The following is a 57,671-nucleotide window of genomic DNA, read 5'->3' as shown; positions in this document are numbered from 1 at the left end:
ACAAAGAAATCAGCGTCTTGTATCAAGGTGATTCTGGCTTAGATGTCTCTTTGACAGCGTTCCATAACGAATTCAAAGACAAGATCACACGTGTTGTTTGTCCAGACACTATCTGTACTGATGGTCCAAACCAATGGGGCGCAGATCCAACGTACCGTATTAACGTGGATGAAGCCGTCACACAAGGTATTGAAGCGACCTTAGCATCGCCGTTAACGGAAACCATTTACCTTAGCTCGAGCTACACATTTACCGACTCAGAGCAAAAAACAGGTGAATACAAAGGCATGCCGCTGCAGCAGTTACCAAAGCATCTGTTTAATGTGGATGTGACTTGGCAAACGACAACAGATCTAGAGAGCTGGGCGAAAGTCACGTACCGAGGTAAAGAAATGGATCCGGTTACTGGCCCATCAAGAAACAGTATTGTAGAACCAGTTTATACCTTTGTGGACGCCGGTGTGACATACCAGTTAACCGACAATACTCGTATTAAAGGCGCTATCTATAACTTGCTGGACGAGGAAATCAGTTACGAAGAATATGGATATATTGAAGATGGTCGTCGCTACTGGTTAGGTTTAGACGTCGCATTTTAATTATCTATCGTTGTAATAAGGTCGAGCATAGTCTCGACCTTTTTTAATCCTGCTTTACTTTGATTCAACAGGTGCGTTTGTCAGCCTGATCAGGTAGTATCTGTGACACGAAATTTTTGGTAGGGCGAAGGATAAATGCTAAAGGTTGCGATCAATGGATTTGGACGTATAGGTCGTAATGTTCTGCGAGCGGTGTATGAAAGCGGAAAACACCAGCAGATCAAGGTTGTGGCGGTAAACGAACTAGCACAGCCAGAGGCGATGGCACACCTACTGCAATATGACACCAGTCATGGTCGCTTTGGTAAAAAAATTTCCCATGACCAAGAACATTTGCATGTTCATCATGACAGCGGTGAATATGATTCCATTCGCATTCTCCACCTCTCCGAAATCGAATTACTTCCTTGGCGTGATTTAGAAGTTGATATCGTCTTGGATTGCACTGGCGTATTTGGTTCGCAAGCGGATGGGCAAGCGCATATAGAAGCTGGCGCTAAGAAAGTACTGTTTTCGCACCCGGGCGCAAACGACCTAGATAATACGATTATCTATGGCGTGAACCACGAAACTCTGAAAGACGAGCACCGTGTTGTCTCCAATGGCTCTTGCACCACCAACTGTATCGTTCCCGTCATTAAAGTATTAGACGAAGCCTTCGGCATAGAGTCTGGCACCATTACCACTATTCATTCGTCCATGAACGATCAACAAGTAATCGATGCGTATCATAACGACTTACGCCGTACCCGTGCTGCAAGCCAATCTATTATTCCGGTAGACACTAAGTTGCATAAGGGAATTGAAAGGATCTTCCCGAAATTTTCCAACAAATTCGAAGCAATTTCTGTTCGTGTTCCAACGGTTAACGTCACTGCAATGGATTTAAGTGTCACAATTAGTACGAATGTGAAAGTTAATGACGTAAATCAAACCATTGTTAACGCATCTCAGTGTACATTACGTAACATTGTTGACTATACTGAATCGCCACTCGTTTCCATCGACTTTAACCACGACCCCCATAGTGCGATTGTGGATGGAAGCCAGACTAGAGTGAGTAACGGGCAACTCGTAAAAATGCTCGTTTGGTGCGACAACGAATGGGGCTTTGCTAACCGGATGCTGGATACTGCCTTAGCAATGCAAGCTTTTTCGCAAGTGGAACAGTAATGACGAAGAAGTGATGGAGAATTTTTATTTCAAGCCTTGAAATAAATCCATAATATCTCCATATCTATAACCAGTTTGAAGAATTAACAGGCTTGGCAGGGTTGCCGAGTTTTCAAAAACTTTAATTATTAAATATTTGAGAGGACACATCATGTCTGTAATCAAGATGACTGACCTGGATCTTGCAGGTAAACGTGTATTTATCCGTGCTGACCTAAACGTGCCAGTAAAAGACGGTAAAGTAACTTCGGATGCACGTATCATCGCATCTCTTCCAACTATTAAGCACTGCCTAGAAGCAGGCGCTAAAGTAATGGTTACGTCTCACCTAGGTCGCCCAACTGAAGGTGAATACGCTGAAGAGTTCTCTCTACAACCAGTTGTTAACTACCTAAACGACGCACTAGATTGCGAAGTGAAGCTAGCAAAAGACTACCTAGATGGCCTAGAGCTAAATGCGGGTGAACTTGTTGTTCTTGAAAACGTTCGCTTCAACAAAGGCGAAAAGAAAAACGACGAAGAGCTATCTAAGAAATATGCAGCACTATGTGACGTATTCGTAATGGACGCATTCGGTACGGCTCACCGTGCTCAAGCATCTACTCACGGCGTTGGCATGCACGCAGACGTAGCATGTGCTGGTCCTCTACTAGCGAACGAACTAGAAGCGCTAGGCAAAGCAATGGACAAGCCAGCTCGTCCAATGGTTGCTATCGTAGGTGGTTCAAAAGTTTCTACTAAGCTAACTGTTCTTGAGTCTCTATCTAAAATCGCTGACCAACTCGTTGTTGGTGGTGGTATTGCTAACACATTCATCGCAGCTGCTGGCCACAACGTTGGTAAGTCTCTATACGAAGCAGACCTAGTTGAAACAGCTAAGAAGCTAATGGACGAGTGTGCAATTCCAGTAGCAACTGACGTTGCATGTGCGAAAGCATTCGACGAGAACGCAGAAGCTGAAATTAAGCACGTTTCTGAAGTACAAGACGACGACATGATCTTCGACCTTGGTCCAGATTCAACAGCTGAACTAGCTGAAATCCTTAAAAACGCTAAGACTATCCTATGGAATGGTCCAGTAGGCGTATTCGAATTCAAGAACTTCGAAGCAGGTACTAAAGGGATCTCTGAAGCTATCGCAGCTTCTGAAGGCTTCTCTGTTGCAGGCGGTGGTGACACGCTAGCAGCTATCGACAAGTTCGGTATCAAAGCGGATGTATCTTACATCTCTACTGGCGGCGGCGCTTTCCTTGAGTTCGTAGAAGGTAAAGTTCTTCCAGCAGTAGAAATGCTAGAAGCACGCGCTAAGTAATTAAAGCAAAGCGGGGGAGTGATTCTCCCGCTTTCTTGTTTGCTGCAACGTGTGAGGAACTCTGCTAGAATAGCCTCAGTTGTGAGCAAACGTTTGCAAGATTTTCAACTTAACAAGTTTTGTTTAAAAACGACAGATAAATAGGATTACATCCATGTCTAAGATCTTCGACTTCGTAAAACCAGGTGTTATCTCTGGCGATGACGTTCAGAAAGTATTTGAAGTTGCAAAAGAAAACAGCTTTGCACTTCCAGCAGTAAACTGTGTGGGTACTGACTCTGTAAACGCAGTACTTGAAGCAGCTGCAAAAGTTAAAGCTCCAGTTATCGTTCAGTTCTCTAACGGTGGCGCTGCTTTCTTTGCTGGTAAAGGTCTAAAACTTGAAGGTCAAGAAGCTCAAATCCTAGGTGCTGTTGCTGGTGCGAAATACGTTCACGCTGTAGCTGAAGCTTACGGTGTTCCAGTAATCCTACACACTGACCACGCAGCTAAGAAACTACTTCCTTGGATCGACGGTCTACTAGACGCTGGTGAAGAGTACTTCGCGCAAACTGGTAAGCCACTATTCTCTTCTCACATGATCGACCTTTCTGAAGAGTCTCTAGAAGAGAACATCGAAATTTCTGCTAAGTACCTAGAGCGCATGGCTAAAATGAACATGACTCTAGAAATCGAACTAGGTTGTACTGGTGGTGAAGAAGACGGCGTTGACAACTCTGATATGGATGCGTCTGAGCTATACACTTCTCCAGAAGACGTTGCATACGCATACGAGAAACTAAGCGCAATCAGCCACCGTTTCACTATCGCAGCATCTTTCGGTAACGTACACGGCGTATACAAGCCAGGTAACGTTGTACTAACTCCAACTATCCTACGTGATTCTCAAGCGCACGTTTCTGAGAAATTCGGTCTTCCAGCGAACTCTCTAAACTTCGTATTCCACGGCGGTTCAGGTTCTTCTCTAGAAGAAATCCGTGAATCTATCGGCTACGGTGTAATCAAAATGAACATCGATACTGATACACAGTGGGCTACTTGGGATGGTATCCGTAAGTTCGAAGCTGAAAACCACGATTACCTACAAGGTCAGATCGGTAACCCAACTGGTGAAGATGCACCAAACAAGAAGTACTACGATCCACGCGTATGGCTACGTGCAGGCCAAGCTTCAATGGTTACTCGTCTAGAGCAAGCATTTGCTGACCTTAACGCAGTTGACGTACTATAATCGTTACTGATTAAGTTACCTAAAAACCCGCTCTTTGAGCGGGTTTTTTTATGTCTATCATTTTCTTCCCGGCTGCTTTCTCCCGATATTTTTATGCGTTAGATTGTATTTGCTAGTGAGATATCTCACCTTTAACGTTTTTTTAAAGAAAACATGGGAATATCAGTCTTAAGAGTGGCGAAATCAGAGTGCATTGCGTAACCTGTAACAAGTCAGTGTCAGAAAGCTCTGATAAAGTCTTGTTTTGCATATCTTTGCGAAACTCTGACTTTGAAAAAAGTCAGAGTTGGGATATTGTGCCAAAAATCTGACACTGTTCAGTGGAGCAATAGGGATGTTGTTTTAGAAAAGAGCCTTTAAAAAACAAGGTTCATAAATTAACGGCAATTGGATTTATATCTCTTTATTTTTGAGGATAAGAATTATGGCAGGTGAATCGGTGGGTATCGATACCACTTTAACGGATGGTCTAACTCAGGCTGAAACTTGGCTGACAAACAATTCAGATCTACTGGTTCAGTACGGTGTGAACATTATCTCTGCGGTGCTTATTCTGTTTATCGGTAATCTTATCGTTAAGGCAGTCGCTGGTAGTGTTTCTAAAGTACTAGAAAAGAAAAACATGGATAAGGCCGTCGTTGAATTTATTCACGGTCTTGTTCGTTACTTGCTATTTGTAATCGTGCTAATCGCGGCTCTTGGTCGATTAGGAGTTCAAACCGCTTCTGTTGTTGCTGTGATTGGTGCGGCAGGTCTTGCTGTTGGTCTTGCACTACAAGGTTCACTATCAAACTTTGCAGCAGGCGTACTTATTGTTGCGTTCCGTCCATTCAAATCAGGCGACTACGTAGAAATCGGTGGTGTAGCGGGTAGTGTTGAAGCAATTCAAATCTTCCAAACCGTTCTAAAAACACCAGACAACAAAATGGTTGTTGTGCCTAACTCTTCAGTTATCGGCGGTGCCATTACTAACTACTCTCGCCATGCGACACGACGTGTCGACCTAGTGATTGGTGTTTCATACAAAGCAGACCTTAAACTAACGAAGAAAGTGATTCGTGAGACGCTAGAGAAAGATCCACGTATCTTGAAAGACCCAGATATCACAATTGGTGTACTTACGTTAGCAGACTCTTCAGTTAACTTTGTGGTTCGTCCATGGGTGAAAACTGCAGATTACTGGGGCGTATACTTTGATGCAATGCAAGGTATTAAAGAAGCATTGGATGAAAATGGTATCGAGATTCCATTCCCACAAATGGATGTTCACCTGAACAAAGTCGACGCTTAATCAAAAGCAGTCGATATTCGAAAGCGAGGCCAATAGGCCTCGCTTTTTATATTTCGTAAAGGGTGTGATGACCAGCAAGTAAGAGGCGTTTTAGATGTTTACCTGCAAATCCAAATGTGAACTCAGGTAAGCCAGGCGTATAGAGCAACTCTTGATGTTGATAGAGATTGGTATCAACAATGATAGTGATGTATTCCGGTAAGCCTATTGGGCAAACCGCGCCGGGTACGCAACCTAACACTTCGACCATTTCATCGTCATTACAAATAGAGGGACGTTTACCTGTAATCGCTTTAATCTGCTTGGCATCGAGGCGCGAGTCCTTATCTGTCAGATAAACCGCGTAACCTTGTCCTTTGAGTGTTAAAAAGAGGCTTTTGGTATGCGTACCCGTCCAACCAAGCTCTCTCGCAATGCGTATATCTGTCTCAAAGTCTAAGATGGCTTCGTGCTGCCATTCCCGAAAAGGAATAGAGAGCGCGTTGAATCGCTCTCTATTGTTGTTATAAATACGTTTTAGTGACTCCATGTCTTTGCTGCCTTACTACCTTATGATTACCAATACTTATCAATAAGCTCACTCGCTAAGATATACGCTATTGTGAACATCATCATTGCGATTGCAATGTCGATGGTTTTTTTCACTTTTGGTTTAGAGAGTGTTGGACCTAGTTTGGCTGCTCCTATCGATAAAGTGTAGAACCAAACAAAGGAAGCCATAATCGTACCTAGTGCAAAAGCAATGCGATCATGGCCTTCAAATTGTCCACCGATCGAACCTAGAATAACGACTGTATCTAAATATAAGTGCGGATTAAGCACAGTGACAGCTAACGCACCTAGAATAACCGTTCGACGACCTCGAGCTACAATCTCCCCTTTTGATTCCGATTCACTCTCTGGCTTAAAAGCACTTTTTAGTGAGAGCAGTCCATAGAAGCTCAAGAAAGCAATACCACCAAGTGTCACCGACGTCAGTAAGATTTCATTTTGAGACAGAATTGCACCACCACCAAAAATACCTAGAGAGATGAAAATCATATCTAGCACGCTACAAATAGTGGCGGTTGTTAGGTGGTGGTTACGCTTTATGCCTTGATTCAAAACATACGCATTTTGCGCGCCGATCGGAATGATCATTGATGCTCCTAAACCAAAACCTTGCAATAGAACCCACAAGCTCACACTTCACCTCACTTCAAAATAACAAATACATTTACAGAAAAGGGAAAGATAAAGCGTTTATCTAAATAAGTATAATTAATGATTTTAATCTTACATTAGATAGACTAATTTAACGGGAGGCGTTTGATCAGAGTGAGAGGAAAGGTATGCGAGGGTTAGATTACAAATGGATTGAGGCATTAGACGCAATAGTTTATCAGGGTAGCTTTGAGCGTGCTGCCGAGCATTTATTTGTTTCTCAATCCGCCATTTCTCAACGTATCAAGCAGTTAGAGAAGTTTCTCGCGCAGCCTGTTTTAATTCGAAGCCAGCCACCTAAGCCAACGCCAATTGGTAAAAAATTGTTGGGTCTTTATCGGCGAGTTCGCTTGCTAGAGCATGAAATTCTCCCCGAACTAAAGAATGATACCAGTACGCGACCTGTGCAACTCTCTTTAGCGACTAATGCAGATAGCCTTGCAACATGGCTACTGCCAGCGCTGCAAAATGTTATGAAGCAGCGTCAAGTTGAACTAAAACTGACTATCTATGGTGAATACCGCTCTATTGAAAAACTCAAAAGTGGCGAAGTGACAGGAGCTATCAGCTTGGAGTCTCAGCCAATCCCCGGATGCAGAGCAGACTATTTAGGTCGCATCGATTATGTTTGTGTCGCGAGCCCAGAGTTCTATCAGCGTTATTTTTCTAAAGGCGTAAATAATCAGACATTGGCAAAAGCACCGGCCGTTTCATATGACCAATATGATGATCTACATAAAACATTTCTTACCGAGCATTTTAACGTCAATCCTGACAGCGTTATTCATCACAACATCAGTAGTTCTGAAGCGTTTCTAAAAGTGGCGTTAGCTGGTGTTGCTTATTGCTTGATCCCCCGCTTGCAAATTACCGACGAATTAGACAGAGGTGTGTTGGTTGATGTGACTCCAGGTTTTTTAATGTCCCATCGGATTTATTGGCACCACTGGCAGTTAGAAACTGGGGTATTACAAGAAATCTCACACGCGATAGTCGGGTATGCGCAGCAGCATCTACCTCAATAAGTTTGTCAGAGCTGCATATCGTTAACTTAAGTGTGTTTTGTTTAAAAATTACGCCAATGTTACATAGTCAAAGTTGTGTTAGAAGTCACTATGGGTGCTTGGATAATCGGCGGAAGTTTCTATTATGAAACCACACGCTTTCTCAGCCATGATAGTGATGTTGGAATCTGAGATTAAGTACTTAATTTTGTATGGATGGATTTATTGAATGAAATTGTATTCATTTTTGCTGGCTTCAGCACTCAGCCTTACCAGTGCTTCAGTTTTGGCGAATACGCCAGAGTTTGCTCATGTTACGACAACGGGGTATGGCAAAGTGACGGCCACACCTGATATGGCTACGTTTTCTGTAAAAGTAGTCGATACGACAATGACGGCTGAACAAGCGAAATTGTCCGTAGATAAAACCGTTGAAGAGTTTCTAAAAAGCTTGTCGGATGCCGGCTTGTCAAAAGACAATATTACTAGCTCGAATTTATACCTTGCTCCTCAGTACCATTACCCTAAATCAGGAAAAGCAGAACTTGTTGGGTACCGAGCATCTCGCAGTATTGATGTCACGGTGACGGATCTGAAAAACCTTAACCAATACCTAGATATGGCGTTAGAAGCGGGAATTAATCAGGTTGATAATATTCAACTTAAGGTAAGCAACCAAGCCGAGTATCAGCAAAAGGCACGAATGGCTGCGATTAAGGACGCAAGAGAAAAAGCAGGGTCATTAGCGACTGGTTTTGAGAAAAAGTTGGGCGATGTATGGCAGATCAATTACAGACAGATGCACGTTCAGCCTGTGTTAATGCGTTCAATGGCGATGGATAGTAAAGAAGGAGCGAATAGCTACCAAGATTCAACTATGATCATTCGCGATCAAGTCGATGTCATTTATAAGCTAAAGTAAGGCATAGCAAACAGTAAAAAGCAAAAGGCAGGGAGTCATAACCCCTGCCTTTGTCGTTTCTGTTTCACTGTTTAGTGAAGGATACGAGCACGGATTGTGCCTTCAATGTTTTTGAGCTTTGTTAGAGCTTCTTCTGAGCGTTCAGTTTCAACGTCGATCACTACGTAGCCTATTTCAGCGGCTGTTTGTAGGTACTGCGCGGCAATGTTAATGCCTTCTTCAGCAAAGATGGTGTTGATCTGAGTTAGGATACCAGGACGGTTCTTGTGGATATGAAGCAGACGAGAGCACTCACCACTGTGTTCTGGTAATGACACTTCAGGGAAGTTTACGCTTGAAAGTGTCGATCCGTTATCAGAGTACTTAGCCAGTTTGCCCGCCACTTCTAAGCCGATATTCTCTTGTGCTTCTTGTGTTGAACCACCAACGTGTGGAGTGAGGATGACGTTATCGAATTTTTGTAAAGGAGACTCGAACGGGTCAGCATTCGTTTTTGGTTCAGTTGGGAATACATCAATTGCAGCGCCAGCAAGGTGACCAGCTTCTAAGCTATGGCAAAGTGCAGGAATATCCACAACGGTGCCACGTGCCGCGTTGATAAAGATGGAACCTGGTTTCATTCGAGCAAATTCAGCTTCACCCATCATGTTTTTCGTTTCCGGTGTTTCGGGAACGTGCAAAGAAATCACATCACATTTGTTCAATAGTTCACTCATGGTATGTACTTGCGTCGCATTACCAAGGGACAGTTTGTTCTCAATATCGTAGTAGTAAACGCGCATACCTAAGTTTTCGGCAATAATACCAAGCTGCGTACCAATGTGACCGTATCCGATAATGCCAAGGCACTTACCACGAGCTTCGTAAGAGTTGTCTGCACTTTTCTTCCAAATACCGCGATGTGCAAGTGCATTCTTTTCAGGAATACCACGCACTAGTAAAAGGATTTGCCCAAGTACAAGCTCTGCCACGCTTCGAGTGTTAGAGAATGGTGCATTAAAGACAGGAATACCGCGTTTTGCTGCTGCATCTAGGTTTACTTGGTTAGTACCAATACAAAAACAGCCAATTGCAACCAGCTTGTTCGCCGCATTGATTACCTCTTCGGATAGGTTCGTACGGGAGCGGATACCAATGAAGTGCACGTCTTTTACTGCTTCAATTAGTTCTTCTTCCGGAAGGGAACCTTTATGGTATTCAATGTTGGTATAACCAGCTGCTTGAAGAACTTCAACTGAAGAAGGGTGGAGTCCCTCTAACAAGAGGATCTTAATCTTTTCTTTTTCCAGTGAAACTTTGGCCATTTTTTCTCGTCCTTAAAATGGAAAGGTGGGCTAATGTGGCGCACATTGGGCAAAACTATTAAAAAGGGGATAATTAACAGTTTTGTAGGAAGACAAACGTTTCCCTGTGCGTCTTCTGTTCAATAAAGTAACAAAAAAAAATTGCTTTGGGTAAGAAAATTACGGAATAAGAGATAATTTTCTTATAGAAAGGAATAAAAAACGGTGCCTTGCAGCACCGTATGTAATGAAATAACAGAAAAGTGAACCAGATAGGTTCATTTTGGGCTGTTATTTATTCTTCAATTTTTGCACCTTCTGGTGTGCCAGTGATCACTACGTCAGCACCACGATGAGCGAAAAGACCCACAGTCACCACACCAGCGATGCCGTTTATTTTGTCTTCCATTTCTTTCGGGTTGGTAATTTGCATATTGTGCACATCCAGAATCACGTTGCCGTTGTCAGTCACAACGCCTTCACGGTAAGCTGGATCACCACCTAGTTTTACCAATTCACGAGCCACGTAAGAGCGTGCCATTGGGATTACTTCAACAGGCAATGGGAACTGGCCAAGTACGTCAACTGCTTTAGTGCCGTCAACGATACATACGAACTTATCAGAGATTGCTGCGACAATTTTCTCACGAGTCAGAGCCGCGCCGCCGCCTTTGATCATTTCACGTGCTGGGTTGATCTCATCTGCGCCATCAACATACACATCCAGCTTCATTACATCGTTACACTCGTATACTTCAATACCAAGCTCTTTAAGGCGCTCAGTTGAAGCGACAGAGCTAGACACTGCACCTTTAATATCATCTTTGATAGTGCCTAGTGCATCGATGAAGTGATTCACGGTAGAGCCAGTACCAACACCGACAATGCTGCCTTTCTCAACATATTTTAGTGCTGCCCAACCAGCCGCTTTTTTCATTTCATCTTGAGTCATGCCAATCTCCTGAATAGATGTTCGTTAACGTTTGCGGGCGTGATTATAGCGGCTTACTTGTCACTTTCCCATTGCCATATTTGGCTTGGGGTCACGATCTTAGGTAATGGAATGTCCCAGCTTTCAATTGGTAAGCGTTCTACATGTTGGCAGTCATGAGCGATACCGACAGGTTTAGCACCCTCTCCAGTTATAAACCAACGTGACAGAGTACGATCGTAGTACCCCCCGCCCATGCCTAAGCGGTGTCCGATGCTGTCGAACCCAACTAAAGGCGTGCAGATTAAATCAAGCTGGCGAACGGGTTTGAGGTGTCTGATATCGAGCTTGGGCTCTAAGATGCCGTACTTGTTGTAGACGAGCTGTTCATCATTTACATACTGAAGAAACAGTAACTGACCTTTAGAAAAGGGATGGATGACGGGCAGATAAACCGATTTTCCCTGTTGCCATAACCATTCAATGAGCGGTTTAGTATCAAGCTCACCGTCTGCAGAAAGGTAGATGGCAATATGTTGCGCTTGATCGATTTCAGGAAGTTGGGAAAATTGAGTAATAAGGTCGATTCCCGCTTGGTATTGCGTATCACTGCACAGAGCGTTGCGCTTTTCACGAATCAGTTTGCGGAAGTCTTGTCGAGAGAGGTCTGACATAGAGAGAATACCCCAGGGTGCCGTTGAGGATTGTGGCCCTTGAACCAGCTGGTTCAAGGCGGATCAGCAATGACAACCGTAGGCTTCTCGGTGCATGCCGAGTTTGCTCAATAGTTACCAAATACTAACCCTTAGGTATTGCTTATCGGCTCAGGGACTTAAATCCTGCTGACGCACACCCCAGGGTAAATTTTGTATTTACTGCTGTCCTTGCGTAACTTTGCTTAGTGCGTTCTCTAAAGACGCGGTGAGCTTTTCCATTCGCTCAGTAATTTCTTGCTGTTGACCATTGGATTCGTATGACTTGGTGTGCAACTCATAGCAAATATTCAATGCAGCAAAGGTCAGCAGTTGGATTTCATTGGTTACCTTAGTACGTTCGCTCATTTCTTTCAATCGGCGATCAAGATCTTTTGCCGCTGCAACAAGAGACTCTTCTTGTCCTGTCGGACAATTCACACGTGTAAGTTTGCCTAATATTTCAACGTCGATCGCTTGATTGCTCATGATGAATAAACTCTATATTCGCGCTATCTAAGGTGTTGCTTCATACAACTACCGAGGAGCAAACTATAGGAAAACCGCTATTAAGATTCAAGCATTTCCCATCACAGAAAGAGAAATGATGACGAGATCACACAGGAATTGGGCAAATTGAACAAATGCTGTCCAAAATTGAATTTGATAGCCGTTTCAGACCACTAACCTTGATGGTAGGATATACCAATACATTATTACGCAAGAATGAGCCAAGTTATGAGTGAAATCACCCTTCCTGAATACCAATCTATTGCTGCTGAACTGCAATCGGCAAGCCTGGCTGTGACACCGGCGGAGTTACATGGCTTATTTGTTGGCATGTTAAGTGGTGGATTGGCGATCAATGATCAAACTTGGCAGCCGATTCTTTTTGACTACACCAATGATGGGATGGGGTGGCCCTCGACAGCACTCACTTTTGCTCAGAGCATATTCAACGTTACTGTTAATGAGCTTACTGGCACATCAATGGAGCTGTCTTTACTATTGCCAGATGAGCCGGGCGAAGAAGGCTTATTCGCATTAGCCGACAGTGTGTCCGACTTTGTAAACCACTTTATTTCTGGGCTAGGTCTAGCAGGCGTTGCGCTTAACAAAGCATCTGATGACGCTAAAGAAGCACTGGCTGATCTAGAAGAGATTGCCAAATTAGGCATTGATGAAGATGACGATCTTGGTGAACAAGCGCAATTGCTAGAGCAAGTGATTGAGCACATCAAAGCTTGCGTACTAACGATTCATGCTGAATTTGGTGTTCGTCCTGAAAGCAGCGACAAAAAACCTACTATTCACTAATCGTAGACCGTCCAGAGGTTAGTATGAAGCAATATGATGTAGTCATTGCTGGTGGTGCCATGGCTGGTGCAACGTTAGCATTGGCGATTGACCATTTGTCTCAGGGAAAGCTCCGCATTGCCGTCGTTGAGCCTTTTAAAGCACAATCAGATATGCACCCTGGTTTTGACTCTCGCTCAATCGCATTGTCTTACGGTACTGTCAATCTGTTGCGTCAACTACAGCTCTGGACGTCAGTAGAACCGTTTGTCACACCCATTGAACATATCCACGTTTCTGACCGTTCTCATGCTGGGATGACGGAGATTACCAAGCAAGAGGTTGGGGTTGAAGCTCTAGGGTATGTTGTAGAATTAGCCGATGTTGGGCGTGTATATCAAGAATTATTAGACAGTAGCGAGTCAATTACGCTGTTTTGTCCTGACTCCGTTACCGATATCGAGCGCGAGCAAAACTGTACCCATGTGACGTTGAAAAGTGGTGAGCAACTTGAAGCAAAACTGCTGGTGGCTGCAGATGGTGCTGTTTCGACCTGTTGTCAGAAAATTGGTCTAGAACTTTCTGAGCAAGATTTTGAACAAGTGGCTGTCATTGCCAATATTGTGACTCAAGAATCTCATCAAGGTAGAGCCTTTGAACGTTTTACTGAAAATGGCCCTGTTGCTTTATTGCCAATGAGTGACAATCGAATGTCCTTAGTTTGGTGTTTACACCCTGAAGAAGCCCAAGCCGTTCTTGAGTTATCTGATCAAGCATTTCTCCAGCGTTTACAGAACGATTTTGGTTGGCGTTTAGGCGCGATGAAAAAAGTGGGGCGCCGTGCAAGTTACCCATTGCTTCTTCGCCATCGAAAGCAAAATATTTCACATCGCTTTGCGATTGTTGGAAATGCGGCGCAAACGCTGCACCCGATAGCTGGACAAGGCTTTAATCTCGGTATTCGCGATGTAGTCTCACTAGCAGAAGAAATTGTGCAGCAAAGTGAGGATGTGGGTCTTTATCAAGGCCTGATGCGCTTTAGTCAACGTAGAGAAACAGATCGAAGCGAAACTATTTGGCTAACCAGTGCCTTGGTGCATGTTTTTTCAAATGATTTACCCGCGATGCGAATTGGCCGAAATACTGCCTTAGCAGCGATGGATAACCTTTCTATTTTTAAGCAGCCGCTACTACGCCATACACTTGGCTTGGTAAAACGATGAACGGCCGCACTGAATTAGGTAATAAAAAGCAATGATGCAAAGTGTAGATATCGCCATCATCGGCGGAGGGATGGTTGGGTTGGCACTTGCTGCCGCGTTCAAAGACAGTGATCTGCGTGTCGCCGTTATTGAAGGTAAAGTGCCAGATGATTCGTTGAAAGAATTACCCGATGTTCGTGTGTCTGCGCTGAGCCGCTCTAGTGAGACGATTTTGCGTAAACTTGGTGCTTGGCAGGGCATAGAACAGCGCCGAGCTTCACCTTACCATGGCATGGAAGTATGGGAACAAGATAGCTTTGCCAGCATTGAATTTAATGCACAAAGTATGGCACAACCTGATTTAGGGCATATTGTTGAGAATCGTGTGATTCAACTTGCGCTGCTTGAACAAGTCCAAAAGCTCGATAACGTCACTATGTTTATGCCTGCACGTTGCGCGACTCTCGCGGTCGGTGAGCAAGAAAGCTGGCTGACGCTCGATAATGGCCAAGCCATGACCGCTAAATTAGTGGTCGGAGCCGATGGGGCGAATTCGTGGCTTCGCCATCAAATGGATATTCCATTAACGCATTGGGACTATGGTCATCATGCTTTGGTCGCGAATGTCAAAACTGCTATGCCACACAACAGCATTGCGCGCCAGATATTTACTCCTCACGGACCGTTGGCATTTTTGCCAATGTCGCAACCAGATATGTGCTCTATTGTTTGGTCCACGGAGCCAAATCGAGCAGAGCAGTTAGTGGCGATGAGTGAACATGATTTCAATAAAGCGTTGACGAGTGAGTTTGATGCTCGACTTGGTCTATGTGAAGTAGTGGGAGAGCGTGCTGCGTTTCCTTTGAAAATGCGCTATGCGCGAGATTTTGTTGTCGAGCGAGTCGCGCTGGTTGGTGATGCGGCCCATACCATTCACCCATTAGCGGGGCAGGGTGTGAATTTGGGTTTATTAGATGCGGCCAGTCTTGCTCAAGAAGTATTAGCACTTTGGAAGCAGGGTCAAGATATCGGCAGTAAACGCAACCTAAGAAGCTACGAGCGTTGGCGAAAAGCGGAAGCGGCAAAGATGATCGCTACTATGCAAGGGTTTCGAGATTTGTTCTCTGGCGAGAACCCTGCTAAGAAGCTTGTTCGTGGCATTGGCTTGAGTTTAGCGGGGCAACTGCCGGGAGCGAAAGATGAGATCATGAAGCGCGCGCTTGGTTTAAAGGGACACTTGCCGGATCTGGCGCGTCAGTAAGTGCAAAGCGAACTTCAAATACACAAAAGGCTGGTTAATCCAGCCTTTGTTTTATCAACATTTTGCTAAGCATATGCGCATCGGAGTTTCATTATTTCTTGATTGATCTCTTTGACCGCTCGGAAATGGCGTTGCTCTGCTTTCTCCGGCAGTATTAACTTACCGTTATCAAACTCGAATCTACCGACCCCGTAAATATAAATTCTTCCTTTAAAAAGACGACTTATATGTTTAGCAATCATACTTGGTGTATAGCGCTTAAACAGTCTCATATTTACTTTCCTTTTATCTAACCTAGCCTAGGTATTCTACGTTCTGGACGCGAAAATTATTGTGACAGCAATAGTATTAAATACAGATGTAGGGTGTTGCGTCAGAGAATTGTGTTGTCTTAGACAATTTGACAGTGTCATCTCTTAAATAGCGTGAGGATTACCCCAAAAATAACCTCTCTAAAGGAACCCTTACGCCAATACACTCCTTTTTACGTGACGCATTAAGCAATAGTTTTGTTACAGAATTAAGAATAGAACGAAAACGGTTGTTTGCTAGTTGTTTCTATTAAGGTCGTGCTTCGCGTAACACACTTTACGTTCTAACGATTAGAGGAAATGAAAGAGAAAAAGTTCCACGTAAAAAAAAAGCCCGCTTCAGCGGGCGAATAGTCACAGATGCATTACACAAAAGTGGATAACTAACTGCATGAATGCTGTCACTCAGCTAGCTGACTCACTTTATATTGGTTAAGTGCTTGTTTGAAACTTAACCAACAAATTCAGCATATACGAGTTTTATCTTTGTGACTATTTATGTTTTATATGTGATTAAAAATTCTCATGTCTATTTTTGTAGATATGAGCGAGATCACGCAGTGATAGAAACACTACGTGTCATTACATTGTTTTTAGACGATTAACGACAGATCTCAGCTACGGTCGGCTGGCACAATTGGATAAGATCTTTAATAGAAAGCGCCAGTCCAGCCATGCGATCGCCACTGCTGATCGTGACTTCCTGTTCTTCTAGTAAGCTGGGGTCGAACACGATTGGCATATGACGTTTGAGTAGCAGAGGAGTGACAGTACCAATTTTGTAACCAGTGATGGACTCAACATCGGCTTGATCAACACAAGTCATCCGGCGACATTTCAGTAACGAGCGCACTTTTTTGGGATCAACGCTACGATCACCTGGTGCACAGGCGAGTGCATATTGATTACCCATGTCTCGTAGCAAGATTGCTTTCACCATTTGAGAGGGGCGAATGCCGCGTTGGTGCGCGGCATCCTCAATGGTCGTTGCTGGTCTTTGATGCGGTAACAGACGAAACGGAATGTGTTGGTCTGTGAGAAATTGCATCAAAGGAGTATTGATTGTATTACTCATCATCAAGACTGTAAGGCAGTGATTCGATTGTCCATTCACATTCTGGTTGCGCAACTAAACGAAGACGAGTGTCTTCATCGAGATTATTAGGCAGCACGATCAGGCCAATCGCGTGATTGTCACTGAACTGGTAGTGATTTAATAAAGCACCTACTGAACGCCAGTTTTCACCTACGCTGCGTTCGAGCTCAATTGGTTCGTCACTGAATGGAGCAGAAGTTGCACCTTTTACGATATACATCGCACGTTTATTGGTACCGCGATACTTCGCTCGTGCTACCGTTTCTTGTCCCGTGTAGCAGCCCTTTGTGAAGCTTATGCCTCCTAAAGCTTGCACGTTAAGTGCTTGTGGAATGTGAGCATTCTGCGCGGATGCAGAGACAAATGGTAAACCTGCTTCAATATCGAAACGATTCCAAAGCTCATTTGTCGTAAAGACAGCGTCGGTAGTTTCAACGATTTGCTGTGCTTCTGGCGCACTTAATATCAGTAACCAGCGATCTTGTGCAACTTGCACTGCTGTGCCACCGTCAACTGGGCGAACGCTGCCAGTTGTCTTGCTCATTGTTGAAATGAATTCGTCGGCTTTGACGCCAGCAACACCTAAGATAACGTCATCAGAAGCTTCAATCGTTACTTTAGAGAAAATGGCGTATTTCTTTATTTCACTAAGTTCTACGTCAATCGCCGATTTTGGTTGGATCATGCCGTAGCCATCATGATGATGGAAAAGGCGGAACACGCTCCACACTTTGCCTTTCGCATCACAATGTGCGCCCAGTGTTGATTGGTCTTGTTCTAAAGAAACAACATCGCAGGTAACCTGACCTTGTAAGTATGATTTTTTATCATCACCGATCATGGTGATCATGCCGAAGTTATCCAGCAGTGAGATAGATAACTCTGGAAGCGCGTCTTGAGTTGAGAGAGGTAATGCTGAAAAACGAGTTTGCCATTCCATAATTACAATGCCTTTTGAAGATATTTTTCCGCTATGTTATACCCAAATAACCTTGAGATACTAGGGGAGCGATTTACGAATCAACATTTGTCTGCTTTCACTATCGTATTGTGACCCGCACACTAGTGACGTAGCACATCCCTTGTTACACTCCGCACTAACAACAAGACATCTATGAAGGAATAGTGAATGTACACTCCGGAAGAAAAAGCGCGTATTAAATGGGCTTGTCGTCGAGGCATGCTTGAGCTTGACGTAGTAATTATGCCGTTTTTTGAAGAGTGCTTTGATACTCTGAGTGAACAAGAGCAGCGTGACTTTGTTTCTTTACTTGAATGCGATGATCCTGATCTGTTTACTTGGGTAATGGGGCATGGCCGTAGCGAAAATTTAGGTCATGCAGCAATGGTTGATAAAATTGTCGCCCATAACCTCAGCAAAGTTCGTTAATTTTACTGCTTCTCCCTCTCTGACTGCCCGAGTCCTCAATGTTGTACTTTTCTTATTGATGACTTGGGCTGTTATCCTCTCTAGCATTCCGCTCGTATTATCGACTTATTTGTTATTACTGATTGTGAAGGCTTTCTCAAACCAAAGTCTTGTTCAACCTACAAGTCATGGGCATTGGTATGTGCACTGCGATGGCTCGGTTAGGTTTGATGCCCTTGAGTGTGGCGAATGCTCGGAAGATATTGAGTCCGAAAAGGGTCATTTACAGCGAGTCGATACATCGGCATCACCATTCAAGATAACATTCCAATTGCAATCTGGCCGTGTTGTTACGATTTGGCGTGATAGCTGTGACGATGAGCAGTATCGTCAACTATCTTTGGTATTACGCCAATGGGAAATGAAACAGGGAGCTAATGCTCCCTGCTGATGTAATAGTTTACTTGGTAAAGTTAAAGCTGTTTAGCTGGAACCAAAATCGTTGGGCCGCTGTTTTCCAGTTGGTTCGGATAGTCAAGCGTGTAGTGCAAACCTCGACTCTCTTTACGCTGCATCGCACAACGAACCATCAACTCTGCTACTTGTAAAAGGTTACGCAGTTCTAATAAGTTGTTCGACACTCGGAAATTGCTGTAGTACTCGTGTGTTTCTTGTTGCAACAGTTGGATACGGCGTAAGGCGCGCTCTAAACGTTTGTCAGTTCGCACAATGCCCATGTAGTCCCACATAAACAGACGAAGCTCGTGCCAGTTGTGCTGAATGATCACTTCTTCATCACTATTGGTTACTTTGCTTTCATCCCAACATGGCACCTGTGAGGGTAGCTCAACGTTAGTGTGATGTTTTAGAATATCTTTTGCCGCAGACCAAGCATAAACCACGCATTCGAGAAGTGAGTTTGATGCCATGCGGTTAGCACCATGCAGCCCGGTGTAGCTAACTTCACCAATCGCATACAAATTTTTCAGATCGGTGCTGCCATTTCTATCCACCATGACACCGCCACAAGTGTAGTGTGCAGCAGGTACGATTGGGATTGGCTCTTTAGTCATGTCAATGCCCAAGTCCATCAAACGTGAATAAATGGTTGGGAAGTGTTTCGTAATAAAGTCAGCAGGCTTATGACTGATGTCGAGATACATACAGTCGGCACCTAAACGCTTCATTTCGAAGTCGATAGCACGAGCCACGACGTCACGCGGAGCAAGCTCTTTACGTTCATCGAAATCCGGCATAAAGCGAGAGCCATCTGGACGGCGCAGGTAAGCACCTTCTCCACGCAACGCTTCAGTCAGCAAGAAGTTACGTGCTTCTGGGTGATATAAACACGTAGGGTGGAACTGGTTAAATTCCATATTCGCCACACGACACCCTGCACGCCAAGCAATCGCAATACCATCACCAGACGACACATCTGGGTTAGAGGTGTATTGATAAACCTTTGAAGCACCACCTGTAGCGAGAACCACAAATTTGGCTCGCACGGTTTCGACATGCTCTTCGTTGCGGTTCCAAATATAAGCACCGATAACTTTGTTTTTATCACCGCCAATTTTGTCTTCGGTGATTAAGTCCAGAGCATTGTGACGTTCGAGAACATGAATGTTTGGATGGTTATGAGCGTTATCTTGCAGGGAGGTTTGCATCGCCATACCTGTCGCATCTGCCGCGTGAAGAATACGACGACGGCTATGACCACCTTCACGAGTTAAGTGGTAGCGAGGTTCATCGTCAGAGTCATCTTCTTCACGATCAAATGGGACACCACCGTCAATCAACCACTGTACACACTCTTTTGAATGCTCAGCAATGAACCTTACGGTCTCCTCATCGCAAATACCATCCCCGGCGATTTGCGTGTCTTCAACGTGTGAATCAATGGTGTCTGACTCATCAAATACGGCAGCGATACCGCCTTGAGCATAGTATGTCGCCCCTTCGCTGCGTGGTCCTTTACTCAGCACCATCACCTTACAGTGGTTAGCAACGCGCAAAGCCAACGACAAACCTGCCGCGCCACTCCCTACCACTAATACATCACACTCATGTTCACGATTTGTGTTCATATAACTTTTATAATCCCAAGCTAAGGTAACAAAGTTACCTTGTGTATTATTTGCACACCATGTGCATTCCATTATCGCGACATCTGTCGCTAAGGGCTAAGTTGGGAGACCTATCGACGTCCGTGTTACGGCGGTGACTGAGCCACTCTTCTTTTTCATGCAGAGCATGAGCATGCTTCCTAAGTTATAATTTGTAACGCGGTGTTCAGATAGCCATTAGCCATGCAAATGAAAAGTAATAGTTTGTCAATGCCATTGCTTTTCCATGCTCGACCCAGCACAATCTGGGACAGAGATCATTCATTATACCCATTTCCCTCCAAGATGCTCGCTTGTCAAACTTAGACTAAAGTCAGGCAGCGGTGGTCATTTGGGTACAGACATCACACTGTGAAAAAACAATGACAAAAAACTTGAGAAACCATGGAACTTTCTCATTCACGTTAGGGTCACAATAGTGCTCAAGTAAGCAGTGGTGTCAATACTACGTTTTGCATAATTAGTACCCATATCTGAGAAGAGTAGGGGCATAACAAATAGGAGTATCCGCTCGAATGAACGAGCAGCTGACCGATCAAGTATTGATTGAGCGAGTTCAGAATGGCGATAAGCAAGCATTCAACCTGTTGGTAACAAAGTACCAGAATAAGGTATGTAATCTTATTTCCAGATACGTTAGTAATCCTGGCGATGTACCAGATGTAGCACAAGAAGCGTTTATTAAAGCTTACCGAGCTATCCCTAGCTTTCGTGGGGAAAGTGCGTTTTATACGTGGCTGTATCGCATTGCAGTGAATACTGCGAAAAATCACATTGTTGCTCAAGGGCGTAGACCTCCAGCGACAGATGTCGATGCTGAAGATGCTGAATTTTACGAAACAGGTAGTGCACTTAAAGAAATATCGAACCCTGAGAACTTAACGTTGTCCAAAGAATTGCAACGGGTGGTGTTCAGTGCAATCGAAGCTTTACCTGAAGATTTAAAAACCGCAATGACATTACGAGAGCTCGATGGCTTGAGTTATGAAGAAATTGCAGAAGTGATGGATTGCCCGGTAGGAACGGTACGATCGCGTATCTTCCGTGCTCGTGAGGCGGTGGAAAAGAAAATCAGACCTCTTTTGCAACGCTAGTACAAGTAATAACTATGGTGAAAATAATGGCTGACAAAGAAAAACTTTCAGCTCTCATGGATGGAGAATTGGTCGATAAGGCTTTAATTCAAGAGTTAGAGCAAGACCAAGAGAGCCGTGATGCTTGGCAGAACTATCACCTGATTGGTGATGTGATGCGAGGTGAAGCGCCAGCAAAACCTGAGTGGAATATTGCTGAAAGCGTGGCGTTAGCGTTAGAAGATGAACCTGCACACCGTGCGTTTGATTCGCACAGTGCAAATGTTATCTCAATTGCGGATACGCCAAAAGAGTCGCAACCAGAACCGCAAAAAGCAAAACGTCAGTTGCCAGGTTGGTTGACGCAGTTTGGTCAAGTTGCTGTTGCTGCATGTGTATCGCTTGTTGTTATTTTAGGTGTACAGCAGTACGGTGGTAGCGATTCAATGTCGCCGCAAACAGATCAATTACCTGTATTGCAGACAGTCCCGTTTGCTGGCAGCGCAGAACCAGTGAGTTTGACTCGCGAGTCTGTAGAACGTTCTGTAGGCGAGGCAAATATGCAAGAGCAGCGCAAGCGTGTTCATGCTATGCTGCGAGACTACGAATTGCAGTTACGAATTAACAGTGATGCATCTCAACAAGATGCAAATCTGAATCCGGATATTGAATGAAAAAATTTCTGATCAGCGCTTGCGCTCTGTTCAGTATGATGTCTTCTCAAGCCTTTGCTGGTGATAAGCCAGCGGAGGCTTTATTGCATCAAATGAGCGAGGCGAGTAAGAATTTAAGTTACGAACTCTCTTATATCCTTATCAAAAAGAACAGCATTGAGCCGTTGCTGTATCGTCATGCCACGCATGGTGACGATCAATATGCTCATCTTGTCTACTTAAGTGGCCCTGTGCGTGAAGTGATTCGTCGCGGAACTGAAGTAAGTTATATCGAAACGGGTTTAGAACCGTTCACTATCGAGTCAGGTAAAATGGTCGCTCCGACTATGCCTATGCTCAACACCAATATCGATGAGCTAAACTTGTATTACGACTATGTAAAAGTGGGCAGAGCTCGTGAAGCTGGTGTGGCAACACAAGTGCTGCGTATTGTTCCTAAAGACGGTCTGCGCTATTCATACGTACTATGGATCGATGAAAAGAGTAAATTGCCGTTACGAGCCGACCTTGTGGACCGCGATGGTGAAATGCTTGAACAATATCGCACTATTTCTTACACGGTAAACCCAAAAATCGCAGAGTTAATGAGTGGCCTGCAAGATGTTCAATTACCTGCTGTTCTCACCATGCCAAAAGGCGATATTGGGACCAGTAATTGGCAGGTTGGTTGGATCCCTGAGGGTTTCGAGCCGAACGAGCTCAACCGCTATCGTATGGCCGTTACTAACCAAATGGTGGAGAGTCAGCTGTATTCTGATGGTCTGTTTAGCTTCTCTGTTTACGTAGCAAACAAAGATGAGCATTCGTTAAAAGGGCAGTTGGTTCGCCAAGGCAGAAGAACGCTACACAGTTTTGTGAGCGGTCAACATGAAATCTCTGTTGTAGGAGACATTCCACCGACCACAGCACAGCGTATCGCCCAATCTGTCACATTTAATGTAACAAAGAGTAAATAACAATGATGACCGCGTTGGCTACCGTGACAGACGTGCATCGTCGCGGCAAGCAATACGAAATTGATTTAAGTTGCGAACAGCAGACCAGTTGCAGTAGTTGCTCTTCACAGAAAAGCTGTGGAACGGGCGTTGTTACTAAAGCCATTGGTAACAAGAGTTTATCTTGGCACCTGCGCACGGATAAATCGGTGAAAATAGGTCAAGTCGTCGAGATTGGTTTTCCTGAGTCGAGCCTAATAAAATCAGCAATGGCGGTTTATTTACTGCCATTGTTTGGTTTGATTATCGGTGCGATGTTTGGTCACTTCCTATTAGCGCCGCTGACAGCCGGCGGGGAAGGCATCATCATATTGGCATCGGTATTATTTGCCGCTGGTGGAATGTGGATCGCAAAACGTGTTTCTCGTCCGTTAGAAGATGAATCTAAGCGCCAAGTTACCCTCGTTCGGGTACTTGGAGAGCCAATCCAGTAAGTGCTGTCCCCCTCCACTAAAGGTTATTTGGGTATGTACTTTAAATTACGTGCGCCCGTTAACGAAATTCGGTAGAATCTGCCAACTTGATTGAAATGCCGTCAGTAGATGGCGTTTCTTACTGTCCCTATTTGTAAAGAGTTAGTCACCCTAAATCTATGAAGCACATTCGTAACTTTTCGATTATCGCCCACATCGACCATGGTAAGTCGACCCTATCAGACCGTCTAATCCAAGTTTGTGGCGGGTTAACCGATCGTGAAATGGCCGCACAGGTTCTGGATTCTATGGATCTTGAACGTGAGCGTGGCATCACCATCAAATCTCAGAGTGTGACGCTAAACTACACCGCTAAAGACGGTGAGACGTATCAGCTGAACTTCATCGATACTCCGGGGCACGTTGACTTTGCATATGAAGTATCACGTTCTCTAGCGGCTTGTGAAGGTGCGCTATTGGTTGTGGATGCGGGTCAAGGTGTTGAGGCTCAAACACTGGCTAACTGTTACACCGCGATCGAAATGGATCTAGAGGTTGTGCCAATCTTAAACAAGATTGACCTACCTGCAGCTGATCCTGAGCGTGTAGCGGAAGAAATTGAAGAAATCGTTGGTATCGATGCAATGGAAGCAACCCGCTGTTCTGCGAAGACAGGCATCGGTGTTGACGACGTTCTAGAGAACATTGTGTCAGCGATTCCAGCACCGGAAGGTGATCCAGATGCGCCACTACAAGCGCTGATCATTGACTCATGGTTTGATAACTACCTTGGCGTTGTTTCTCTAGTGCGTATTAAAAACGGCGAACTGAAGAAGAACGATAAGATCAAAGTGATGAGTACGGGCCAAGTTTGGGGTGTAGACCGCCTTGGTATCTTTACGCCAAAACAAGTAGATACCGATACCCTTCGTACTGGTGAAGTAGGTTGGGTTGTTTGTGGCATCAAAGACATTCTTGGTGCCCCTGTTGGTGATACGCTGACTCTAGCGAAGAATGGTTGTGATAAACCGCTACCAGGCTTTAAGAAAGTTAAACCTCAGGTTTACGCAGGTCTGTTCCCTGTATCTTCTGACGATTACGAGAACTTCCGTGACGCACTAGGCAAACTAAGCCTTAACGACGCATCGCTATTCTACGAGCCAGAAAACTCTGCGGCACTTGGCTTTGGTTTCCGTTGTGGTTTCCTTGGCATGTTGCACATGGAAATCATCCAAGAGCGTCTAGAGCGTGAATACGACTTGGATCTTATCACCACAGCACCAACGGTAGTTTACGAAGTTGAGAAGACGGATGGCGATCTGCTGTATGTTGATAGCCCAGCAAAACTACCAGCGATCAATGATATTGAAGAAATTCGTGAACCGATTGCACGTTGTAATATCCTTGTGCCTTCAGAGTACCTCGGTAACGTAATCACCCTGTGTGTTGAAAAGCGAGGCAGTCAAGTTGATATGGTTTACCACGGTAACCAAGTCGCTGTGACTTACGATATTCCAATGGCTGAAGTGGTACTGGATTTCTTCGATCGTCTGAAATCAACATCACGCGGTTACGCATCTTTGGATTACAACTTCCAGCGTTTTGAAGCTTCGAACATGGTACGTGTAGACGTTCTTCTTAACGGTGACACTGTTGATGCATTGGCGATGATCACACACAAAGATCAGTCTCAGACTCGCGGTCGTCAGTTGGTAGAGAAGATGAAAGAATTCATCCCTCGCCAAATGTTTGATATCGCAATCCAAGCGGCAATTGGTAACCACATTATCGCTCGTTCAACGGTAAAACAGTTGCGTAAGAACGTTATTGCGAAATGTTACGGCGGTGACGTAAGTCGTAAGAAGAAACTTCTGAAGAAACAGAAAGAAGGTAAGAAACGCATGAAGCAGATCGGTAACGTTGAGCTGCCTCAAGAAGCGTTCCTAGCCATCCTTCACGTAGGTAAAGACTAAATGTCTCACACTTGTCGGTCTTAAGACGTTAGATATTAAAATAAGTGAAAGGGTTTCGGCTCTTTCACTTTCGTATTTTTAGATAAGGGAATTTAATGGCGAATACATTCTCACTGATGTTGGTTATTGCGACTTTGGTAACTGGCGTGGTTTGGCTATTGGAAAAACTGGTTTTCGCGAAAAAGCGTCAGGAAAAACTGGCTGAGATTCAAGCTCAGACGTCTAATGGTTTGGATGCAGTGACCTTGCAAAAAGTTGAGCGTCAGCCTTGGTGGGTTGAAAATAGCGTCTCTATTTTTCCTGTGATCGCGTTCGTTTTAGTATTACGTTCTTTTATCTACGAACCATTTCAAATCCCATCAGGCTCAATGATGCCTACCTTGCTGGTTGGCGATTTCATTTTAGTTGAGAAGTACGCGTACGGTCTAAAAGACCCAGTATGGCGTACTCAGCTAGTGGAAACTGGTAAGCCTGAGCGTGGTGATATCGTGGTCTTCAAATACCCACCACAACCAAGTGTGGACTACATTAAGCGTGTAGTTGGTTTACCTGGTGATATCGTGCGTTATTCAAGTGATAAGCAGCTTTGCGTGCAAAGCCAAGGCGAATCGGCATGTAAGCCAGTTAAACTGAGCAATGTTGAAGAAAGTCAGTTTAGCTCGAACGGTATTCCAATGATCCAACTGGATGAAAAATTGGGTAACGTTGAGCACAATATTTTGGTTAACCCTCTTGTGCGTAACCGCGTGGAGCAATATTTCCCACGCAGCGGCACGACAGAGTGGGTTGTACCACAAGGTCAGTATTTTGTGATGGGTGATAACCGTGACAACAGTGCTGACAGCCGTTACTGGGGCTTTGTTCCAGAAGCAAACTTAGTCGGTAAAGCTGTCGCGATCTGGATCAGCTTCGAGTTTGATCGTGGCGCAGATAGTGTTCTACCTTCATGGATTCCAACTGGTGTGCGTTTTAACCGCATCGGTGGCATTCACTAACCATTCAAATATCGAGAGAGTATGAATTCTCCAATTGATAAACTAGAGAGAAAGCTCGGCTACCAGTTTCAAGATGCCGGGCTTATCAATTTGGCGCTGACGCACCGCAGCGCCAACAGTAAGCACAATGAACGTCTTGAGTTTCTGGGCGATTCAATTTTAAGTTTTGTCATCGCTGATGATCTGTACCATCGTTTCCCAAAAGTGAACGAAGGTGACATGAGCCGCATGCGTGCTACTTTGGTTCGCGGACATACATTGGCGGAACTGGGTCGTGAATTCGATCTAGGAGATTATTTAAAATTAGGTCCAGGTGAATTGAAGAGTGGCGGTTTTCGCCGAGACTCTATTTTAGCCGATGCGGTTGAAGCCATTATTGGCGCAATTTACCTAGACAGTGATCTTGAAGTTGTGCGAGGCATTGTACTGAGTTGGTATCAGTCACGCCTTGAAGCCATTAAACCAGGCGTTTCACAGAAAGATCCGAAAACTCGCCTACAAGAGTTCCTACAAGGCAGAAGAAAACCGCTGCCTGTCTACACAGTGACTAATATTAAAGGTGAAGCGCACAACCAAGAGTTCACGGTTGAGTGCGAAGTAGCAGGTGTGGATAAGCCTGTAATCGGTAAAGGCACCAGCCGCCGCAAGGCAGAACAAGCGGCTGCTGAAACAGCACTTGAGCAATTAACAAATGGCTGATAACGAATTCGATATCGATGCGTTTTTCGCATCACAAGGTGAGCCAAGCTCGCCAGAAAACCAACACTGTGGCTTTATTGCTATTGTTGGTCGTCCAAACGTAGGTAAGTCGACACTTTTGAACAAGATTTTGGGTCAGAAGATTTCGATCACCTCTCGTAAGCCGCAAACGACACGCCACCGTATTATGGGTGTGGATACGGACGGCGATTACCAAGCGATTTACGTCGACACGCCTGGACTTCACATTGAAGAAAAGCGTGCGATCAACCGTTTGATGAACCGTGCAGCTAACTCGTCATTGAGTGATGTAAACCTTGTGTTCTTCTTAGTCGATGGTACGCATTGGACTAAAGACGATGAGATGGTGCTGACCAAACTTCAAAAATCGAACTTCCCAGTTGTGCTTTGTGTAAACAAAGTCGACAACGTACAAGATCGTAACGACGTGATGCTACACATGGCGGAGATGTCGAAGAAGATGGACTTCGTGGATGTTGTGCCAATCTCTGCCAAGCAAGGTAAGAACATTGACGTACTGCGTAAGCACGTGCGTAATCACTTACCTAAAGCAACGCATCACTTCCCAGAAGAATACGTGACTGACCGTTCTCAGCGTTTTATGGCGTCTGAGATTGTGCGTGAAAAGCTGATGCGCTTTACTGGTGAAGAGCTGCCATACTCAGTAACGGTTGAAATTGAACGTTTTGATTACAACCCCGAAACCGACGGTTTCCACATCAATGCCTTGATTCTTGTTGAGCGTAATGGTCAGAAGAAAATGGTGATTGGCAAAGGCGGCGAGAAGATTAAAACCATTGGTCGCGAAGCGCGTTTGGATATGGAAGAATTGTTCGGTCGTAAAGTTTACCTAGAAACCTGGGTAAAAGTGAAATCTGGCTGGGCAGACGACGAACGAGCGTTGCGTTCGTTGGGTTATATAGACGATTTATAATCTTGGCTGCGAAGGTGCTTCGCTCCAACATCGATGAAAAATCAGTATCGATTAAAATAAGGAGCCGCTCGGCTCCTTATTTTTTATTTCACACTTTTTAGGCACAATGACTTAGATGAGTAATCTGTCTTCCGAAGGTTTACAGCGCTGTTTTGTATTGCACCGACGCCCTTACAGTGAATCGAGCTTAATCCTTGATGTATTTAGTGAGGAATATGGCCGAATGACTTTAATGGCCAAAGGCGCGCGCAGTAAGCGTTCGAACTTAAAAGGCGCATTGCAACCTTTTACCCCGCTATTACTTAAATGGTCGGGGAAAGGCTCGATGAAAACTTTGCGTCAAGCCGAGCCGATAAGTCTAGGTTTGCCGTTAACGGGCATTAATCTCTACTCAGCCATGTATGTCAATGAACTGATTGGCCGTATTTTGATGGCTGAAGTGCCGATGCCAGCACTATTTCATGATTATTTGCATGCGTTAACCGAGTTGGCGCACAACGAGAACCCTGAGCCTGCACTGCGTCGTTTTGAGTTAGCCTTGCTGTCTGCTATGGGGTATGGCGTGGATTTTTTGCATTGTGCAGGTACCGGCGAGCCCGTCGACCCAGAAATGACCTATCGTTACCGGGAACAGAAAGGGTTTATTGCTTCGGTTAGGCGCGATAACCTCACGTTTTTAGGGAATGAACTGATTGCTATCAGTGAGCGGCGGTTCGTCACTAAAGAGCAGCTAAAAGCGGCAAAACGCTTTACACGTATAGCCTTAAAGCCGTATCTTGGCGGCAAACCTTTAAAAAGTCGTGAATTTTTCATTCAGACCCCCAGAGCACGGAGTAACGGAAAATGAGCTCAATTTATTTAGGCGTCAATATCGACCATATTGCCACTCTACGTAATGCACGTGGTACAAAATACCCAGATCCTGTTCACGCTGCTGAAATTGCTGAGCGTGCAGGCGCGGACGGTATCACTATCCACTTACGTGAAGACCGTCGCCATATTTTGGATCGTGATGTACGTATTCTGCGTGAAACCATTCAAACGCGTATGAATCTAGAGATGGCAGTGACGGACGAAATGGTTGAGATTGCGCTGCAAACTAAACCAGAGTTTGTGTGTTTAGTGCCTGAAAAGCGTGAAGAACTGACGACGGAAGGTGGCTTAGATGTAGTAGGGCAGCTTGAAAAAATTAAAGCTGCGACGAAAAAGCTGACAGATGCCGGCATTAAAGTTTCGCTCTTTATTGATGCTGACCGTCAACAGATTGAAGCTGCGAAAAAGTGTGGCGCTCCGTTTATTGAGCTACATACTGGCCACTATGCAGATGCGACGACAGAAGACGAACAGCAAGCTGAACTGAAGAAGATTGCTGCTGGTGCGAGTTATGCACATGACCTAGGTATTATTGTTAATGCCGGGCATGGCCTGACTTATCACAATGTCGCACCAATTGCTGCATTACCAGAAATTTACGAACTCAACATTGGTCACTCAATCATTGGTCGCGCAGTATTTGATGGTTTAAATAAAGCGGTTGCTGACATGAAAGCACTGATGATTGAGGCTCGCCAGTCATAGGGCTATCTAGATGGCGATTATAGGGTTAGGGACCGACATTGCAGAAATTGAGCGTATTGAAAAAGCGTTAGCTCGTAGTGGTGAACCTTTTGCTCAGCGGATTCTTTCAGAAGAAGAAATGACCAAATTCTCACAGCTTAAGCTGCAAGGTCGTTATCTTGCTAAGCGCTTTGCAGTTAAAGAAGCGGCCTCAAAAGCATTGGGAACAGGGATCGCAAAAGGGGTCACGTTTCACGACTTTTCCATCTCGAACGATGCGCTTGGAAAACCAGTGCTCGCATTGACGGGCACAGCCAAGCAAATAGCGGATGCGATGGGCGTTAACCACATTCACCTGTCCATTTCCGATGAGCGTCATTACGCTGTGGCGACGGTCATTTTTGAATCCTAGCTTGTAAGTCTTAAACAAAATACTAAAAAGCCAGAGCATTTGCTCTGGCTTTTGTTTCTCTTCAATAGATCACTGTTCAAGGTATAACTTTGCGGTTGTTGTTACTTTAATCATTTCATCTTGCAGCTCGAACATTTCAGGCTCAACTTCCTCAAGACTGATCCCTGAGCGCAGTGCTTGCTCAAGCGTCGCACAGAGTGACTTCAGTCTTGGAACGCCACAATATGAACTACTGCCGTGCAGCTTATGGATGACATGAATTAGGTCATCACGAGAGATATCTTCTTGCTCTAGAGCTTGGTCAACAACCGCTTCTACTTCAGGGATGAACTCAATCAACATGCGCAGCATATCTTTGGCGAGATCCTCTTTATTCGCGCTCTGTTTTAAGGCAGCTTGCCAATCAATAATCACATCCTGCTGAGGCGAAGAAACGGATTGAGGTGCGCTTCCTTCAGGTTCATCAACGTATGAAGGGGCGACTTTGCCAATGCTCTCTGTACAAGCATTTGGGTTCCAGTGAGCCAAAACCTGTTGTAGCACATGCTCTTCAATAGGTTTGGTCAAGTAGTCATCCATACCTGCTGAGAGCAAGCGGTCTCGTTCCCCTGCCATGGCATGCGCCGTTACCGCAATCACTGGCGTGTCTTTATTTAGCTCCAACTCTTTAATGTGCTTACAAGCGGTCACCCCATCCATTTGTGGCATTTGGATATCCATGAAGATTAAATCGTACTTTTTCTCTGTCGCTAGGTTCACCGCTTGCTGGCCATTGCTACAGGCGGTGACGGTTTCTACTCGTTCGCGGAGCAGTGCAGAGATCAGCTTCAAGTTTGCAGGGTTGTCATCCACTGCTAGTACAGTCAGAGGTAAACGGTCCCCTTCGCTTGGCGTAATTGGAGCGCTTAATACCGGTGGCGATTCTACATGTTCGCTAATCAGGCTTTGTAGCAACTTACGGCGAGACAATGGCTTCGTCAGGCACTGGACATGATGCTCAGTCATTATTTGGTCCGCAAGCGCTAATTCGGTACTCGGTGTCCCTAGGAGAACACTCGGAGCCATGCGTTTCGCTTGTTCTATCCAAGGTGTAATAACTTCCGCATCGTGAGTCTGGTTGGCCGCTAAATTCAACAGTACATAATCATATTGTTCTTCGTTGTTTGGTAGCGAAGAGCGGTAGGTTACTAAAATACCCTCCTGACTTAGAATCTGTTGGGTTACGGATGCGGCTTGCATGTTTGGTTCAATCAGCAGTAACTGCTTCCCAGTCAGAAGTTCCACTTCAATCAGTTCGCTCATTGGCATCTCGGTTGAGTGCAAGCGCACCGTAAACCAGAAGGTTGAACCTTGGTGTAGACGGCTGGTTAAACTGATTTCGCCGCCCATCTGGCTCACCAGTTTCTGAGTGATAACCAGACCAAGGCCAGTACCGCCGTAACGACGTGAAATACTTGCATCCGCTTGGCTAAAGGCTTGGAACAACTGCGCTTGCTGACGCTCAGAGATACCAATACCGGTATCACGCACCATGAATTGCAGTTCGACGGAGTCTCCTGATTGAGAGCGCATTTCTACGCTAACATCAATGTTGCCTCGCTCGGTAAACTTGATTGAGTTACCGACTAAGTTCGTCAAAATTTGCTGAATACGTAGTGGATCCCCAACTAAACCCGGTGGAATTTTAGGGTCCACTTTTAGGGTGATTTCTAACCCTTTCTCATGTGCACTTGTGGCTTGTAGGTTAATTACCTCTTCTAAACTTTCTCGGAAATCAAAAGGAATGTTTTCCAGCGCCAGCTTACCCGCTTCAAGTTTCGAGAAGTCGAGAATGTCATTGATGATATTCAGCAGGTTGTTCGCCGACTTCTCAATCGTCTGTAGGTAATCCGTTTGGCTGTTAGAAAGCTGCGTTTTAAGCATTTGACGAGTAAAGCCAATCACCCCATTGAGCGGAGTACGCAGCTCGTGCGACATATTCGCCAAGAACTCTGACTTAACCCTAGCCGCTTCTTGCGCGCGTTTCTTCGCGATATCCAGCTCAACGTTCTGAATTTCTAGCTGCTCAAGCGTTTCACGTAAGTCGGACGTGGCTTGGTCTATACTGTGCTGCATCTCCACGTGATATTCTGATAACGATACCGCCATGGCGTTGATGCCATTTTTTAGCTGGTCTAACTCACCGTGCATTTTGCCTTCGATACGCACATCAAGATGACCGCGGCGAATGCGGTCAACGACATTCTTCATATGGGTGATAGGTTGGGTCACATCGTGCATTAGACGTGAAGCAAACACACTTGCTAAGCCAAGACCGAGAACCAGAACTAAAAAAGCAGAAAAGACTTCTTGATACTGTTGCAGCCTCAAGGAGGAGAGATCTAACTCGACGGCGATGTAACCAATCGCTTTGGTTCCTTGGCTTTCGTTCGACAACTCCGCTAAGTAGTGACCTTCTGACAAAATGGGGACACGCAATATCAGTGAGTTTTCGTAGATTTCCGAATTACCCAGTTGCGGGATCGGTTTATCTTTGGGGAACATCAAGGCTTCAAAATTAGGATGAAAGTTAGAGGTAACAAAGAGCTCATGATGTTCATCAAATACCGCGATACTACGAACCAGTTTGGAGTTTTTGCGGTGCGCGTAGCTTATCAAGCGACGTACCGCCTCTCGGCTTTCTGATAGTAGATGAGTTTCACTGGCAATCGCCAGCGGCTCAATAATGCTGTTACCAGTGGTGATAACTTGTTTCTCAAGGTCTTGGTAGCGGTTAAATGAGAAAAAGCCGCTCAGTAATAAACCAATAATGAGAGTGGGAGCGAGAGTTAGTGTAATTACACGTGCTCGTAAGCCATATCTGGTCATGTTATCTAATTACATCGGAGTCTGGATATGGGAAAATAACGCATTATTTCTCAAGCGCACGATAAAGCCTTGAGCAAAGAAGTGACGTCACCGAATAAACGGTAAGCATAATCAAGTCACTCGAATCACACAACGGCTGCAATCAAGAATAGTGAAGCCGAAGAGCAATTACATATAAATCAGGCATAGAGCATGGCACGCATCTTTCAACCGAAAAAGAAAACCCAACTCAATACTCGGCATCAAGCAGTGCAAGTAGAGCGTTTAGATCACCACGGCGCAGGCATTGCTTACCTCAAAAAGAAGCCATTGTTTATCGATGGAGCACTGCCGGGTGAGGAGGTGGTCACTCAATTGGTGGAAGAAAAGAGCAAGTTCGCCCGCGGTAAGTTGATTAAAATCCTTAAGCCGAGTGAAGCTCGTGTGGAGCCATTTTGCCCACATTATCACGAGTGCGGTGGCTGTGATTTGCAGCATCTAGATTATGGCCAACAATTGACGTACAAACAGCAAACGTTGCGTCAGCTAATGCGAAAATTTTCAGGCAGTGACATTGAACTAGATGCCCCGTTATTGGGATATTCGCAGGCCTACCGTCGCCGTGCGAGAGTGAGCTTGTTTGTTGATAAAAAAACACGTCAGCTACATTTTGGTTTCCGTAAAAAGCAGAGTAAGCAAATTGCGCAAGTGACCGATTGCCCAGTGCTGGCACCGGAACTGAATGTTTTGCTGCCAGAGATTTACTCAGCGCTAAAAGCGTTCAAAAAGCCTGAACAATTGGGTCATGTAGAGCTGGTACTTGGTGATAATGGGCCGTGTATTACGCTGCGCCACTTGAGCGCTCTGACAACGAGTGAAACTCAATCTCTAACGGAGTTGGCAAAACGTCATGGCGCATCGTTGTACTTAATGCCATCGACAGAACAATTAGACCTTATCGAAGGCGATATGCCTTTTTATCAAGAAGTTGGAGTGAAAATCCCTTTTGCACCAAATAACTTTATTCAAGTAAACCAAGGTGTAAACCAACAAATGGTCAAACAAGCGGTTGAGTGGTTAGACCCACAAAAGAGTGACCGAGTGTTAGATTTGTTCTGTGGTTTAGGCAACTTTAGTTTACCAGTTGCGAAATTAGCTAAGTACGTGGTTGGAGTAGAGGGTGTTGCAGAGATGGTAGAAAAAGCCACAAACAATGCATCTTTGAACCAAATCAATAACGCGCAATTTTATCACGCTAACCTTGAGCAAGATTTTGAAGGCCAAGCCTGGGCCGCAGAGCGGTTTGATAAAGTATTATTAGACCCGGCACGCGCGGGAGCGAGTGGGATCATCGATCAAGTTTCTGAGCTTGGCGCACAGCGTGTAGTTTATGTTTCTTGTAATCCTGCTACCCTTGCTAGGGATAGTCAAAGCTTGATAGAGCAAGGCTATAAATTAACTAAATTAGGTATGCTGGACATGTTCCCTCATACCAGTCATCTAGAATCGATGGCATTGTTTGAAAAGTCCTAACTTTAGGACTTTGACCCCTTATTTGTGGTGGGTGGTCATAAAGCCAGCGTGTACGCGCGGTAAAAAGAACTAACCTGGACGGTGTTAGTCAAACCACACGAATATAATAATTAGGATGATGAGATGGTTGCGGTAAGAAGCGCGCATTTAAACCAAGATGAACAGTTTGAACTCGAAAACTGGGTGGCTAGCCTAGGACAAGAGAAAAACACAGCTTCACGCTTAATCGAAGTATATCGAGATTGCCAGACGGTATTAGCTGATAACGAGCAAGCGGAGCTGTTGTTGTGGCGTGGACGAGAAATGATCGAAATTTTGATCACCTTGTCTATGGATCAAGCCACTTTAGTGGCTGCTCAACTGTTTCCTTTGGTTTCAAGTGGTGCTTTTAACAGAGAAATTCTGGAAGAGAAATACAGCAAAGAAATCATAAAATTAATCGACGGCGTTGAAGAAATGGCTGCTATTGGCCAACTCAACGTCAACATGGAAGGCAGTGCAGCGTCATCTCAGGTAGATAACGTACGCCGCATGCTGCTTGCCATGGTGGATGACTTCCGCTGCGTGGTTATCAAGCTTGCGGAGCGAATTTGTAACCTTATTGAAGTTAAAAAAGCGCCTGATGAAGTTCGACGTGCGGCGGCAAAAGAGTGTGCCAACATCTATGCGCCGCTAGCAAACCGATTAGGCATCGGTCAGCTGAAATGGGAAATTGAAGATTACGCTTTCCGCTACCAACAGCCGGAAACTTACAAACAAATTGCCAAGCAGCTTTCTGAGCGACGCATCGTTCGTGAACAGTACATCAAAGACTTTGTTGAAGACCTCACGCACGAAATGGAAGTGTCGGGCATCAATGCCGAAGTGAGTGGTCGACCTAAGCACATCTACAGCATTTGGCGAAAAATGCAGAAGAAGAGTTTGGCATTCGATGAGCTGTTTGATGTTCGAGCAGTACGTATCATCGCAGACAAACTGCAAGACTGTTACGCGGCTTTGGGTGTAGTTCACACCAAATACAAGCACCTACCGAGCGAGTTTGATGACTACGTTGCTAACCCTAAACCAAACGGTTATCAATCGATCCACACCGTAATTCTAGGGCCAGAAGGCAAAACCATCGAGATCCAGATTCGTACCAAGCAAATGCATGAAGAGTCGGAGCTGGGTGTTGCCGCGCACTGGAAATATAAAGAAGGGGCAAGCAGCCGAAGCGGTTATGATGAGAAGATCACGTGGCTGCGTAAGCTACTGGATTGGCAAGAAGAAATGTCTGACTCTGGCGAAATGCTCGATGAGCTGCGTAGCCAAGTCTTTGATGACCGTGTTTATGCCTTTACACCACGTGGTGATGTTGTCGATTTGCCAATGGGGGCAACGCCGCTAGATTTTGCCTATCACATTCACTCCGAAGTGGGACACCGTTGTATCGGTGCCAAAGTCGGAGGTCGTATTGTGCCGTTCACGCATAAATTACATATGGGTGACCAAGTCGAGATTATCACTCAGAAAGAACCTAACCCATCACGTGACTGGTTAAACCCATCATTAGGCTTCGTTCATTCTGGTCGTGCGCGTGCCAAAATTAACGCCTGGTTCCGAAAACAAAGCCGTGAGAAGAACCTTGAAGCAGGTCGTGAAATCCTTGAGCATGAGTTAGCCAAAATTGGCGCAACGTTAAAAGATGCAGAGCATTACGCCCTCAAGCGGTTTAACGTCAAAACACCAGATGAATTGTATGTTGGTGTAGGTAGCGGTGATTTGCGCATCAACCAAATAATTAACCATATCAACGCGTTAGTTAACAAGCCAACGGCAGAGGAAGAAGACCAGCAAGCACTGGAAAAACTGCAAGAAGCTGAGCATAAATCACCCGCGCAAAGCCGACCGAAAAAAGACGCAGTTGTAGTAGAAGGCGTCGATAACCTAATGACACATCTAGCTCGTTGCTGTCAGCCAATTCCAGGTGACGATATCTCTGGTTACATAACGCAAGGTCGTGGGATTTCAGTACACCGTAGTGACTGTGAACAGTTAGAAGAACTGCGCCATCATGCGCCAGAGCGCATCATCGATACAGTCTGGGGCAGCGGCTTTGTGGGGTCATACATCCTCACCGTGCGTGTTGAAGCGATGGAGCGAGGTGGTCTACTCAAAGACATTACGACACTGTTCGCCAACGAAAAGATCAAAGTGACCAGTATGAAGAACCGAGTCGACTACAGACGTCAACTTGCCATCATGGACTTTGACCTAGAAGTCACCAATATTGAGGTGCTTTCGCGGGTTTCGAAGCGTGTGGAACAGATCAAGGATGTCATGACGGTGAAACGCCTCGGCTAAAACTCTCGTCATAGTTATCGTTGTAGCGTTGTTGACTGCACGCACTCCGGAGTGCCGGCCCAGGCTCATCACATAGGCGAGCTATGCTCAGGAGTCGCGAAAACTTGTTGCCTTGTCAAAGTAACAATTACTTAGTGAAAGCTGCTGAGAAAATATAATGTAGAAGGTGAGTGGTTTTGGCCGCTCACCTTTTTCTTTAGTAGAAAGGTTTAAAGGAACAAAAAATGAGTCATCCAATTGAACAATTAGAACAAATCATGGCGAAGTTGCGTGACCCAGAAAACGGTTGCCCTTGGGACTTAAAACAAACCTTTGACACCATCGTTCCGCATACAATAGAAGAAACCTACGAGGTGGTGGACGCGATTCAAAATCGAGATTGGCCCAATCTAAAAGAAGAGCTAGGGGATTTGTTGTTTCAGGTGATTTTTTACAGTCAGCTAGCGAAAGAGCAAGAGCTGTTCGACTTTTCGGATGTCGTCGAAACCGTGAACGAAAAACTGACTCGTCGCCACCCGCATGTTTTTTCAGATGTTGAGTTTGAATCTGACGAGGAAATTAACGCGAACTGGGAAGCGGAAAAAGCAAAAGAAAAAGCCCTAGTAGGCAAAGCGGAAGAAAGTATCCTAGACTCAATACCAAACTCTTTACCGGCACTTTCTCGTGCTACAAAAATTCAGAAAAAATGTGCAAAATTTGGGTTTGATTGGGATTCACTTGGCCCGGTTGTCGATAAAGTACGAGAAGAAATTGACGAAGTCATGGAAGAGGCACTGCAAGTTCAGCCCGATGAAGAGAAAGTTGAGTTGGAGCTCGGTGATTTGCTATTTGCGACTGTCAATTTGGCTCGCCACCTTGATAAAAACCCAGAAGTCGCGCTAGGAAAAGCAAACGTAAAGTTTGCGCGACGTTTTAAACAAGTTGAAGGCAAGGTCCAGCAGTCAGGCAAAGTACTTACAGATTGTTCTTTATCAGAACTTGACCATTTTTGGGATGAAGTAAAACAAGAAGAATCGAGGCAGAGGTAAACTGGCAGAATACATAATATAAGGTCAGCTTGTTTGGTTACACGAAAACGGACTTTGGTTTGTCTTTGCTCACTTTGATTTGAAGCAAAAAATAAAAAATTACGGTGTGATAGATTTCACGTTGTGGCGGTAAGGAGCTTCTGGTATATTTATCTCCCGTCCAGAAGCACTCCATTTCCCTCATTCAACCAATTTCAGGTTAAACATGACGACAAATTACATTTTTGTTACTGGCGGGGTTGTATCCTCTCTAGGTAAAGGTATTGCAGCAGCATCTCTTGCGGCTATTCTAGAAGCTCGTGGTCTTAAAGTGACTATGATGAAGCTTGACCCTTACATCAACGTTGATCCGGGCACAATGAGCCCTACTCAGCACGGTGAAGTGTTCGTTACAGAAGATGGCGCAGAGACTGACCTTGACCTTGGTCACTACGAGCGTTTCATCCGTACCAAGATGACCAAGCGTAACAACTTCACTGCAGGTCGTGTTTATGCCGACGTACTTCGTAAAGAACGTCGTGGTGACTACCTAGGCGCAACTATTCAAGTTATCCCTCATATCACTAACGCAATCAAAGATCGCGTTATTGCAGGTTCTGAAGGCCATGATGTGGCTATTGTTGAAGTTGGCGGTACTGTTGGTGATATCGAATCACTACCATTTATGGAAGCGATTCGTCAGCTAGCTGTTGAGCTAGGCCGTGAGCGCGCAATGTTCATGCACCTAACACTTGTTCCTTACCTAGCGGCAGCGGGCGAAGTGAAAACTAAGCCGACGCAACACTCTGTAAAAGAACTTCTATCTATCGGTATTCAGCCAGATATCCTAGTTTGCCGTAGCGATCGCGTTATTCCTGCGAATGAGCGTAAAAAAATCGCACTGTTCTGTAATGTTCCAGAAAAAGCAGTAATTTCAATGAAGGATGTAGACTCTATCTACAAGATCCCTCAGTTGATTAAATCTCAAGGGCTAGATGACCTTGTGTGTGCTCGCTTTGGTATTACTGCTCCTGAAGCAGACCTTTCTGAATGGGAACAGGTTATCTACGAAGAAGCAAATCCTACTGGTGAAGTAACCATCGGTATGGTTGGTAAATACATTGAATTACCAGATGCATACAAATCTGTGAACGAAGCGCTTAAACACGCTGGCTTGAAAAACCGCCTAAGCGTCACAATTAAGTATGTAGACTCACAAGATATCGAAACAAAAGGCGTTGAACTTCTAGAAGGTTTGGACGCAATCCTAGTACCAGGTGGCTTCGGCGATCGTGGTATTGAAGGCAAGATCCGTGCGGCTCAATATGCACGTGAAAATAACGTGCCTTACCTAGGTATTTGTTTGGGTATGCAAGTTGCACTAATCGAATACGCGCGTAACGTTGCGGGTATGGAAGGTGCACATTCAACAGAATTTAACAAAGAGACTAAGTACCCTGTGGTAGGTTTGATCACAGAGTGGGTAGACGAATCAGGTAGCGTAGAAGAGCGTACTGAAAAGTCTGACCTAGGCGGTACGATGCGTCTTGGTTCACAGCTGTGTCACCTAGAGAAAGGGACTAAAGCTCGTGAACTGTACGGTAGCGCGACGATCCATGAACGTCACCGTCACCGTTACGAAGTGAATAACGTGCTTCGTCCGCAAATCGAAAAAGCAGGCCTAAAAGTATCAGGTCTATCTGCGGACAAGAAGTTAGTGGAAATGATTGAGAACCCAGCTCACCCATGGTTTGTAGCGGCTCAGTTCCACCCAGAATTCACCTCGACTCCTCGCGATGGACATCCATTGTTTGCAGGTTTTGTTAAGGCTGCGGGCCAAAACGCACGCGGCGAATTCGAGAAGTAAAAGGATACGGGCGGCGGCGAAGGTTGTGCTGCTGCCCTTTAAGATTGACATTTATATTTGAAACGAGAGGAAACATTAATGTCTAAGATCGTTAAAGTTCTAGGTCGTGAAATCATCGACTCACGTGGTAACCCAACTGTAGAAGCTGAAGTACACCTAGAAGGCGGTTTCGTAGGTATGGCGGCAGCTCCATCTGGCGCATCTACTGGTTCTCGAGAAGCTCTTGAGCTACGTGACGGTGACAAAGCACGTTTCCTAGGTAAAGGTGTTCTTAAAGCAGTTGAAGCTGTAAACGGCCCAATCGCTGAAGCTCTAGTTGGCAAAGACGCTAAAGACCAAGCTGCAATCGACGCAGTAATGATCGAACTAGACGGCACTGAAAACAAATCTAAATTCGGTGCTAACGCTATCCTAGCTGTTTCTCTAGCAAACGCTAAAGCTGCTGCTGCTGCGAAAGGCATGCCTCTATACGAGCACATCGCTGAGCTAAACGGCACTGCAGGTCAGTTCTCTATGCCTCTACCAATGATGAACATCATCAACGGTGGTGAGCACGCAGACAACAACGTTGACATCCAAGAGTTCATGATCCAACCAGTTGGCGCTAAGACTCTTAAAGAAGGTCTACGTATCGGTGCAGAAGTATTCCACAACCTAGCTAAAGTTCTTAAGTCTAAAGGCTACAGCACTGCAGTTGGTGATGAAGGTGGTTTCGCTCCTAACCTTAAATCTAACGCTGAAGCTCTAGAAGTTATCGCAGAAGCTGTTGCAGCTGCTGGTTACGAACTAGGTAAAGACGTTACTCTAGCTATGGACTGTGCTGCATCTGAGTTCTTCGACAAAGAAGCTGGCATCTACAACATGAAAGGCGAAGGTAAAACTTTCACTTCTGAAGAGTTCAACCACTACCTAGCTGAGCTAGCTAACCAATTCCCAATCGTTTCTATCGAAGACGGTCTAGACGAGTCTGACTGGGATGGCTTCAAGCACCAAACTGAACTACTAGGTGACAAGCTTCAACTAGTAGGTGACGATCTATTCGTTACTAACACTAAGATCCTTGCTGAAGGTATCGAGAAAGGCGTAGCTAACTCTATCCTTATCAAGTTCAACCAAATCGGTTCTCTAACTGAGACTCTAGCTGCAATCAAGATGGCTAAAGACGCAGGTTACACAGCAGTAATCTCTCACCGTTCTGGCGAAACTGAAGATGCAACTATCGCTGACCTAGCGGTAGGTACAGCTGCAGGTCAAATCAAAACTGGTTCTATGAGCCGTTCTGACCGTGTTGCTAAGTACAACCAGCTAATCCGTATCGAGGAAGCTCTAGGTGAGCGCGCTCCTTTCAACGGTCTTAAAGAAGTTAAAGGTCAAGCTTAATTCTTCACTGAATTAGCAGCTTAACTTAAAGCTTTTAAAACACCCTGCCTTGGCGGGGTGTTTTTTATATAACGGAAGCGCACTCCTCCATGTTTCAAGTAAGCGGTCTCAAAGAAGTTAAAGATCAAGCTTAATTCTTATTGAGTAAAGTTTCGCTAAATAGCTTTTTGAAACCCTCGCTACGGCGTTTTTTTTGTATTTATAGATTTGTATTTTGGGCTCTTACTTTGGTCATGGGTAAGGTTCGCTTCCCATGAGCTTGTTTCATTTTGCTGCTTATTTCTTGTAAGGAGCGTGTGAGTCTCCCTTTCTCCCCTAGAGGCAACCTCGCATTTATGCTATATATGTCACCTTATCTAATTCCTTCCGGTACAGAATGTTAGCAGCGATATGCGAATCTTTGTTATAGCCCTTACGCTACTGTTTGGCTTGCTTCAATACACTCTATGGTTTGGTAAAAACGGAGTGTCTGACTACTACACAGTAAAAGATGAAATTGAAGTTCAGCAACAAGTGAACAGCAAGCTACAAGCTCGCAACAATGAAATGTTCGCTGAGATTGATGATTTAAGGCAAGGTCTTGATGCGATTGAAGAACGTGCGCGTCATGAGCTCGGTTTAGTTAAAGATGGCGAGACTTTTTACCGCATTATAGGTGAGGAAAACCATTAAAATGTTGGATATGAACTCATCGCATATCGCAATTGTGCCTGCTGCTGGTGTGGGTAGCAGAATGAAGGCAGATCGCCCTAAGCAATATTTATTGATCGAAGGTAAGGCGGTACTGGAACATACCGTAGAGAAACTGCTTTCTCACCCAAATATTTCTAAGGTTGTCGTTGCCATTACTGACGGCGACCCATATTACCCAGAATTGTCCATTGCTAAGCGCCCAGATGTGATTCGTGTAGCTGGTGGTAAAGAAAGAGCAGACTCTGTGTTATCAGGGCTAAACTATGTCAATGAGCATCTGGAAAGCGAGTGGGTATTAGTTCACGACGCTGCAAGGCCATGTGTATTAACGTCCGACATTGACCGTTTGATTGATATTTGCTGCGCTCACTCAACGGGTGGCATTCTCGCATCTCCTGTGAGAGATACAATGAAGCGAGCAAACGCAGTACAAGATATCGATCATACGGTAGATAGAGAAGCATTGTGGCATGCACTGACTCCACAAATGTTTAAAACTCAGCAGCTTACTCAAGCACTGGCTGACGCATTAGAACAGGGTGTAACCATTACCGATGAAGCCTCGGCTTTGGAATGGCTAGGCGAGAAGCCAGCCTTAGTTCAAGGGAATGCGAACAATATAAAAATCACTCAGCCAGAAGATCTTGCGTTAGCCGAGTTTTATCTAAGCCGTGAGCGCGGCGAATAAAGAGAAAGGATAGAAAATGATTCGAATTGGTCATGGTTTCGATGTACATAAATTCGGTGGTGAAGGCCCAGTCATTATTGGTGGTGTAGCAATCCCTTATGAGCAAGGTTTGATTGCTCACTCAGATGGCGATGTAGCGTTGCATGCGTTAACGGATGCTCTGCTGGGCGCGATTGCTGCCGGCGATATTGGTCGTCATTTCCCAGATACGGATGATAAATGGAAAGGCGCAAACAGTCGTGAATTACTGAAAGACGTTTACCGTCGAGTTAAAGAGCAAGGCTACCGTCTTGGCAATGCTGATGTAACCATCATGGCACAAGCGCCTAAAATGGCACCACACATTGACGCAATGTGTGCGGCGATAGCCGAAGACCTAGAAACCGACATTAGTAACATTAACGTAAAAGCGACGACGACAGAACGTCTCGGTTTTACTGGACGCAAAGAAGGCATTGCAACGGAAGCCGTTGTACTTCTGTTTAAGCAATAACTAGCAATTTGCTCCTCTAAGCTGTGATATCAGCGGAAACACATCATGTCAGACATTTTATCTTCATTGGCTTACCTAACGGGTAAGCCAGTTGCATCGGCAAAAATTAAAGCGCAGCCAGAGCATTTTCAGGTTCGCGAAGATTTAGGTTTTGCCTTTACGGGCGAAGGCGAGCACTTAATGGTTCGTATCCGTAAAACGGGCGAGAACACCAGCTTCGTTGCTAACGAGTTAGCAAAAGCCTGTGGTGTTAAGTCGAAAGACGTTAGCTGGGCGGGTCTTAAAGACCGTCATGCGGTGACGGAACAGTGGTTAAGTGTCCATTTACCAAAAGGTGAAACGCCAGATTTTTCAGCGTTTTTGGCTCAATACCCAAGTATCGAAATCCTTGCAACAGATCGTCACAATAAAAAACTGCGTCCTGGTGACCTAGTAGGGAACGAGTTCGTGGTTACTTTGTCTGAAGTGACAGATATAGCGGATGTAGAGCAACGTCTTGAAAAAGTGAAACAAGTTGGCGTGCCAAACTACTTTGGTAGTCAGCGTTTTGGTAACGATGGCAACAACCTTGAAGAAGCACGTCGATGGGGACGCGAAAACGTTCGTACCCGCAATCAAAACAAGCGAAGCATGTATTTATCAGCGGCTCGTTCGTGGATTTTCAACCGCATCGTTTCAGCTCGTCTAGAGAATTGTGTGTTTGATAAGTTCATTGATGGTGACATTGCACAGACGAATTCTGGCACTCAGTTGATTGATGCAAACAACATCACTGATTTGCAAGTGCAATTTGCACAAGGTGAAGCGGCAATTACCGCTGCGCTTGCTGGCGATAATGCACTGCCTACTCAAGCCGAGGCTCTGGCATTAGAGCAACCGTTTTTAGACGAAGAGCCTGACCTCATGGCGCTGATTCGTGGTAATCGCATGCGCCACGATCGTCGCGATATTGCGCTGAAGCCAAAAGATTTAGCTTGGACGGTTGAAGGTAACAACATTACGCTGACTTTCTCACTGGATGCGGGATCTTTTGCGACCTCTATTGTTCGTGAGTTAGTTAATGAGGTTGAAGTAGAAAGAGAATACTAATGGAACAGGATTCACGAAACCCGAAGCCCTTAAGAGTCTTAATCAGCAATGATGATGGTGTTCATGCACAAGGGATTCATGCCCTCGCTGATGAGTTGAGAGATATCGCCGAAGTGACCATTGTCGCACCTGATCGAAATCGTTCAGGTGCTTCGAATTCACTCACATTAGAACAACCATTACGCGTGACTGAAATTGCCCCAAATATCTACTCAGTGCAAGGCACGCCCACGGATTGTGTGCATTTCGCGCTGAATGAGCTAATGAAAGATGATTTGCCTGATCTTGTTCTGTCAGGAATCAACCATGGCGCTAATTTGGGTGATGATGTTCTTTATTCTGGAACAGTAGCAGCCGCCATGGAAGGTCATTTCCTTGGCGTTCAGTCGGTGGCTTTTTCACTAGTGGGTAAGCGACATTTCGAATCCGCCGCTAAAATTGCACGTCAAATTGTACAACAGCATTTAGCGTCGCCGATTCCAACGAATCGTCTACTGAACGTAAACGTGCCTGACTTACCATCAGAGAATTTAGGTGAAATTGAAGTTACGCGTTTAGGTGCACGTCATCACGCAGAGAATATGATCAAGCAGAAAGATCCGAGAGGCCATGACATTTATTGGTTAGGGCCACCAGGAAAGGAGCAAGATGCAGGAGAGGGCACGGACTTTTATGCAATTGAGCATGGCCGAGTTTCAATGACGCCTCTGCAAGTTGATCTCACCGCTCACGAGTCGCTGCGTGCTATGGATAGTTGGTTAAAGGAAGAGAAGTAATGAGTAACCCACATGCTGACAGGTTGATAGCGTTTCTTATCTCCAGTGGCATCAAAGACCAAAGAGTTTTGGATGCTATCCAACGCTTGCCACGAGAAAGCTTTGTTTCTCAAGCGATGATGCACCAAGCCTATGATAACAATGCGTTACCAATTGGTCAGGGACAAACTATTTCTCAGCCTTATATCGTTGCTCGTATGACCGAGTTGCTTGAGCTAGAACCGGCGAGTCGTGTTCTGGAAATCGGAACGGGATCGGGTTATCAAACTGCGGTACTGGCGCAAATTGTTGATCATGTATACTCCGTTGAGCGAATTAAATCGTTGCAATGGGAAGCAAAGCGTCGCCTGAAGCAATTGGATATTTACAATGTTTCAACTAAGCATGCTGATGGGTGGCAGGGCTGGGAAGCGAGAGGTCCTTTCGATGCTATCATTGTTACCGCTGCCGCTGAAGTGATTCCCCAAGCTCTTCTCTCACAATTAAGAGATGGCGGCAAAATGGTCATTCCTGTTGGAGATACGGAACAACAGTTATTAAAAATAGAGCGTAAGGGAGACGAATATCTCTCTACCGTTGTAGAAATGGTTCGGTTCGTACCTCTGGTTGCGGGTGATTTAGCTTAAGGGTTAGGGATAGGTGAATAAGTTACTACGTCATATTAGTATTAGCTTTGTGTTTGCTGCAGGACTAGTTGGTTGTGCAGCGCATTCCCCTGCACCTGTCTCTAGCCTAAAAAAAGACTATTCAAGCCTTGAAAGAGGGAGTTACAGAGGGAGTTATTATGAGGTAAAAAAAGGCGATACACTTTACTTCATAGCTTATGTCACAGATAAAGATGTAAATGATCTTGTTCGTTACAATGAGTTAACTCAGCCTTACACTATCTACCCAGGACAGAGGCTAAAACTTTGGGCTCCGAAATATGTCGCCCCTAAATATGGTCAAAAAGTTGAACCCGTTGTGGCTCCTGTTGTTACGACACCCCCAGCTCCAGTGACGAAAACATCAACAGCCTCTAAACCTAAACCTTCGAGTAAAAACTCTAGTCAAAAACCTACAGAGACTAAGCCTAAAGTCGTACAAAAACAGCCTCCAAAGAAGGTTGAACAATCGAAAACAAAGGAGTATGTTGGTTCAAAAGATAACCAAAAAGTGAAGCAAAAAGCGCCAACTACCACAGCAAAGAGTGATAAAGTCTCAAAGTGGTTGTGGCCAACAAAAGGGAGAGTAATCAAGAACTTTTCGGCGGGAGAACAGGGAAATAAAGGTATCGACATCGCAGGACAGCGTGGTCAACCTATCGTTTCAACCGCAGCCGGCACAGTCGTTTATTCAGGCAATGCGCTACGAGGTTATGGCAACTTAATTATAGTAAAGCATAACGACAATTATTTAAGCGCATACGCACATAATGACAAACTGCTGGTCACAGAAGGACAAAGCGTAAAAAGCGGACAAAAAATCGCCACCATGGGTAGTTCAGGTGCAAAGTCGGTCAAACTACACTTTGAAATTCGCTATCAAGGTAAATCAGTGAATCCAAAACGCTATTTGCCTTAAAACTTTGAAAAACAACTTGCGACATCATTTAGCGACATATTGAGTTGTCATGTCTTGCTAACTCGCCAGGGGGAGGCGTTATGAGTATCAGCAACACAGTAACCAAAGTTGAAGAGTTTGCATTTGACAATGCGTCAGTGAAGACCATTGATAACGAACTCGAAAGATCATCATCCACAGAAAGCAAAGCGACTGCGCGTGAAGAATTTGACGCGAGCAGTAAAAGCTTAGATGCAACTCAGTTGTATTTGGGCGAAATTGGCTTCTCACCTTTACTTACTGCCGAAGAAGAAGTGCTTTACGCAAGACGCTCCCTACGTGGCGACGAAGCGGCACGCAAACGTATGATCGAAAGTAACCTACGTTTGGTTGTTAAGATTTCTCGTCGATACAGTAACCGTGGTCTAGCACTACTCGATCTGATTGAAGAAGGTAACCTCGGCTTGATCCGAGCGGTCGAAAAATTCGACCCAGAACGTGGTTTCCGTTTCTCTACTTACGCAACATGGTGGATCCGACAAACGATAGAGCGAGCGTTGATGAACCAAACTCGCACGATCCGTCTACCTATCCACGTAGTGAAAGAGCTGAACATTTATCTGCGTACTGCGCGTGAACTTTCTCAAAAGCTCGATCACGAACCGACCGCAGAAGAAATTGCTGCTCAATTAGATATTCCAGTCGAAGACGTAAGCAAAATGTTACGCCTTAATGAGCGTATTAGCTCTGTCGACACGCCAATCGGTGGTGACGGTGAGAAAGCGCTGCTGGATATTATTCCTGATGCAAACAACTCTGATCCAGAAGTTTCGACTCAAGATGACGACATCAAATCATCGTTGATTCATTGGTTAGAAGAGTTGAATCCGAAACAGAAAGAAGTGCTTGCACGTCGCTTCGGCCTACTAGGCTACGAGCCTTCGACGCTGGAAGAAGTTGGTCGAGAGATTGGTCTGACACGTGAGCGAGTACGTCAAATACAAGTGGAAGGTTTACGTCGTCTTCGTGAAGTCCTAATCAAACAAGGTTTGAATATGGAAAACTTGTTTAACGTAGAAGACGATTAAGTAATCCGTATTTCACTAGATACACAAAAGGCTATGGTTCCCCATAGCCTTTTTTCTTTTTTGCTCGTCGGTGTGAGTCTGTTTACAGCATCTTCTTCAAGCGATACAGCTCTTCAAGAGCTTGGCGTGGCGTTAAGTCGTCAGGATCAATACCTGACAGAGCTTGTTCGACCTCGCTAGGCTCTGGAATCAGGCTCAACTGGTTGGCCACATCTACTGCACTTGGACGCGGTGTGTCACTGTTTTGCCCCAGTAGCTCTAGCTGAGATAGCTTGTTACGCGCATTTTTGATGACCGTTTTTGGTACGCCAGCTAAGCCCGCAACAGCCAAGCCGTAAGACTTACTTGCCGCACCTTCTTGAACTGCGTGCATAAAGGCAATGCTGTCTCCATGTTCTACGGCATCCAAGTGAACGTTCGCTAAGCTTGGCAGTTGGTTCGGTAACTCTGTTAATTCGAAGTAGTGAGTTGCAAATAGGGTCATCGCACCAATTTGTGTTGCGAGCCATTCCGCACTTGCCCAAGCTAAAGAGAGACCGTCGTAAGTACTAGTACCGCGTCCGATTTCATCCATTAGCACCAAACTGTTCTTAGTTGCGTTGTGAAGAATATTGGCTGTTTCGGTCATTTCTACCATGAAGGTCGAGCGGCCAGATGCAAGATCATCTGACGCACCAATACGAGTAAATATACGATCTAAAGAATCAATCTGTGCGGATTCTGCCGGTACATAAGAGCCGATATGTGCCATCAATGCAATCAGCGCAGTTTGACGCATGTAGGTTGATTTACCACCCATGTTTGGACCGGTGATGATCAACATCTTACGGGTTGGGTTAAGCTCAATTGGGTTCGCGATGAACGGCTCTGTTGTTACTTGTTCTACGACTGGATGACGACCAGCTTGAATGTGAATTCCTGCGTCTTTCACAAGCGTTGGGCGGCAGTAATCTAACGAATCTGCACGCTCTGCTAGGTTTTGTAATACATCCAGTTGAGACAGGGCAGAAGCTAGGTTTTGCAGCTTCTCAAGGTTTGGCATCAATAGATCAAACAGTTCTTCCCACAACTGTTTCTCAAGTGCTAACGCTTTAGATTTCGAGTTAAGTACTTTGTCTTCGTGTTCCTTAAGCTCTGGGATGATGTAGCGTTCAGCGTTTTTGAGTGTTTGGCGACGTACATAATGCGGTGGAACCAAATGGCTCTGGCCACGGCTTACTTGGATAAAGAAGCCATGAACGTTGTTGTAGCCTACTTTAAGCGTATCGATACCGTGTCGTTCACGCTCATCTCGCTCAAGCTGCTCAAGATATTCTGTTGCACCGTCTGCCAATTTTCGCCATTCATCGAGCTCCGCATTGTAGCCTTCAGCGATGACGCCACCATCACGAATAACAACCGGCGGATTTTCTTTAATCGCGCGCTCTAACAGGTCACATACTTCGTCAATCGGAGCTGCATACTTCGCCAATTTCGTTAGGTACGGATGGGTCAAAGAAGCGGTGACAGATTCTAGCTCTGGTAGCTGTTGCATGGCATTGCGAAGTCTAGCCATATCGCGAGGGCGAGCAGAGCGTAATGCAAGGCGCGCTAAGATACGTTCAATATCACCAATTTGCTTTAACGTTGGTTGAAGATCGGCAAACAGAGCTTGTTCTTTAATCTCACCAATCGCATCAAGACGATTGTTTAACGTTTCAATGCAACGCATAGGCTGATGCAACCAACGCTTCAGCATTCGGCTGCCCATCGGTGTTGCACAATGGTCGAGTACTGCAGCGAGCGTGTTATCGGTTCCGCCTGCTAGATTTTGAGTAATTTCCAGATTACGTCGGGTAGCAGCATCAAGGATGACGGATTGATCCTGATGATCAAACGTTAAAGAGCGAATATGAGGTAAAGCCGTACGTTGAGTATCTTTTACGTACTGGATCAAACAACCAGCAGCACACAGCCCTAAGGACGCATGTTCTACACCAAAACCAACCAGATCTTTTGTGCCAAATTGTTGATTGAGTTGTTGCTTAGCCGTATCAAGCTCAAACTCCCAGACTGGGCGACGACGGTTACCATTGCGGCTCGCCATTAAATGTACAGGTTCAAAATCTTCTGGGAACAGTAGCTCACGTGGTGCGGTACGTTGAAGCTCGGCTGTCATCGCTTCTTCAGTTTCTGGTTCTGTCAGTTGGAAGCGACCAGAGGTGACATCCAGCGTCGCATAACCGAACTTACCGTTGTGATGGTAAATTGCTGCGATTAAGTTATCGACACGCTCAGAAAGCAGCGCCTCATCCGTCACTGTACCTGGTGTCACGATACGCACAACTTTACGTTCTACTGGGCCCTTGCTGGTGGCCGGATCGCCAATCTGTTCACAGATCGCCACAGACTCACCAAGCTGAACAAGTTTTGCCAGGTAGCCCTCTACGGCGTGAAATGGCACACCCGCCATTGGGATAGGTTCACCTGCAGACGCACCACGTTTGGTCAATGAAATATCAAGAAGCTGAGAAGCTCGCTTGGCATCATCGTAAAAGAGTTCGTAGAAATCGCCCATGCGGTAGAACAGCAAAATCTCTGGGTTCTCAGCTTTTAGCTTGAGGTATTGCTGCATCATCGGAGTGTGTTTTTGTTCAGCTTTCACAGGTAAGTTCTTTTGTTTATTTCCGTAGCGGCTTAGGATACGTGAATCCCTATCAAGTAAAAAGAGACAAAGGGCATTTTGGCTATGGAAAAAACAACAAAATTGAGTGCCGATTTAGGCGCATTATTGGCTAAACACGGGCATCTTTTAACGACCGCAGAATCATGCACAGGTGGTGGTGTTGCAACCGCCATTACTGACATTGCTGGTAGTTCAGCGTGGCTTGACCGTGCGTTTGTCACCTACAGTAATGAAGCGAAAATGGAGATGCTTGGTGTGCAAGCTTCAACGTTAGAAGCGCATGGTGCAGTGAGTGAGCCAGTTGTGATTGAAATGGTACAGGGTGCAATTAAAAACTCCAATGCGACCATCGGTGTGTCCATCAGTGGTATTGCAGGGCCGGGTGGTGGCAGTGAAGAGAAACCAGTCGGCATGGTCTGCTTTGCTTTTGCTGATAACCAAAGTTGGCAGCAAGTCGAAACCATGCATTTTACTGGTGACCGTGCAGAAGTTCGCAAAAAAGCGGTCGAGCATGCGCTGACTCAATTGTATCAACATCTACTCTAGAATTTCTTAAATTGTTTTAGCCCAGCATTGATAAGGGCTAGAGCAAATCATGACTTTAGGTCAGCCAAATTTTTTTCATACAGGTATGGACACTGTATGAATCAACAGTATAATAACTTTCATTGCTGAGCAGTTCTTCTGCTTAAGAAAAATGAATTACTATTCGTCGCCCAAAGAAGATGAATAAATCGGAGAAAGTAATGGACGAGAACAAACAGAAAGCGCTCGCCGCTGCGCTAGGTCAAATTGAAAAGCAATTCGGTAAAGGCTCTATCATGCGCCTTGGTGATAACCGCGCAATGGACGTAGAAACCATCTCAACGGGTTCTCTTTCTCTTGATATCGCTTTGGGTGCTGGTGGTCTACCAATGGGTCGTATCGTAGAAATCTACGGTCCAGAATCTTCAGGTAAAACAACGCTAACCCTTGAGCTTATTGCTGCTGCACAACGTGAAGGCAAAACGTGTGCGTTTATCGATGCAGAGCACGCTCTAGATCCTGTATACGCGAAGAAACTTGGCGTTGATATCGATGCATTGCTAGTTTCTCAGCCAGACACAGGTGAGCAAGCGCTAGAGATCTGTGACGCACTTGCACGTTCTGGTGCTATCGATGTTATGGTTGTCGACTCTGTCGCAGCACTAACACCGAAAGCAGAAATCGAAGGCGAAATGGGCGATAGCCACATGGGTCTGCAAGCACGTATGCTTTCTCAAGCAATGCGTAAGCTAACGGGTAACCTAAAGCAGTCTAACTGTATGTGTATCTTCATCAACCAAATCCGTATGAAGATTGGTGTGATGTTTGGTAACCCAGAAACAACAACAGGTGGTAACGCACTTAAGTTCTACGCTTCTGTTCGTCTAGATATCCGTCGTACTGGCGCAATCAAAGAAGGTGACGAAGTCGTAGGTAACGAAACGCGCATCAAAGTTGTTAAGAATAAGATTGCAGCACCATTTAAAGAAGCAAACACACAAATCATGTACGGCCAAGGCTTTAACCGCGAAGGTGAACTTGTCGATCTAGGTGTGAAGCACAAGTTAGTTGAAAAAGCCGGTGCTTGGTATAGCTACAATGGCGATAAGATTGGTCAAGGTAAAGCGAATGCGTGTAACTACCTGCGTGAGCACCCTGAAGTGGCTAAAACTATCGATACAAAACTGCGTGAAATGTTGCTAGCGCCAGCACTTGCGGAAGCGCCTGAAGCTGGTGAAGCGCCAGAGCAAGCTGAAGAGTTTTAATCTCTCATAGATTAATAAATGACAAAGCCCTGCAATGCGGGGCTTTGTTGTATCTATTGAAATCAAAAATCGAATTATCACAAAGGCCATTGAGAGCCTGTACAGCAAAAATACTTTTAGGATCATCATGTACCAAAAACGCCAGGCGCCAACATTATCGAGCAAAGAGGCAGCTATCCAATTGCTTAGCCGTCGCGATCATGGTCAGTATGAGCTTTACCAAAAATTATCGATGAAGGGCTATGAAGAATCAGACATCGACATCGCAATTAATTTTTGCCTAGACCATAATTATCTAGATGATTTACGTTACGCGAAGAGTCAAATTAGACAGCATGTATACAAAGGACATGGAGAGCGTCGAATTCGTCAAGAGTTAAACCAGAAGCGTGTTGCGGAATCGGTGATTGAGCAAGCTATGGCTGAAGAGCCGCAAGATTGGTTTGAACTGGCTAAACAGGCGGCAGAAAAGAAATTCAAAGGTATTAAAGCCAAAGACCAGAAAGAGTACGCTAAACAGGTGCGATTTCTGCAATATCGTGGCTACAGTTTTGACCAAATCAGCTACGCGCTGAACTTTGAGGACGAAGATTAACGGTCAGTCGTCCGCACTGATTTTTGTTTTGCTTCAAATTTTTTCTCCTACTCCCTCTTTTCCTCAAGAAAACTAGTCTCAGCTGTTTGCATGATCTACAATACGGCAAAATTCTAACTCGACTATTTTCAGGAAGAGCTGCATGTACATGAGCACTGATGAGGTTCGTAACGCGTTCCTCAAGTTCTTTGAGAGCAAAGGACACCAAATCGTAGAAAGTTCATCGTTAGTTCCACATAACGACCCAACCCTGCTGTTCACAAACGCAGGTATGAACCAATTTAAAGATTGTTTCTTAGGCTTAGAAAAACGAGCCTACACTCGAGCGACTACGGCTCAGCGTTGCGTACGTGCTGGTGGTAAACATAACGACCTAGAAAATGTTGGCTTTACTGCTCGTCACCACACATTCTTTGAAATGTTAGGCAACTTCAGCTTTGGCGATTACTTCAAAGAAGATGCGATCTCCTTTGCTTGGGAATTCCTAACCGAAGTTCTTAAACTGCCAGCGGATCGTTTATTGGTAACTGTTTACGAAACCGATGACGAAGCGTTTGACATCTGGAACAAGAAAGTTGGCGTGCCCGCTGATCGTATTGTTCGCATTGGTGATAAAGAAGGCGGCAAGCCGTATGAGTCTGATAACTTCTGGCAAATGGGCGACACTGGCCCTTGTGGTCCATGTACTGAAATCTTCTACGATCACGGTGAGCACATCTGGGGTGGCCGTCCTGGCACGCCTGAAGAAGATGGTGACCGTTTCATCGAGATCTGGAACAACGTATTCATGCAGTTCAACCGTCACGCAGACGGCACTATGGAACCGCTACCAAAACCATCGGTAGATACTGGTATGGGTATCGAGCGTATCTCTGCAATCATGCAGGGCGTTCACTCAAACTACGAAATCGATGTATTCCAAGCTCTTATCAAAGCAGCAGCAGAAGTTATCGGTTACGAAGACCTATCAAACCAATCACTACGTGTTATCGCTGACCACATCCGTTCATGTTCATTCCTGATCGTGGATGGCGTTATGCCTTCAAACGAAGGCCGCGGTTACGTTCTACGTCGTATTATCCGTCGCGCAGTTCGTCACGGTAACAAGCTGGGCGCACAAGGTGCATTCTTCCACAAACTGGTTGGTGTACTAGCGGAAATCATGGGTACGGCTGGTGAAGAGCTGAAGCGTCAACAAGCTGTGGTTGAAAAAGTACTGCGTATCGAAGAAGAAAACTTCGGTCGTACACTTGAGCGCGGTATGGCGATTCTAAACGAAGCACTAGATAACCTAGACGGTAAAGTACTAGACGGCGAAACCGTATTTAAACTTTACGATACTTACGGCTTCCCAGCTGACTTAACTAACGACGTAGCACGTGAGCGTGAATTCGCAATCGACGAAGAAGGTTTCGAGAAAGCGATGGAAGAGCAGCGTCAACGTGCGCGTGAAGCGGGTAACTTTGGTACTGACTACAACGCAGCAATCAAAGTTGATACGCAAACAGAATTCTGTGGTTACACAGGTACTAAAGGCTCTAGCTCTGTAGCTGCGATGTTCGTTGAAGGCAACGAAGTAGATTCACTATCTGCGGGCGACAAAGCAATCATCGTACTTGGTGAAACGCCATTCTACGCAGAGTCAGGCGGTCAGTGTGGTGACGCTGGTGAAATCCGTACTGAGTCTGGTGTATTCCACGTTGAGGACACTCAAAAACTAGGTAACGCAATCGCGCACCACGGTGTAATGGCAGAAGGCGTTCTAGCGAAAGGTGATGAAGTAGCAACTATCGTTGACGCAGAGCGTCGCGCAGCTATCTCTCTAAACCACTCAGCAACGCACTTGCTACACGCAGCACTACGCCAAGTTTTAGGTGAGCACGTAACGCAGAAAGGCTCATTGGTGAAGGCAGACAACCTACGTTTCGACTTCTCGCATCTAGAAGCCGTAACTGCAGCAGAACTGAAAGAAGTTGAGCGTCTAGTTAACGCGCAAATTCGTCGCAACCACACGATTGAAACCAACGTGATGGACATTGAGTCAGCTAAGAAGAAAGGCGCAATGGCTCTATTCGGCGAGAAGTACGATGACGAAGTACGCGTACTGTCTATGGGTGACTTCTCGACAGAGCTTTGCGGTGGTATTCACGCATCAAGCACAGGTGATATTGGCCTATTCAAAATCACTTCAGAAAGCGGCATTGCTGCAGGTATTCGACGTATTGAGGCGGTAACAGGCGAGGCTGCATTAGACGCGATTGAAGCTCAAAACGCGAAGTATGAAGAGAAACTGGCAGAATCTGCACAGAAAGCAAAAGCGCTAGAGAAAGAAGTGCAGAAGCTAAAAGATAAGATGGCGGCAGCAGAAAGCGCTAACATCATGGGCAAAGCGGTTGAAGTCAATGGTACAAAAGTTCTAGTCGCAGCTCTTGAAGGCGCTGACAGCAAGAACCTACGTACTATGGTTGATGACATCAAGAACCAAATGGGGTCTGGTGTCGTACTGCTTGCCAACGTAACAGGTGACAAGGTTGGCCTGATTGCTGGTGTGACTAAAGATCTAACTGGTAAAGTAAAAGCTGGTGATCTAGTTAAGATGATTGCTGAGCAAGTCGGTGGTAAGGGCGGTGGTCGTCCTGACATGGCTCAAGCTGGTGGTACTGATGTAGCCGCACTACCAGAGGCAATTAAAACAGTTCAGCCTTGGTTAGAAGAGCGCTTATAAGCTTTTAACTACTAAAATTACGCTCAATCAAGTTTCTTTGATTGAGCGTAATTTTTTTTAGCAGCCAAGTGGTTTAATTGACCAAAAGTTAACCGAGTCATTTAGGCTATTTGGTTTTTGTTGTAACTACTGCTTATATAATTTTTCTAATAGGAAATACTGACGATGTAAGCAGTTCTAAAGAGACTTCGGTCTTGGGAAGGTGAAGACTGGTGAAAAAGCCCCTTATCGTGCAAAAGTTTGGCGGAACCTCAGTGGGTTCAATTGAAAGAATCCACCAAGTTGCTGAACACATCATTAAGGCGAAAAATGATGGCAATCAAGTTGTTGTTGTCGTGTCTGCAATGTCAGGCGAAACAAACAGACTGATGGACCTCGCTAAACAGATAGATAGCGTGCCTACAGCTCGAGAACTTGATGTTTTGCTCTCTGCTGGTGAGCAAGTGTCAATGGCACTGTTAGCAATGACACTCAATAAATTGGGTCATGCTGCACGCTCGCTTACCGGAGCACAGGCGAATATTGTGACGGATAATCAACACAATGACGCAACGATTAAACACATTGATACTAAGACAATTCTGGGATTGCTTGAGCAAGACCAAATCGTGATTGTTGCAGGCTTTCAAGGTGTGAATGAGAACGGGGATATCACCACATTAGGTCGAGGTGGCTCAGATACGAGCGCAGTGGCACTGGCAGGCGCATTGCGCGCTGATGAGTGTCAAATCTTTACCGACGTTGATGGTATTTATACTTGTGACCCACGTGTAGTGAAAAACGCGCGAAAATTGGCGGTTATCGATTTTCCTTCCATGGAAGCGATGGCAAGCCGAGGCGCGAAAGTATTACATTTACCTTCAGTGCAATTTGCATGGAAGAATAATGTGCCACTGCGCGTGCTTTCGACATTTGATGTTAATGAAGGCAGTCTGGTAAAGGGGGAGTTAGGCAATCAAGCCGTCTCTGGTATAGCCATTCAACGTGACCTTGCCATAATCGAAGTCGATAAAGAACATTTATCTAGTGCTACAAAACAATGTCAGATGTTGGGTATCGACATTTGGAATGTGATCGAGGAAACAGAACGGGCAGGTATCATGATAAAACAAGATGCATGTGCCAAGTTCGATCTGGTGTTCAGCGACAAAATCCGTAATAGTGAAGTGGTAAGCCTGTTGACCGCAGTGGGGCTTGAGGCCAATGGAATGGTAGAGCACGCATGCGATTTGTTGGCAAAGCGAGATATTGAGATCAATTTCAGCGCAACGAATGCACTCACTATGATGCTAGTTTTAGCACCCGAATGTGTGGATACAGCAGCAAACATTCTGCATGATGCTTACATTACGTCTAGTGAAGCATTAAACATTCAACAAAAACATGCCTTTTTAGGCTGATTTTCGCTAACAAGGTAGTTTACGAAAATATAACTTTTGTTGGATAATAGCTTTGTAGCAAGAAAATTTAGAGATTACTCAAGGAGCAAAGAATGCTAATTTTGACTCGCCGCGTAGGCGAAACACTGATGATTGGTGATGAAGTGACTGTAACTGTACTAGGTGTTAAAGGTAACCAAGTGCGTATCGGCGTTAACGCTCCGAAAGAGGTTTCAGTTCACCGTGAAGAAATCTACATGCGCATTCAAGCTGAAAAAGGCAATGGCAACGTTGCTTCAGGTAACTACTAAGTCGCTCCTGTTTACAGAGCTTAGTTTGAATGAAAAAGGCTAACCGAAGGGTTGGCCTTTTTAGTTTTTACTGTTTTTGAAAATTTGCAGAAACTATTGTGTTGAGTATGGCTGTGAATTCATCAATAATGTTGATTCGAACTTCAGAAAGTTATTTGAAAATAAATGTCTTTTTTTCAGAGAAGACTCTCTTTTTTCATCATAATAGAGTGATAAAGTTCGTTTAATAGTCACTTTGATTAAATCAGCAACGGTTAAGCCAGTTTCGTAGATTTTTTCAAAGAAAGTGTTTGACATATTTTCGGTAAAACGTAATATGTGCCTCCGCAAGACGGTGAGGTGGCCGAGAGGCTGAAGGCGCTCCCCTGCTAAGGGAGTATACGGTTTATCCCGTATCGAGGGTTCGAATCCCTCCTTCACCGCCATTCTTGCAACGTTGATTTATCAACAAAAAGTGCGTCCTTAGCTCAGCTGGATAGAGTACCTGGCTACGAACCAGGCGGTCGGAGGTTCGAATCCTCCAGGACGCGCCATATCTCTTTTGAGATATAACAATGAAAACGGTGAGGTGGCCGAGAGGCTGAAGGCGCTCCCCTGCTAAGGGAGTATACGGTTTATCCCGTATCGAGGGTTCGAATCCCTCCTTCACCGCCATTCATTGACTGGCCCGATGGCCTTTTTTTTGTTTCGTAAGAAATGAATGTGATTTACTTCACAACTTCTTAGCAAGAAGATCTGCGCGTCCTTAGCTCAGCTGGATAGAGTACCTGGCTACGAACCAGGCGGTCGGAGGTTCGAATCCTCCAGGACGC

General features: G+C 45.2%; 54 protein-coding genes, 4 tRNA genes and 1 other RNA gene (1 of these 59 running past the window's edge). 46 read left to right on the top strand and 13 right to left on the bottom strand.

The features are described 5' to 3' along the window. The 5 genes from R7M92_RS19040 to mscS all read left to right on the top strand — a co-directional run. Positions 1-599 carry the 3' end of a ligand-gated channel protein gene (locus R7M92_RS19040; RefSeq protein WP_318133997.1) on the top strand. 1,360 nt of this gene lie to the left of the window's left edge, so 599 of the gene's 1,959 nt are visible here — the last part of the coding sequence; its start codon lies beyond the left edge, outside the window; it ends in the stop codon at positions 597-599. Positions 600-734: 135 nt separating this feature from the next. Then, entirely contained in the window at positions 735-1,772 is a 1,038-nt protein-coding gene (gene epd / locus R7M92_RS19035) for an erythrose-4-phosphate dehydrogenase (RefSeq protein ID WP_318133995.1), read from the top strand. A gap of 151 nt (positions 1,773-1,923) precedes the next feature. After that, positions 1,924-3,084 (top strand): phosphoglycerate kinase, encoded by a 1,161-nt coding sequence (locus R7M92_RS19030; RefSeq protein ID WP_005384547.1) that lies wholly within the window; start codon positions 1,924-1,926, stop codon positions 3,082-3,084. Between the two features lie 154 nt (positions 3,085-3,238). Continuing rightward, positions 3,239-4,315 carry a class II fructose-bisphosphate aldolase gene (gene fbaA / locus R7M92_RS19025; protein ID WP_005380996.1) on the top strand — a complete coding sequence of 359 codons (1,077 nt, stop codon included), beginning with the start codon at positions 3,239-3,241 and terminating at the stop codon, positions 4,313-4,315. A 424-nt stretch (positions 4,316-4,739) separates the two neighbouring features. Next, positions 4,740-5,606: a small-conductance mechanosensitive channel MscS gene (gene mscS / locus R7M92_RS19020; protein WP_005384548.1), complete on the top strand. Its 867-nt coding sequence runs from the start codon at positions 4,740-4,742 to the stop codon at positions 5,604-5,606. Positions 5,607-5,652: 46 nt separating this feature from the next. Here mscS and R7M92_RS19015 read toward each other — a convergent pair whose 3' ends face one another. Together R7M92_RS19015 and R7M92_RS19010 are read right to left on the bottom strand one after the other, a co-directional pair. Then, positions 5,653-6,135 carry a YbaK/EbsC family protein gene (locus tag R7M92_RS19015; RefSeq protein ID WP_005380994.1) on the bottom strand — a complete coding sequence of 161 codons (483 nt, stop codon included), beginning with the start codon at positions 6,133-6,135 and terminating at the stop codon, positions 5,653-5,655. A 26-nt stretch (positions 6,136-6,161) separates the two neighbouring features. Next, complete coding sequence (locus tag R7M92_RS19010; protein WP_025998531.1) at positions 6,162-6,791, bottom strand: LysE/ArgO family amino acid transporter; 630 nt, start codon at positions 6,789-6,791, stop codon at positions 6,162-6,164. Positions 6,792-6,937: 146 nt separating this feature from the next. Here R7M92_RS19010 and R7M92_RS19005 point away from each other — a divergent pair, with 146 nt between their 5' ends. Together R7M92_RS19005 and R7M92_RS19000 are read left to right on the top strand one after the other, a co-directional pair. Further along, a complete protein-coding gene (locus R7M92_RS19005) occupies positions 6,938-7,834 on the top strand; it encodes a LysR family transcriptional regulator ArgP (RefSeq protein ID WP_005380990.1) in 897 nt (298 codons plus the stop codon). Positions 7,835-8,042: 208 nt separating this feature from the next. Further along, the gene (locus tag R7M92_RS19000; RefSeq protein WP_318133993.1) at positions 8,043-8,735 is read left to right on the top strand and encodes an oxidative stress defense protein; all 693 of its coding nucleotides are present in this window, start codon (positions 8,043-8,045) and stop codon (positions 8,733-8,735) included. A 71-nt stretch (positions 8,736-8,806) separates the two neighbouring features. Here R7M92_RS19000 and serA read toward each other — a convergent pair whose 3' ends face one another. The 5 genes from serA to R7M92_RS18975 all read right to left on the bottom strand — a co-directional run bounded on the left by serA (position 8,807) and on the right by R7M92_RS18975 (position 12,130). Then, positions 8,807-10,039, bottom strand: coding sequence for a phosphoglycerate dehydrogenase (serA, locus tag R7M92_RS18995; RefSeq protein WP_005384551.1), 1,233 nt, complete (start codon positions 10,037-10,039; stop codon positions 8,807-8,809). 274 nt (positions 10,040-10,313) lie between these two features. Next, on the bottom strand, positions 10,314-10,970 hold the full coding sequence (gene rpiA, locus R7M92_RS18990) for a ribose-5-phosphate isomerase RpiA (protein WP_005380982.1): 657 nt from the start codon (positions 10,968-10,970) through the stop codon (positions 10,314-10,316). A gap of 53 nt (positions 10,971-11,023) precedes the next feature. Beyond that, entirely contained in the window at positions 11,024-11,623 is a 600-nt protein-coding gene (locus R7M92_RS18985) for a 5-formyltetrahydrofolate cyclo-ligase (RefSeq protein ID WP_054701889.1), read from the bottom strand. Between the two features lie 5 nt (positions 11,624-11,628). Further along, a non-coding RNA gene (ssrS, locus tag R7M92_RS18980) (6S RNA) lies at positions 11,629-11,813 on the bottom strand. Between the two features lie 8 nt (positions 11,814-11,821). After that, positions 11,822-12,130, bottom strand: coding sequence for a cell division protein ZapA (locus tag R7M92_RS18975; RefSeq protein WP_005384553.1), 309 nt, complete (start codon positions 12,128-12,130; stop codon positions 11,822-11,824). 249 nt (positions 12,131-12,379) lie between these two features. On the opposite strand from R7M92_RS18975, the gene R7M92_RS18970 reads away from it, so the two are divergent. Genes R7M92_RS18970 through R7M92_RS18960 form a run of 3 tightly spaced genes read left to right on the top strand, consistent with a single transcriptional unit; the run spans position 12,380 to position 15,400 of the window. Continuing rightward, a complete protein-coding gene (locus R7M92_RS18970; protein ID WP_005380976.1) occupies positions 12,380-12,958 on the top strand; it encodes a YecA family protein in 579 nt (192 codons plus the stop codon). Positions 12,959-12,981: 23 nt separating this feature from the next. Beyond that, positions 12,982-14,160: a 2-octaprenyl-6-methoxyphenyl hydroxylase gene (gene ubiH, locus R7M92_RS18965; protein ID WP_213867359.1), complete on the top strand. Its 1,179-nt coding sequence runs from the start codon at positions 12,982-12,984 to the stop codon at positions 14,158-14,160. A 31-nt stretch (positions 14,161-14,191) separates the two neighbouring features. Then, positions 14,192-15,400 (top strand): FAD-dependent 2-octaprenylphenol hydroxylase, encoded by a 1,209-nt coding sequence (locus tag R7M92_RS18960; protein ID WP_033907445.1) that lies wholly within the window; start codon positions 14,192-14,194, stop codon positions 15,398-15,400. Positions 15,401-15,465: 65 nt separating this feature from the next. Here the strand turns inward: R7M92_RS18960 and R7M92_RS18955 are convergent, their stop codons facing one another. The 3 genes from R7M92_RS18955 to ygfZ all read right to left on the bottom strand — a co-directional run bounded on the left by R7M92_RS18955 (position 15,466) and on the right by ygfZ (position 17,747). Beyond that, positions 15,466-15,672 (bottom strand): DUF1107 domain-containing protein, encoded by a 207-nt coding sequence (locus R7M92_RS18955; RefSeq protein WP_005380970.1) that lies wholly within the window; start codon positions 15,670-15,672, stop codon positions 15,466-15,468. Between the two features lie 640 nt (positions 15,673-16,312). Then, complete coding sequence (locus tag R7M92_RS18950; RefSeq protein WP_213898888.1) at positions 16,313-16,786, bottom strand: aminoacyl-tRNA deacylase; 474 nt, start codon at positions 16,784-16,786, stop codon at positions 16,313-16,315. Further along, positions 16,779-17,747, bottom strand: a complete 969-nt coding sequence (gene ygfZ, locus R7M92_RS18945; protein WP_025768842.1) for a tRNA-modifying protein YgfZ — start codon at positions 17,745-17,747, stop codon at positions 16,779-16,781. Before ygfZ ends, R7M92_RS18950 begins: the two co-directional genes overlap by 8 nt. A gap of 189 nt (positions 17,748-17,936) precedes the next feature. Between ygfZ and R7M92_RS18940 the strand changes: the two genes are divergently transcribed. After that, positions 17,937-18,197: a succinate dehydrogenase assembly factor 2 gene (locus R7M92_RS18940; RefSeq protein WP_005380951.1), complete on the top strand. Its 261-nt coding sequence runs from the start codon at positions 17,937-17,939 to the stop codon at positions 18,195-18,197. Next, positions 18,166-18,627, top strand: coding sequence for a protein YgfX (locus R7M92_RS18935; RefSeq protein WP_250154679.1), 462 nt, complete (start codon positions 18,166-18,168; stop codon positions 18,625-18,627). Before R7M92_RS18940 ends, R7M92_RS18935 begins: the two co-directional genes overlap by 32 nt. A gap of 22 nt (positions 18,628-18,649) precedes the next feature. Here the strand turns inward: R7M92_RS18935 and nadB are convergent, their stop codons facing one another. Next, a complete protein-coding gene (nadB, locus tag R7M92_RS18930) occupies positions 18,650-20,263 on the bottom strand; it encodes an L-aspartate oxidase (protein ID WP_130544997.1) in 1,614 nt (537 codons plus the stop codon). Between the two features lie 554 nt (positions 20,264-20,817). On the opposite strand from nadB, the gene rpoE reads away from it, so the two are divergent. The 11 genes from rpoE (at position 20,818) to acpS (ending at position 30,048) form a co-directional block, all read left to right on the top strand. Then, the gene (gene rpoE / locus R7M92_RS18925) at positions 20,818-21,396 is read left to right on the top strand and encodes an RNA polymerase sigma factor RpoE (RefSeq protein WP_005380946.1); all 579 of its coding nucleotides are present in this window, start codon (positions 20,818-20,820) and stop codon (positions 21,394-21,396) included. A 26-nt stretch (positions 21,397-21,422) separates the two neighbouring features. After that, on the top strand, positions 21,423-22,049 hold the full coding sequence (locus R7M92_RS18920; RefSeq protein ID WP_005380944.1) for a sigma-E factor negative regulatory protein: 627 nt from the start codon (positions 21,423-21,425) through the stop codon (positions 22,047-22,049). Further along, on the top strand, positions 22,046-23,005 hold the full coding sequence (rseB, locus tag R7M92_RS18915) for a sigma-E factor regulatory protein RseB (RefSeq protein ID WP_005380941.1): 960 nt from the start codon (positions 22,046-22,048) through the stop codon (positions 23,003-23,005). The genes R7M92_RS18920 and rseB overlap by 4 nt, the downstream gene beginning before the upstream one ends. A gap of 2 nt (positions 23,006-23,007) precedes the next feature. Further along, complete coding sequence (locus tag R7M92_RS18910; protein ID WP_005384575.1) at positions 23,008-23,478, top strand: SoxR reducing system RseC family protein; 471 nt, start codon at positions 23,008-23,010, stop codon at positions 23,476-23,478. A 158-nt stretch (positions 23,479-23,636) separates the two neighbouring features. Beyond that, on the top strand, positions 23,637-25,430 hold the full coding sequence (gene lepA, locus R7M92_RS18905; protein ID WP_005380934.1) for a translation elongation factor 4: 1,794 nt from the start codon (positions 23,637-23,639) through the stop codon (positions 25,428-25,430). 95 nt (positions 25,431-25,525) lie between these two features. Continuing rightward, complete coding sequence (gene lepB / locus R7M92_RS18900; RefSeq protein WP_005380933.1) at positions 25,526-26,425, top strand: signal peptidase I; 900 nt, start codon at positions 25,526-25,528, stop codon at positions 26,423-26,425. Between the two features lie 21 nt (positions 26,426-26,446). Further along, entirely contained in the window at positions 26,447-27,124 is a 678-nt protein-coding gene (gene rnc, locus R7M92_RS18895) for a ribonuclease III (protein ID WP_005380932.1), read from the top strand. Then, a complete protein-coding gene (era, locus tag R7M92_RS18890) occupies positions 27,117-28,079 on the top strand; it encodes a GTPase Era (RefSeq protein ID WP_005380931.1) in 963 nt (320 codons plus the stop codon). Before rnc ends, era begins: the two co-directional genes overlap by 8 nt. A gap of 115 nt (positions 28,080-28,194) precedes the next feature. After that, on the top strand, positions 28,195-28,926 hold the full coding sequence (gene recO, locus R7M92_RS18885; protein WP_005384578.1) for a DNA repair protein RecO: 732 nt from the start codon (positions 28,195-28,197) through the stop codon (positions 28,924-28,926). Beyond that, positions 28,923-29,657 (top strand): pyridoxine 5'-phosphate synthase, encoded by a 735-nt coding sequence (gene pdxJ / locus R7M92_RS18880; protein WP_005384579.1) that lies wholly within the window; start codon positions 28,923-28,925, stop codon positions 29,655-29,657. The genes recO and pdxJ overlap by 4 nt, the downstream gene beginning before the upstream one ends. A 10-nt stretch (positions 29,658-29,667) precedes the next feature. Continuing rightward, a complete protein-coding gene (gene acpS / locus R7M92_RS18875) occupies positions 29,668-30,048 on the top strand; it encodes a holo-ACP synthase (protein WP_213877713.1) in 381 nt (126 codons plus the stop codon). A gap of 69 nt (positions 30,049-30,117) precedes the next feature. Here acpS and barA read toward each other — a convergent pair whose 3' ends face one another. After that, positions 30,118-32,916: a two-component sensor histidine kinase BarA gene (barA, locus tag R7M92_RS18870; RefSeq protein ID WP_318133990.1), complete on the bottom strand. Its 2,799-nt coding sequence runs from the start codon at positions 32,914-32,916 to the stop codon at positions 30,118-30,120. A 192-nt stretch (positions 32,917-33,108) separates the two neighbouring features. Between barA and rlmD the strand changes: the two genes are divergently transcribed. The 13 genes from rlmD to rpoS all read left to right on the top strand — a co-directional run bounded on the left by rlmD (position 33,109) and on the right by rpoS (position 47,394). Beyond that, complete coding sequence (rlmD, locus tag R7M92_RS18865) at positions 33,109-34,428, top strand: 23S rRNA (uracil(1939)-C(5))-methyltransferase RlmD (RefSeq protein ID WP_315956582.1); 1,320 nt, start codon at positions 33,109-33,111, stop codon at positions 34,426-34,428. Between the two features lie 123 nt (positions 34,429-34,551). Further along, positions 34,552-36,771, top strand: coding sequence for a GTP diphosphokinase (gene relA / locus R7M92_RS18860; protein WP_005380915.1), 2,220 nt, complete (start codon positions 34,552-34,554; stop codon positions 36,769-36,771). Positions 36,772-36,995: 224 nt separating this feature from the next. After that, positions 36,996-37,799, top strand: a complete 804-nt coding sequence (mazG, locus tag R7M92_RS18855) for a nucleoside triphosphate pyrophosphohydrolase (RefSeq protein WP_005383780.1) — start codon at positions 36,996-36,998, stop codon at positions 37,797-37,799. A gap of 205 nt (positions 37,800-38,004) precedes the next feature. After that, on the top strand, positions 38,005-39,645 hold the full coding sequence (locus tag R7M92_RS18850) for a CTP synthase (RefSeq protein ID WP_021034029.1): 1,641 nt from the start codon (positions 38,005-38,007) through the stop codon (positions 39,643-39,645). Between the two features lie 78 nt (positions 39,646-39,723). Further along, on the top strand, positions 39,724-41,025 hold the full coding sequence (gene eno / locus R7M92_RS18845) for a phosphopyruvate hydratase (RefSeq protein ID WP_005383785.1): 1,302 nt from the start codon (positions 39,724-39,726) through the stop codon (positions 41,023-41,025). A gap of 390 nt (positions 41,026-41,415) precedes the next feature. After that, a complete protein-coding gene (gene ftsB / locus R7M92_RS18840; RefSeq protein WP_005380907.1) occupies positions 41,416-41,697 on the top strand; it encodes a cell division protein FtsB in 282 nt (93 codons plus the stop codon). Between the two features lies 1 nt (position 41,698). Next, positions 41,699-42,406 (top strand): 2-C-methyl-D-erythritol 4-phosphate cytidylyltransferase, encoded by a 708-nt coding sequence (gene ispD, locus R7M92_RS18835; protein ID WP_318133986.1) that lies wholly within the window; start codon positions 41,699-41,701, stop codon positions 42,404-42,406. 16 nt (positions 42,407-42,422) lie between these two features. Then, positions 42,423-42,899: a 2-C-methyl-D-erythritol 2,4-cyclodiphosphate synthase gene (ispF, locus tag R7M92_RS18830; RefSeq protein ID WP_005380896.1), complete on the top strand. Its 477-nt coding sequence runs from the start codon at positions 42,423-42,425 to the stop codon at positions 42,897-42,899. A gap of 45 nt (positions 42,900-42,944) precedes the next feature. After that, positions 42,945-43,988 (top strand): tRNA pseudouridine(13) synthase TruD, encoded by a 1,044-nt coding sequence (truD, locus tag R7M92_RS18825; protein WP_017821624.1) that lies wholly within the window; start codon positions 42,945-42,947, stop codon positions 43,986-43,988. Beyond that, positions 43,988-44,764 (top strand): 5'/3'-nucleotidase SurE, encoded by a 777-nt coding sequence (surE, locus tag R7M92_RS18820; protein ID WP_005380894.1) that lies wholly within the window; start codon positions 43,988-43,990, stop codon positions 44,762-44,764. Before truD ends, surE begins: the two co-directional genes overlap by 1 nt. Further along, on the top strand, positions 44,764-45,390 hold the full coding sequence (locus R7M92_RS18815; RefSeq protein WP_005380892.1) for a protein-L-isoaspartate(D-aspartate) O-methyltransferase: 627 nt from the start codon (positions 44,764-44,766) through the stop codon (positions 45,388-45,390). Before surE ends, R7M92_RS18815 begins: the two co-directional genes overlap by 1 nt. Before the next feature lie 13 nt (positions 45,391-45,403). Next, positions 45,404-46,327 (top strand): peptidoglycan DD-metalloendopeptidase family protein, encoded by a 924-nt coding sequence (locus tag R7M92_RS18810; RefSeq protein WP_170897439.1) that lies wholly within the window; start codon positions 45,404-45,406, stop codon positions 46,325-46,327. 80 nt (positions 46,328-46,407) lie between these two features. After that, a complete protein-coding gene (gene rpoS / locus R7M92_RS18805; protein ID WP_318133984.1) occupies positions 46,408-47,394 on the top strand; it encodes an RNA polymerase sigma factor RpoS in 987 nt (328 codons plus the stop codon). An 82-nt stretch (positions 47,395-47,476) separates the two neighbouring features. On the opposite strand, the gene mutS is transcribed toward rpoS, so the two are convergent. Further along, entirely contained in the window at positions 47,477-50,038 is a 2,562-nt protein-coding gene (mutS, locus tag R7M92_RS18800) for a DNA mismatch repair protein MutS (protein WP_318133982.1), read from the bottom strand. Between the two features lie 84 nt (positions 50,039-50,122). Here mutS and pncC point away from each other — a divergent pair, with 84 nt between their 5' ends. The 10 genes from pncC to R7M92_RS18750 all read left to right on the top strand — a co-directional run bounded on the left by pncC (position 50,123) and on the right by R7M92_RS18750 (position 57,671). Then, positions 50,123-50,605 (top strand): nicotinamide-nucleotide amidase, encoded by a 483-nt coding sequence (pncC, locus tag R7M92_RS18795; RefSeq protein ID WP_017633544.1) that lies wholly within the window; start codon positions 50,123-50,125, stop codon positions 50,603-50,605. Between the two features lie 200 nt (positions 50,606-50,805). Next, the gene (recA, locus tag R7M92_RS18790) at positions 50,806-51,849 is read left to right on the top strand and encodes a recombinase RecA (protein ID WP_005380874.1); all 1,044 of its coding nucleotides are present in this window, start codon (positions 50,806-50,808) and stop codon (positions 51,847-51,849) included. A gap of 127 nt (positions 51,850-51,976) precedes the next feature. Then, the gene (recX, locus tag R7M92_RS18785) at positions 51,977-52,444 is read left to right on the top strand and encodes a recombination regulator RecX (protein WP_005383799.1); all 468 of its coding nucleotides are present in this window, start codon (positions 51,977-51,979) and stop codon (positions 52,442-52,444) included. A gap of 142 nt (positions 52,445-52,586) precedes the next feature. Then, positions 52,587-55,169 carry an alanine--tRNA ligase gene (gene alaS / locus R7M92_RS18780; protein ID WP_171344530.1) on the top strand — a complete coding sequence of 861 codons (2,583 nt, stop codon included), beginning with the start codon at positions 52,587-52,589 and terminating at the stop codon, positions 55,167-55,169. 212 nt (positions 55,170-55,381) lie between these two features. Further along, positions 55,382-56,569 carry an aspartate kinase gene (locus tag R7M92_RS18775; protein WP_005383803.1) on the top strand — a complete coding sequence of 396 codons (1,188 nt, stop codon included), beginning with the start codon at positions 55,382-55,384 and terminating at the stop codon, positions 56,567-56,569. Between the two features lie 92 nt (positions 56,570-56,661). Continuing rightward, positions 56,662-56,859: a carbon storage regulator CsrA gene (csrA, locus tag R7M92_RS18770; RefSeq protein WP_004415691.1), complete on the top strand. Its 198-nt coding sequence runs from the start codon at positions 56,662-56,664 to the stop codon at positions 56,857-56,859. 333 nt (positions 56,860-57,192) lie between these two features. Continuing rightward, positions 57,193-57,284 (top strand) — tRNA-Ser (locus R7M92_RS18765). A 31-nt stretch (positions 57,285-57,315) separates the two neighbouring features. Beyond that, positions 57,316-57,392 (top strand) — tRNA-Arg (locus tag R7M92_RS18760). A 29-nt stretch (positions 57,393-57,421) separates the two neighbouring features. Continuing rightward, positions 57,422-57,513 (top strand) — tRNA-Ser (locus R7M92_RS18755). Between the two features lie 85 nt (positions 57,514-57,598). Further along, positions 57,599-57,671, top strand: a tRNA-Arg gene (locus R7M92_RS18750).

Origin of the sequence: Vibrio sp. Vb2880 (assembly GCF_033337975.1) — a bacterium.
Classification (GTDB): Bacteria; Pseudomonadota; Gammaproteobacteria; order Enterobacterales; family Vibrionaceae; genus Vibrio; species Vibrio alginolyticus.
Note: the sequence above shows the minus strand (reverse complement) of the source record. Positions and strands in the feature narration are given on the sequence as shown.

Coding starts and splice junctions, on each gene's coding strand:
- R7M92_RS18955 (WP_005380970.1), bottom strand. CDS start 15,672: ATGAGACTGTTTAAGCGCTATACACCAAGTATGATTGCTAAACATATA.
- ygfZ (WP_025768842.1), bottom strand. CDS start 17,747: ATGGAATGGCAAACTCGTTTTTCAGCATTACCTCTCTCAACTCAAGAC.
- ispF (WP_005380896.1), top strand. CDS start 42,423: ATGATTCGAATTGGTCATGGTTTCGATGTACATAAATTCGGTGGTGAA.
- surE (WP_005380894.1), top strand. CDS start 43,988: ATGGAACAGGATTCACGAAACCCGAAGCCCTTAAGAGTCTTAATCAGC.
- R7M92_RS18975 (WP_005384553.1), bottom strand. CDS start 12,130: ATGAGCAATCAAGCGATCGACGTTGAAATATTAGGCAAACTTACACGT.
- eno (WP_005383785.1), top strand. CDS start 39,724: ATGTCTAAGATCGTTAAAGTTCTAGGTCGTGAAATCATCGACTCACGT.
- R7M92_RS18950 (WP_213898888.1), bottom strand. CDS start 16,786: ATGAGTAATACAATCAATACTCCTTTGATGCAATTTCTCACAGACCAA.
- R7M92_RS18910 (WP_005384575.1), top strand. CDS start 23,008: ATGATGACCGCGTTGGCTACCGTGACAGACGTGCATCGTCGCGGCAAG.
- R7M92_RS18815 (WP_005380892.1), top strand. CDS start 44,764: ATGAGTAACCCACATGCTGACAGGTTGATAGCGTTTCTTATCTCCAGT.
- R7M92_RS19000 (WP_318133993.1), top strand. CDS start 8,043: ATGAAATTGTATTCATTTTTGCTGGCTTCAGCACTCAGCCTTACCAGT.
- relA (WP_005380915.1), top strand. CDS start 34,552: ATGGTTGCGGTAAGAAGCGCGCATTTAAACCAAGATGAACAGTTTGAA.
- alaS (WP_171344530.1), top strand. CDS start 52,587: ATGTACATGAGCACTGATGAGGTTCGTAACGCGTTCCTCAAGTTCTTT.
- era (WP_005380931.1), top strand. CDS start 27,117: ATGGCTGATAACGAATTCGATATCGATGCGTTTTTCGCATCACAAGGT.
- mscS (WP_005384548.1), top strand. CDS start 4,740: ATGGCAGGTGAATCGGTGGGTATCGATACCACTTTAACGGATGGTCTA.
- pncC (WP_017633544.1), top strand. CDS start 50,123: ATGGAAAAAACAACAAAATTGAGTGCCGATTTAGGCGCATTATTGGCT.
- ispD (WP_318133986.1), top strand. CDS start 41,699: ATGTTGGATATGAACTCATCGCATATCGCAATTGTGCCTGCTGCTGGT.
- epd (WP_318133995.1), top strand. CDS start 735: ATGCTAAAGGTTGCGATCAATGGATTTGGACGTATAGGTCGTAATGTT.
- R7M92_RS19030 (WP_005384547.1), top strand. CDS start 1,924: ATGTCTGTAATCAAGATGACTGACCTGGATCTTGCAGGTAAACGTGTA.
- R7M92_RS18985 (WP_054701889.1), bottom strand. CDS start 11,623: ATGTCAGACCTCTCTCGACAAGACTTCCGCAAACTGATTCGTGAAAAG.
- ftsB (WP_005380907.1), top strand. CDS start 41,416: ATGCGAATCTTTGTTATAGCCCTTACGCTACTGTTTGGCTTGCTTCAA.
- barA (WP_318133990.1), bottom strand. CDS start 32,916: ATGACCAGATATGGCTTACGAGCACGTGTAATTACACTAACTCTCGCT.
- fbaA (WP_005380996.1), top strand. CDS start 3,239: ATGTCTAAGATCTTCGACTTCGTAAAACCAGGTGTTATCTCTGGCGAT.
- rpiA (WP_005380982.1), bottom strand. CDS start 10,970: ATGACTCAAGATGAAATGAAAAAAGCGGCTGGTTGGGCAGCACTAAAA.
- lepB (WP_005380933.1), top strand. CDS start 25,526: ATGGCGAATACATTCTCACTGATGTTGGTTATTGCGACTTTGGTAACT.
- lepA (WP_005380934.1), top strand. CDS start 23,637: ATGAAGCACATTCGTAACTTTTCGATTATCGCCCACATCGACCATGGT.
- rnc (WP_005380932.1), top strand. CDS start 26,447: ATGAATTCTCCAATTGATAAACTAGAGAGAAAGCTCGGCTACCAGTTT.
- csrA (WP_004415691.1), top strand. CDS start 56,662: ATGCTAATTTTGACTCGCCGCGTAGGCGAAACACTGATGATTGGTGAT.
- rpoS (WP_318133984.1), top strand. CDS start 46,408: ATGAGTATCAGCAACACAGTAACCAAAGTTGAAGAGTTTGCATTTGAC.
- recO (WP_005384578.1), top strand. CDS start 28,195: ATGAGTAATCTGTCTTCCGAAGGTTTACAGCGCTGTTTTGTATTGCAC.
- R7M92_RS19015 (WP_005380994.1), bottom strand. CDS start 6,135: ATGGAGTCACTAAAACGTATTTATAACAACAATAGAGAGCGATTCAAC.
- nadB (WP_130544997.1), bottom strand. CDS start 20,263: ATGAACACAAATCGTGAACATGAGTGTGATGTATTAGTGGTAGGGAGT.
- ubiH (WP_213867359.1), top strand. CDS start 12,982: ATGAAGCAATATGATGTAGTCATTGCTGGTGGTGCCATGGCTGGTGCA.
- R7M92_RS19005 (WP_005380990.1), top strand. CDS start 6,938: ATGCGAGGGTTAGATTACAAATGGATTGAGGCATTAGACGCAATAGTT.
- recA (WP_005380874.1), top strand. CDS start 50,806: ATGGACGAGAACAAACAGAAAGCGCTCGCCGCTGCGCTAGGTCAAATT.
- pdxJ (WP_005384579.1), top strand. CDS start 28,923: ATGAGCTCAATTTATTTAGGCGTCAATATCGACCATATTGCCACTCTA.
- serA (WP_005384551.1), bottom strand. CDS start 10,039: ATGGCCAAAGTTTCACTGGAAAAAGAAAAGATTAAGATCCTCTTGTTA.
- rpoE (WP_005380946.1), top strand. CDS start 20,818: ATGAACGAGCAGCTGACCGATCAAGTATTGATTGAGCGAGTTCAGAAT.
- R7M92_RS18940 (WP_005380951.1), top strand. CDS start 17,937: ATGTACACTCCGGAAGAAAAAGCGCGTATTAAATGGGCTTGTCGTCGA.
- rlmD (WP_315956582.1), top strand. CDS start 33,109: ATGGCACGCATCTTTCAACCGAAAAAGAAAACCCAACTCAATACTCGG.
- rseB (WP_005380941.1), top strand. CDS start 22,046: ATGAAAAAATTTCTGATCAGCGCTTGCGCTCTGTTCAGTATGATGTCT.
- acpS (WP_213877713.1), top strand. CDS start 29,668: ATGGCGATTATAGGGTTAGGGACCGACATTGCAGAAATTGAGCGTATT.
- R7M92_RS18970 (WP_005380976.1), top strand. CDS start 12,380: ATGAGTGAAATCACCCTTCCTGAATACCAATCTATTGCTGCTGAACTG.
- R7M92_RS18960 (WP_033907445.1), top strand. CDS start 14,192: ATGATGCAAAGTGTAGATATCGCCATCATCGGCGGAGGGATGGTTGGG.
- recX (WP_005383799.1), top strand. CDS start 51,977: ATGTACCAAAAACGCCAGGCGCCAACATTATCGAGCAAAGAGGCAGCT.
- R7M92_RS18850 (WP_021034029.1), top strand. CDS start 38,005: ATGACGACAAATTACATTTTTGTTACTGGCGGGGTTGTATCCTCTCTA.
- R7M92_RS18920 (WP_005380944.1), top strand. CDS start 21,423: ATGGCTGACAAAGAAAAACTTTCAGCTCTCATGGATGGAGAATTGGTC.
- truD (WP_017821624.1), top strand. CDS start 42,945: ATGTCAGACATTTTATCTTCATTGGCTTACCTAACGGGTAAGCCAGTT.
- mazG (WP_005383780.1), top strand. CDS start 36,996: ATGAGTCATCCAATTGAACAATTAGAACAAATCATGGCGAAGTTGCGT.